Here is a 54,385-nt window from a genome sequence, read left to right as displayed (position 1 = left end):
GAGACAAAAGGGCCGCCCATAAAGCGGCCTTTTGTGTTAAATTATATCTCGCGGGGTGGAGCAGCCCGGTAGCTCGTCAGGCTCATAACCTGAAGGCCGCAGGTTCAAATCCTGCCCCCGCAACCAAATCCCACATAGACCGCCATACACACTGATACAAAAAGCCCGCCTCGTGCGGGCTTTTGGCGTTTCCAGATGGAATTAAGCCAAGGCTTCAGCACTCGCCCCAGAGCCCATGGCAGCGTGGAAACGGAAAATGTGTCGTGCCGGAACTGTCGGACCGCCTTTCCGCACCATGGCAAAAAGTCCTCAATGCAGACGCGGTCGGCGTCGTTCGCTGAGCTGCCGTCCCCGGTTCCAGCGGGCGATGGTTTCCGGCACGATGTCCGTCTTGCGGGCCGCCGGCTCGGCACATTCGCGAATGCGTTCAAGCGCCGCACTTGCCTTGGCGGCATAATCCAGTGCGGCCGGATCGTCCGAATGCACTCCCTGGATCGCAGCGAAGACGGCTTCTGCTTCAGCCAGCCGTCTGCTGGCAGTAAGGGCGATGCCACGCTTGTAATGCGCCTGGATGAGATGCGGCCCGATCTCGCCGACCTGGCGGAAAGTCTCTGCGGCCTGGTCATATTGATGCAGGGCAAGCTGCGTGTCGCCAAGCCGCATCTGGATCGGTGTCGGATCGGGCGCTCGCTCGGTGAGCGCGTTGTAGGCAGTCAGTGCCTCCGTCAGCTTGCCGCGGTCGAACAGCAGATTGGCAAGGCCGAATTCCGCGCCGGTATGGCCGGGAGCCGATTGCAGGACCTGGTTGAAGGCAATCTCCGCCTTACCGCGGGCGCCGTTGCGGTACATATCGAGCGCCTGTTCATAGACGAAGCGAATGCTGCGCGGGTTGAGCACGCCATGCAGGTTCTGGCCGTTGCGGGTGCGGAACAGGGTGCAACTGATCCGCCGTTCCTCTACCCCGAACATATATTTGTAAGGTTCGTTTCCGCGCAGGAAGTCATAGGTCTTGAAACCGTCCTCGATCGCCCGCCGGATGCAGTAGCCATGCAGGATAAGGCCGGGAGACGGCGTCTTCCAGTTCTCGTCGCGGCCGGTGATATAGAAGAGGATGGCCTTCTTCTGTCGGTCGACGATATTCGCCAGCGCGCCGAGCGGCTGGTCGCCGTACCACAAGACCGGCACGTCGAGATTGCCGCTGTTGAAGCAGTCCATCAGCATCTCGCGCGTGGTGACGATTAGCCGCTCGGTCCGCTCCGCACCCTTGCGGGCGCTCCATTTGATCCGCCAGAGATTGAAGAGGATGTTGAGGTCGCGATCGATGGTCTCGGGGGTTGCCATGGTGATCCGGTAGATATCGTCGCCTTCGACCTTGCGCAGGAACCGCCGGAGCTTCTGGCGTGTCTGGCTGCTCATGCGCTGTTCGAGATAATCGTCGAAGCTTGCCGGCAGCGGGACGATCGGGCAGATCGTGTTGTCGATGTTCTCGCTGTTCATCGGCGAGCTGTCGCGAAACATCACCTCCGGCCCTTGCAGCGCCTCGATCATCTTCTCACGCCGGCCCGCTGGGCCGCTGAAATATTCGATCTTCAGATCGGTCCAGTTCTGATGTTTGATAAACGAAGCAAAACCGGCAATGGCATGATGCTCGTAATCCGGCCTGACGATGAAGCCGGTGTAATCGGCCGCAAAATTCCCGGCCATTATGATTTCGTCGTAGAAGAGCCCGGTCTTCTCGTTCAGATGGGTGATGAGGCGCAGCGGAAAGAAGGCGACATAAGGTGCTGCGGGATCGCGCTCGCGAAGGGCAAGGATGAACCAGCGGCGCCGGCGTGAGAGATAATTCTTCAGCCAGATCCAGGAGAGGAAATGCTGCGCGTCGGGATCTTCCATGAAGACCCGATCCCAGTTGTCGCGTAGCGACTCGAACCCGGCAATAGTGTCGATAACATCTATGCGCATGTCCGCCCCCCAATACCCCATACGTCACTCGGGAGGTTTCATTCTAATGGGAAACACCGATCTTCAAATAAACCGTCCGGATGATTTGCAGGGCTTAAATATGATTAGTCCTGAGCCGGCGCTTAACCCAAAATCGAAGTCGGTTTTCAGTAAAGATCACATATCAATTCAAAGACATAGAGCGCGATGCCCCTGTCGAATGCGACGCTTCAATCTATCTCGCCCGAAAGTGTGCAACGGTTTTGGAAAGAGATACTCGTAAGAGTTACTCAGAGCTCGCCGGCGATCCTCGGGCTCGCATGGATGAAGGCCCAGAGCGTCCGGCTGATGGCGACGATTTCGGCGATCGACTTTTCCAGAAGGTCGAGCTCGCGCGCGTCCATCTGCTCGATCTTGCCATAGCGGATCTCCTTGTCGTCCTCGACCAGCCGCATCAGCTGCGTGCTGGAGATCTCTCCCTTTTCGTCGAAGGAATAGATGCAGTGATTGTATTTGTTGCGTGTCTTGGATTCCTTCTTCAGCCGCGACATGGCTGAAAGGATCGCCTTCCGGTCGGAAGCTGAGGTCGAAGCGAGCTTGGCAAGCCGTTCGATGAGATCGATCCGGGCGCGCGTCGTATTGAGCGTCAGGAACACCACGATCGCCGCATCCTTTTCGACCCGGAGAAGATGGGCGATGATGTAGATCAGCAGGCTTTCGGTATTCGTCCAGACATAGTTCAGGCGGCCGACCCGCAACAGGACATCGGACATCGCCGCCATGCTCTACCCTTTCTCCCCCTGAGGGGACGACCCATCCCCAAGGGGATGATACGTGCCGACATTATATCAGAACAATGGACGAGGCCGTCATATTGCCGGACCGCTCCCTGCCTGATTGCGAGTGATCAGCGTTCCTTGAAAGCCCGTGACATGCTGTCGGTGATTGGTTTGCTCAGATATTCGAAAAAGGTGCGTTCCGACGTCTGGATCAGCACTTCTGCTGGCATGCCGGGAACGGGATGGAAATTGTGCACCCGGGAAATCTCGGAATCGGGTATTTCGACGCGGACGATATAGACGTCCTTGACCGAGACCCCGGAACTTTCCTCGATCGAGTCGGCCGAAACGTAGAAGACCCTGCCTTGCAGCACCGGCGTCGTGCGCCGGTTGAGCGCCGTCAGGCGGATCGAGGCCGTTTCTCCCTCGTGCAGCTGATCGATGGAGGTACGCAGCACCTGCGCCTCCAGGATCAGCGGCACATGCGCCGGCAGGATTTCCATGATCGGCTTGCCGGTCGTGATGACGCCGCCGGCGGTATGAAAATAGGAGCGCACCACTGTGCCCGTCACCGGTGAGCGGATGGTGGTGCGTTCGAGCACGCCGGCAGCCTCGCGCATCTGTTCGCGCACGCTGTCCAGATCGGATTCGGCGGTTTCGAGCGCATCGAGTGCCGCCTGTTTGTTGGAGTTGACGGCGATGATGGCTTCCTGGCGGAATTTGGCGATCTCCGCCTCGCTCTCGTTGAGCTCGCCGTTCAGGCGAGAAATATCGCCCATCGCATCGGCGATCGCCCGTTCGATTGCCAGGAGATCCGTCTTGCGCATATAGCCGACCTTGACCAGTCGCGCCTTGGAATCGCGTTCCTCGGTCAGCAGCGCCAATTGTCTCTCGAAGGATTCGCGTTGGCCTTTATAGCCGCCGAACCGGTATTCCAGCGACTTGATGTTTTTCTCGATCAGATTGAGCTGCTCTTCGAGCTTGATCTGCTTGCTGTGGAAGACGACGTTCTGGCTCTGGATGATCGCGTTGATGTCTGGATCGCTTGCTTCCTTCATGACGATATCGGGAACCTGGAATTCCCGCAGGCCCTGCGCTTCGGCACGGAGCCTTGCGACGACGGCTTCCAGGCGCAGGCGCCGAAGCTGCAGCATCCGTTCGTTCGAGCGGGATGCTGTCGGGTCGAGGGTCAGCAGGACGTCGCCTTCCTTCACCGTGTCGCCCTCGCTGACGCGCATCTCCTTGATAATGCCGCCTTCCAGATGCTGGACGATCTTGTTGTTGCCGGTCGCAACGAAGCTCGCCTGGGCAATGACGGCCGAGGCAAGCGGTGCCGTCGCAGCCCAGAAGCCGAACCCGCCGAACGAGGTGAAGAGAACCGTCAGGCCGACGATGCAGTGCACGCGGATCGAGCGCGGCACGTCGCTATACCATTCGAGTTGCGCCGGGCCTGATGTCTCCCGATTTTTGCGTCCCATGTCGTTCACCCTTCGATACGCGGTGCTTGTTGACCGTTATTGCCGTTGTTCTTGGAAAGCGCCTGCAGCACCTCGATCCTTTCCCCGAACATGGCGACAGTGCCCTCCTTGAGCACGAGGATCTTGTCGACGCATTGGAGAAGGGCGGGGCGCTGGGTGATGGTGACCGTGGTGATGCCCTGCTTCTTGGCGTGGATCAGCGCCTTGGCAAGCGCTGCCTCGCCCTGGGTATCGAGGTTCGAATTCGGCTCGTCGAGAACGACGAATTTGGGATTGCCGAAGAAGGCGCGGGCAAGCGCGATGCGCTGCTTCTGGCCGCCCGAAAGCGGAGCGCCGTCTGCCGCCACGATGGTTTCATAGCCCTGCGGGAAGCTTGCGATGAGCTCGTGCACGTCGGCGAGCACTGCTGCCTCGTAGATCTGATGATCGTCGACGTCGTCGCGCATGCGGCAGATATTGGCTTTGATCGTACCGGGAAAGAGCTGCACGTCCTGCGGCAGGTAGCCGATGCTTTCGCCGAACTGACGCTGATCCCAGTTGCGCAGATCCATCAGATCGAGGCGCACATTTCCCGATGTCGGAACGATCGAGCCGACGAGCATCTTGCCGAGCGTCGTCTTGCCCGATCCGGAATTGCCGATGATCGCAAGCGATTCCCCCTTCCTGAGCGAGAAGGAGATGCCGTTGAGAATGACCTTCTTCTGTGGCGGCGGCACGAAGAGAATGCGCTCGACATCGAGCCGGCCTTCCGGATTGGGAAGGCGCAGGCGCGGGAAGTTCAAGGGAGAGTTCAACAGCAGTCCCTTGATCCTGCCATAGGCGGCTGCCGACCGGTTGAACTGGTGCCAGCCTTCGATGGCGCCTTCGATCGGCGCCAGCGCGCGTCCCGAAATGATCGAGGCCGCAATCACCATGCCGCCCGTCAATTCTCCGGCGAGCGACAGATGCGCGCCCCAGCCGAGCAGGGTAACCTGGGTAATCATGCGGCAGGCCTTCGATATGCCCGAGAAGATAATGTTGCGGTCCTGAGCCTCGACTTGCGATTTCAGCGAGCCCGCCGTTTCCCGGCCCCACATCTTCACCGCCTCGGGGATCATCGCCATGGCGTTGATGATTTGCGAATTGCGCGACATGGAATCGAGATGGAAATTCGCCCGGCTGAGATAGCCGTTGGATTCGGCGAATTGCCGGGCGGTGAATTTCTGATTGAGATAGGCGATGAAAAAAAGCACCGCACAGCAGACCATGATGATGATGCCGAGATGCGGATGCACGAAATAGACGACGACCACGAAGAACGGCATCAGCGGCGCATCGAGAAATGCGATCAGCGTGCCTGACGTCACGAAGCCGCGCAGCAGCTGCAGGTCCTGCAGCGTCTGATAATCCTTGCCGCTGCCATGCAGCGACGCCCTCGCCGCAGCGCTGAGGATCGGCGCGCCGAGCTGTACTTCGAGCTCCACCGCGGTGCGCATCAGGATGAAGCGCCGCACCGAATCCATGAAGGCCTGCAGCAGCACGGCGCCGAGCACGGCGATCGAAAGCATGACGAGCGTGTCGATGGAGCGGCTGGTCAGCACCCGGTCGGATATCTGGAAGAGATAGAGCGGGATCGCCAACAGAAGCACGTTGATGGCGATCGTGAACATCATGACCACAGCCATGTTGCGTCGGACCGCCGCCATGCCGCGCGAGAGGCTGGCGGCGAAATTCACAGGCTCACTGCGCTTGTGAAAACCGCCGCCACTTCCCCCGCCCCCGCCCGCGCCGCCACCGGGATCGGAATCCTTGCCGGTTCCGCCGCCGCCGGTGCGCAGCCGTCTGTCATTCTCGCTGATCGGACCGCCCTCGCCTTCGATCGTCTTGCCGAAGGGCATCGTCGGGTTCGATTTGAGCTCGGTCGTCTCTTTCGGCAGTTCAGGCGCCGCCCGCGCTTCGATCTGCGGTTGGGCGGGCGCTTCCGCCGGTTTTGCTGTGGCCGGGGCCCGCACCACCCCGGCGAAAGGCGCCGTTTCCGCGGCCGAAGGTTTCGGCGAGGCTTCCGGCATCACCACCTTTTGCGCAGGGGGTGGCGGCGCTGTGTCTTCGCGCGCCATAGCGGCAGCCTCGCGTACTGCAACTTCGGCCGTCTTCTTGCCGCCTTCGGTCGATGAAGCAGCGGCGCCGCTGAGCCTGCGAAGGTTCTCGACCGCCTCGTCGATCGCAGAGATGCACAGATTGGCCGGCGCCGTTTCCGAAGGGGCAGCGGAGGGAATATTGCCCGACCTCAGATCGAGAGCGCTGCCTGCTGCAAAAACTTGTTTCGAAATCTGGTTCATCGTGGTTCCCTTGCAATACTTAAGGTCACGCGACCATGGCTTGCATTACGTCGGCGGGGTGCGCCGACGACCATGAAAGATCATGCCCGGCATTGATGACGCCATCGGCGGAACAGCCGCCCGTGGGATCGTCGTCATCGAGAAAGGCGATGACTTCGTTGGCGAGCCTGTCGTCGGCTGACTGCGGCTGCGTCGCATCATGCTCCACCAGCCCGCCTTGAATGAGGATGGCGTCTGAATAGAGCTGGCCTGCCAGATAGGTGGTCTGGCCGAAACTGTCGTAGTCGACGATCTCGGCGATGTTGATGACCGCATTGCTGCCAGTGTCGATCGTCACCGTCGCATCGGGATTGTTGCCGAGGAGCGTCGCCGCCGCCTGGGTCACATCGTCGGAATCGCCGAGGATGCTCACCTGCTTTATGATCGTCATGTCGTAGAGATTGCCGGTGATGTAGAGCACGTTGAGGCCGGCATATCCCTGAAAATTCACATCGAACGACAGCCCCTCCGGCATATTGGGATCGCGATCTTCGATCGCCTTCTGCGCTTCGATCATATAGTCCGGCATGGCCTCGAACGGGGTGCCCGTCCCGACATTGTGGATCGAGGCGAAATTCCAGATCAGGTTGTTGCCGGTCTGGATGTCGGCGCCCGGATCGACGCCGTCTTCCGCCCGCACCCAGTCATTGTCGTAGAGCAGCGAGATCTGCGTGATGCTGTTGATGTCGAGCACATTGCCGCCGATGATCACCAGGTCATACTGCATGCCCATCCCGAAAAAGGAGGATAAGTTGATGGAGGTATTGCCACCCGTCAGAACCGTGGCTTCGGATCCCGAGGTGGTGACCGTCATCGTGTCGTTGTCGCTGATGAAGTGATACTGCTCGATCCACTGTACGAAGGAGACGTCGCCGTCGATGACGTTGACGCGCCAGCTGTTCGGGAATGTCGGGTCGGCAGCATCGGTGTCGGCGTGGCTCGATGCTGCGAAAGTGCTGTTTTCGAAGACGGCGATATTCTTGGCGATCGTTCCCGCCTCCTCGGCCGAATGGCCGGATGAGCGCAGCGTCGAGGCGATCTCGTCATTATCGCTGTAGACGAAGGCCTGGGAGACCGCGTCGATCTGGTGGTAATTGCCCATGACAGCGGTGACCGAGGTGATGACGCCGGTATTGATCACCGAGGCGATGTTGACCACGAAATTTGCGCCGGCGGTCACATCAAGGCTGTTGCCGCTGGGATCTGTCTGCTCGACGGATGAATTGCTGTCGTCAGCTTCTTCCTGGAGCTTGGCGAGACCGCGGTCGGGCAGGAAGTCGTCGAGGACGGGGATGTCGGCTTGACGTTCGCCATTGACATAGATGATGGGGTCGTCGCCCACCAGATCGGTGGTGACGAAATGATGCGTCGGGTCGGTGCTGAGCGAGGTTGTTCCGCTGTCCTCGGTATTCTGGGCATTCTGGATATAGGTTTCGATATCCTCGGCAATCTTCAGCGCGCCATCATAGGTATCAATCCGGTGCAGGCTCGAAAAAGGCGTGAAGATCTCGGCCTTGGCGCTGAAATCCGCGAGCCGTTCGATGACGAAACTCGTGTCGCGAGGCGCATGGATGCCATTCGTCATGTCGAGATAGTCGTCGTCGTAGAGAACGTTGACCTGAAGGACATGGCTGATAGCCGAGCCAGGCCCGGCAAAGACGGTCAGTTCCGGCTCATCCGACAGCACGATATCCGTAGGATCGCCGAAATGCGGTAGCGGGATGTCCTTTGCGGCGATCGCCGCCAGCTTCTCAAGGCTTTCTTCGAGGACGCGGCCCACATGTCGCGTCGGACCATATTCGATCTCGTAACTGCCGCTTTGGTAAATGACGCCCGGATCGTAGTCCTTGAGCTGGAAATCGGAAGAAAAGGCGGCGGTAAAGGCATCCTGATCCGGCAGAGCCGGTCCATCCGCGCCGGGTCCTGCCCCTTCGGCATAATTGGTGCGCAACCTCATCTCGTCGATCGTCATCTCGAAGACACCGATGAAATGCGCAATGATTTCCGAAATCTTCTCGATATGCATGGTTCGGCCCTCCCATTCGAAATGACGATCGGCCTTATCAGGCGCCCCTCGTTGGGAGCCGTGGTGTGGTCGTCAAACCGTTTTCAAGCAGTCAAACTGCACCGGCCGGAGCCGGTGCAGTTCGTCTTGGTCGTTGGAGGTCAGTGTCAGGTGCCGGTATCCTCGCCGACGTCGGAGACATGAGAATTGCCGCCGATGACGCTGGAGTCGACTGTATTGCTGAGCAGGTTCGCACCCTGAACGAGCTCGAGGTGGAAGCCGGAATTGGCAAGGACTGCCGAAGCATCGGCCGTGCTCGAGCCGCTGGCATCGTCGCCCGCCTTGAGGTCCCAGCCCTTGCCGTCCATCTCAATGCCTTCGGCACTGTCGGCGTGACCGGCGTCCGCCTTCAGGTGGTTGTCGGCGCCGCCATTGTCCATCTTGATGTTCCAGGCCTGGTCCTGGTCGGCCAGATGGTTTGCCTGGACGGCACTGAAGCCGCTGTCATTGCCCTCGCCGGACAGCGAATTGTTCAGGATGCTGTCGACGTCGAGCGTGAAGGAGAAGTCGTCGCCGAGATTGAAGGTGAGGTCGTGGCCGGCAACGCCGAGGTTGTCGAAGTCCTTGACGTCCTCGATCACGGCGAAGTCGGTGTCCGTCTTGTTGAAGCTGTCGGAGGTGTTGTTGCTGTCGGAGACCGTCTTGGTATCCGTATCCGTGATGGTCTTGATATCGGTGTCGGTCACGGTTTTCGTGTCGGTATCCGTGATCGTCTTGGTGTCGGTGTCGTTGTCGCTGTACGACTTGCTGTCATAGCTCCAGTCGTAATCGGTTTTGGTGTCGGTGTCGGTGATCGTCGTGGTCTTGACGCTCGTATCGTCGTCGGACTTGTAGCTCCAGTCATAGTCGTTGTCGCGGTTGTCGCCATTGCTGGCGGAGATTTCGGCCTTAACGTCGACGCTGTTGTCCGTATTGTCGCGATTGTCGCCATTGGCGACGCCGACATAACCGGTCGAGCCGTCGTCGACTTCAGTTGAATTGACAGCACTGTTTGCAAAGCCGTCGGCCAGAGCCCCGACCTTCGTGATTTCGGTTTCGTCGCCCGAAGATTTCGGGGGCTTATAGTCGTCAGACATTGCAGTTACTCCAGAAAAAAACCGGAGCAGCTTTTCGAAATCCCTCTCATCTCAAATGGGATTTTGCTCGCGCTCGCTCCGATGCGGTGAACATCGGCAGATGTATTCGATACTAGTCATCTGCGGGTTTGTCGCGACTTGTTGATCAAATCGATAGTATTGGGAACGCACGTACTCAGTACAATGCCGCACATATCCGACTCCATATCCTGAAGAGGATAAGGAGTATTCAGGTTTTCTTTTAGTTGAGTTGCCATAAATGGAAGTCATGCATCAAAAAGGCATGCAGATACATAGCTCTTCCATGTCACCACTTGGACGACGACCACAGATTGGTGGAAAAAATGCGGATCCGATAGATATCAATTCGGGCTAAGGCGGATCTGCCACGTCCGGATAACCCCGTCGCGGGAGCATTAAGACCTTGTCGGAATCGATGTTGCTGAGCAGCTGGAATGCGGGACGCCCGGCATTCGCGGCTGGGTTGAGAGCCGACTTTCGACACGTCTCTGCCTCATCCCGGTGCATCCCCGCATGACGAAAATATGACAATTTGTACTGAAATATTACATTCAGTCGATCATCTATAGTCACGACAAATATAACCTTGAAGTATCTATCGCAGTGAAAATACAACCAAAGCATTGTAACGTATCGTTTTTCGTCCGCGAAAACTAATCACTTTGGGCCATTTCCTTCCTTCTCAATCCGTATTAACATAATTAAGAAATGTCTAAAAAATAAAGCGGTGACATCAGGGGCCGGCATTTCATACTATTTAATACCCGCCATCGCTCCACGTTTGAGTAAAGTGTAACGCTAGGGGAGGCGTATATGTTCATGACAGGCTCAGGAATGGAGAATGCGGACCAGGGAAGGAAGTTGGGTTCGTCCGGAAATACTATACTAGTGGTGGCCAGGGCGGATCTGTTTTCAGAGTGCATGGTAGAGGCACTCGCAAAAAAATTTCCGAACTGTGAAGTGACAAGTATAGCGAGTACAAATCCGATGCTGGAAAAAGACACCAGCGATATAAAGCTCGTTTTATTTTACCATATACCCGCCCCGGAGCTTCATGAAGCGCTGCAGGCTGCCCGCGAAAACCACCCCGAAACCTCAATCGGGCTCGTCGTTGAAGCGATCGACATGCTCGAACCCTATGTCAGCCGACTGGTCGAGGCGCGGATCATCGATGGTGTCCTGCCGCTCAATCTCCGGCTCGATGTCTTCATGGCCGCGGTGGATCTGCTGATGAAGGGCGGCGAACATTTTCCGTCAGCGCTTCTCAATCGTCTGACCAACAAGAATGCCCAGCTGGAACCTTCGCTCTATCAGACAAAATCGGTCGATGTGGCGCGCAGCAATGCGCTCAAGCTGAGACGCGACAGCATCTCCGCTTTGACAACCCGGGAGGTTCAGATCCTGGACCTCATTTGCAAGGGGACGCAGAACAAGATCATCGCCGACAAGCTGCATCTTTCCGAAAACACCGTGAAGGTTCACGTCCGCAACATCTACAAGAAGATGAACGTCCGAAACCGCACCGAAGCGGCATCGCGCTTCTTCAATGAGCATCCCGTCGGCGAAGACGACATGTCCGGCCGGTGGCGCAATTGATCTAATGGTTTTATTTCAGATCGAAGGACGCGCAAAGCAGCGCGACTTCTGTCCGAAGCCGCTCGGAGAGCAGATATAAGGCGCTGAGCCGTGATAGGCGACGGTGCGAACCGTTGCCGCAGCCCGGCGCTCGGTCCGGCTTGCCGGATAAGCATAGGCCTTCGAGACACGCGGTGCCTCGACCACGACGACATTCTTTTTCGCGACGACGGCGATATCGTCATCGACGGCCGTACAGGCCGTCGGCCCGGTCGCTAGAAGCGCCATTCCCCAGACAAACATTGTCGAGCGAAGACGCCAGCCTTTCAGCTGCGCTACATCTTGCTTTTTCAACATGGCCAAAACCCCTCGCATATCGCGCTCCCCGATGCAAGACCGGCCGTGCGGTCAAGCGCGGCCAAGCTGCACGCCGTCCGTTCTATATTAGTTTCATTGCGTGAAGCTTAAGCAATGGATGATGGGCGTTGCGGCGGAAAAGTGTCCGGAGTGATTAATCAATTGTTACTTTGAAGAATATTTGCGTAATTATTTTGGATATCTAGGATTTTTAAAGTTGACCTTGTCGGCAATAGACTTATCATTGAAATACTAATTCAGTTATCCGAAGAATAACTCAGAAAGTTATTCAAATTTGATAGTCATAATAATGAATATCAAGGCGGATAAGGGAGATATGAAGGGCATACCCAAATCAAAAGACTAAAAACATGGGAAGGAGTTTGTAATGCGTAGTTTCGTTCCCAACGACGGCTATTCTCAAGTGTCAGGCATGCCGGTGCCCCAAGGCGCGCGCACCGTCCTTGTGAATGGTGGGGCCGGCTTCCTCGGCTCTCATCTCTGCGAAAGGCTTCTGCAGCGCGGCCACAAGGTCATATGCCTTGATAATTTTTCGACCGGCCGCCGTGTGAATGTCGATCACCTTCTATCGAATAGCCGCTTCCACATCGTCGAGCACGATGTTCGCCAGCCCTTCGATATCGACGCGTCACTCATCTTCAATTTCGCCTCTCCCGCCTCTCCGCCGGATTATCAGCGGGATCCTGTGGGAACGCTGCTCACCAACGTGCTCGGTGCGGTCAACACCCTGGACTGTGCGCGAAAGACCGGTGCGATCGTCGTTCAGTCGTCGACGTCGGAGGTCTATGGCGACCCGACCCACAGCCCGCAGCACGAATCCTATTGCGGCAACGTCAACCCGATCGGGCCGCGCGGCTGCTACGACGAAGGCAAGCGCAGTGCCGAAACCCTGTTCTTCGACTATCACAGGACTTACGGCGTCGACATCAAGGTTGGCCGCATCTTCAACACCTACGGACCACGCATGCGCCTGGACGACGGGCGGGTTGTTTCCAATTTCATCGTGCAGGCCCTGCGCAATGCCGACCTGACGATCTATGGCGATGGCGAGCAGACCCGTTCTTTCTGCTATGTCGATGATCTTATCGAGGGTTTCCTGCGTTTTTCGGCTGCCGGCAGCGCCTGCAACGGTCCGATCAACCTCGGCAACCCGACCGAAATCACCGTTCGCCGCCTGGCGGAAATCATTCGGGACCTGACGAATTCCCGTTCGCGGATCGTCCACCTGCCTGCGGTCGCCGACGACCCTCGTCAGCGGCGGCCGGATATTTCCCGGGCCATGGCAGAGCTGGACTGGCAGCCCCGCATCGGGCTCGAAACCGGTCTGGCTCGCAGCGTCGACTATTTCGACGGACTGCTGGCGGGCACAGAGAAGGCGGAGATCGTATGAGATGCCCCGCTACATTCTGGTTACCGGCGGCGCCGGTTTCATAGGCAGTCATATCTGCAAAGCGCTGTCGCGCGCCGGCATGACGCCGGTTACCTACGACAATCTCTCTACGGGACATGCCGACAGTGTCCGCTGGGGGCCCCTCATTCGGGGCGAGCTTGCCGACGCCGCCATGCTGCGCCGGACTCTCGCAGAGTTTTCGCCCGATTGCGTTATCCATTGCGGCGCCAATGCCTATGTCGGCGAATCCGTCGACATGCCGAGGAAATATTACCGCAACAACGTCGTCGGCAGTCTGACGCTGCTCGAGGCCTGCCTCGACCAGGATATCGACCGGATCGTCTTTTCGAGCAGCTGCGCCACCTATGGCGTTCCCGACTCCTTGCCGATACGAGAGGAAAGCCCGCGGTTGCCGGTCAATCCCTATGGGCGCACCAAGCTGATATTCGAGATGGCCCTTGAGGATTTTGCCGCTGCCTATGGCATCCGCTTTGCCGCGCTGCGCTATTTCAATGCGGCCGGAGCCGATCCGGACGGTGAGCTTGCCGAGCGCCACGACCCCGAAACCCATCTCATTCCTCGCGCCCTTCTCGCCGCCGCCGGCAGGCTGGAGCGGCTCGATATTTTCGGCACCGATTATGCGACCGAGGACGGAACCTGTGTTCGCGACTATATTCATGTCAGCGATCTGGCGCAGGCGCATCTCGCCGCCGTCAACCACCTGATGGCGGATGGCGGCTCGCTCAGCGTCAATCTCGGCTCCGGCCGGGGCACCTCGGTGCGCGAGATTCTCGAAGCGATCCATCGCGCGAGCGGCCGCGAAGTTCCGGTCCGTTATCGCTCCCGCCGCGTCGGCGATCCGCCGATCCTCTTTGCCAACACGGCAAGGGCAAAGGCGGAACTCGGCTTCGTGCCGGTTTTCTCGGATATCGATACGATCATCCGCACCGCCGGTCCCACCTTCGGACTGGAGATGACCGCATGAGCGACGCTTCGCAAGTTGGCCACGGCGTCGGCATGGCGAAAGCCGCCACCGCGGCCGATGCATTCGATCCTGTTTTCACCGGCTGGAACCGCGTCGCCTATGGCTTCGGCATCCTCTGCTGGCTGGCGTCGCTCGGCTATTTCTGGATCTGGTGGTGCCAGTCCGCCCATATTATTTCCTGGGCGGCTTTCGTGCTCATCACCCTCGTGCTTGCCTGGATTACGCTGGTGCCGGCCTATTTCATCCTGATCTTCCTCGATGCGAGGACGATCAGCCCACGCGCACGGCTGCCGGAAGGGCGGGTGGCAATGGTCGTCACCAAGGCGCCGTCCGAGCCCTTTGCCGTCGTCCGCGCCACGCTGCAGGCGATGCTCGACCAGGTTGGCGTCGATTTCGATGTCTGGCTGGCCGACGAGGACCCTTCGGAGGAAACCAGGCGCTGGTGTGCGGCGCACGGCGTGCTGATCTCCACCCGAAAGGGCGTGGCGGAGTATCATCGCACCATCTGGCCGCGTCGCACACGTTGCAAGGAAGGCAACCTTGCCTATTTCTACGACCACTTCGGCTATGCGCGCTACGATTTCGTCGCCCAGTTCGATGCCGACCATGTACCGACGCCGACCTATCTCCGTGAAATCCTGCGCCCCTTCACCGATCCTGAGGTCGGTTATGTCTCGGCTCCCAGCATCTGCGATGCCAACGCCGGGGCAAGCTGGGCGGCGCGCGGCAGGCTCTATGCGGAGGCAAGCCTGCATGGTTCGCTGCAGACCGGTTACAACAATGGCTGGGCGCCTCTTTGCATCGGCTCCCACTATGCGGTTCGCACATCAGCCCTTCGTCAGATCGGCGGCCTCGGTCCCGAACTTGCCGAAGACCATTCGACGACGCTGATGATGAATGCCGGCGGTTGGCGCGGCGTGCATGCCGTCGATGCGATCGCCCATGGCGACGGCCCGGCAAACTTCGCCGATCTCGTCGTCCAGGAATTCCAGTGGTCGCGCAGCCTCGTCACCATTCTGCTGCAACATTCCCGCCACCATGTCATGCACCTGCCCTGGCGGCTGCGGTTCCAGTTCGTGTTCTCGCAGCTGTGGTATCCGCTCTTTTCCGCCTTCATGGCCGTAATGTTCCTGCTGCCGGTTTCAGCGCTTCTGACGGGCCATGTCTTCGTCAATGTGACCTATCCGGAATTCCTGCTGCATTTCGTGCCGATCTCGATCGTGCTGACGCTGTTTGCCTTCTTCTGGCGGGCCACGGCGACCTTCCGGCCCTACGATGCGAAACTGTTCGGCTGGGAAGGGCTTGCCTTCATATTCCTGCGCTGGCCATGGTCGCTGGCCGGCAGCCTGGCGGCCGTTCGCGATCATATCTGCGGCTCCTTCGTCGATTTTCGCATCACGCCGAAGGGAAGGCAGCAGCAGCAGTCGCTGCCGCTGCGCGTCATCGCACCCTATATCGCGTTCGCCGGGATGTGCGCTGTCGCGATGGTGCTCGCCAGTGAGGCCGCTGCCGCTCAGGGCTTCTATATTTTCGCGGCGATGAATCTTTCGATCTATCTGTCACTGACGGCGCTGATCGTCGTTCGCCACGCAATCGAGAACGGTCTGCCATTACGGCCGCAATCACGCCGGCTGTGGCTTGCGACGGCCATGGGGTTTGCGATCTGCATCACCGGCGGCATGCAAGCGGGTACCCATGGTCTGCACAGCCTCGAGGCCCTTTCCCACGGCCAGACGCTCGTCAGTTTTACCCAATCGCAATTTGCCGTGGCCGGGGCCGGCCTCGGCGGCGGCAAGACCAGGATAGTGAAATTCCACTTGAGATGGAATGGTTTCGGCAGAACCGACCGAGACGAACGTGGTGTGTAAGCCGGCGGAACCGGCAAGTGTCGAGTATGGAGGATGTAATGAGTATCGGATCGAGACTATGGGGAGCAGCGCTTGCTCTCAGCCTGTGTCTGCCGGTGGCGGCGCACGGCGCCGAGATCGCCAAAACGAAGGCGCCGACGCCGCTGAGCGCCTATGAGCTCTATCGGATCTACGGCGACAAGACCTGGACCTGGAATACCGGAGGCGGCCGTTTCTTCGACGATGGTCGGCGGTTCGTCGCCTGGAGCAACGACAAGGGGAAACCGTCTTTCGCCGAAGGCAAATGGGTGGTCGACGATCTCGGCCAGCTCTGCATGCGCGCTACCTGGACGAATGCCGAGGGCGCGGCCCGCGCCAGCACCTGTTTCGGGCATCGCAAGGTCGGCAACACGATCTATCAGCGGCGCCAGCCGAGCGGTGAGTGGTACGTCTTCCGCCATGCATCGGTGCGCCAGGACGATGAGTTCGGGAAGCTTGTTGCCGCCGATACCGTAAGCGCGAAGGCAAGCGAACTGAAGCAGATCCTGCTGAGCCAGGAAGTAGCCCGAAAAGGAGGGTGAGCCATGAAGAAGCTAATGAAAAACCACCTCTCGACCGCCGCGATGGCGCTGCTGTTATTGTGTGTCGCGGATCTGCCGAGCCGAAGCGAGGTGCAATATGCCGGCATTGTCCCGAACCCGGCGGCGGCCGTGCGGACGATCATCGACAAACGCCCCGTCCTTCATGCCGACGGCATCAAGTTCGGGGCCTATGATCCGCACGGCGATTTCGGCGCGCAGGCGAATGTCGCGACCGAAGCCTTGTTCCTGCCCTGGGAGGACGTCGACCTCGAAACCTTGCGCGTCGCCGACGCCTATGCGCTGGCCAGAGGCCGCAACCTGCTGATAACAGTGGAGCCCTGGTCCTGGGACGTCGATTGGCGGCTGACCTCCGCTCAGCTTCGCGCAAAGGTTTTGCGCGGCGACTACGATGTCAACATGCGTGCGATCACGCAGATGATATCCCAGCTGAAAAGCCCGGTGATTGTCCGCTGGGGGCAGGAGATGGAAGACACGTCGGGGCGGTTCTCATGGTCCGGCTGGAGCCCGCAGGACTATATCACGGCCTACAAGCGGATGATGGATATCGTCCGCGAGGAGGCGCCCGGCACACAGATCATGTGGTCGCCGAAGGGACTGCCCGGCCTCGAGGCCTATTATCCCGGCGACGATTATGTCGACCTCGTCGGACTGTCGGTCTTCGGCCTGCAGCGCTATGACGAGCTTGCCCACAATGAGCACCGCACGTTCTCGGAAGCGTTGAAGCAGGGCTATGATCTCGTCGCCGGCTACGGCAAGCCCATCTGGGTGGCGGAACTCGGTTATCAAGGTGGCGACGCCTATATGAAGCCGTGGATCGAAACTGCCACGTTGAAGCAGAGCGCCTTCCCGAATCTGCAGGAGGTGGTCTATTTCAACGATCGGGATGTGCACGCCTGGCCCTTCGATCTCGGCCGGCCGGATTGGCGCGTGGTTGAAAGCCTGGGCAACTGACACCACGCAATTCCAGCAAAAGTGTGTAGCGGTTTTGCGTCCGGAATTGCGTGAAAAAAACTATAGCATTTCTGTGAAAACGGAAATTCTCTAGCATAAAACAGAAAGGCCCGCCGGGGTTTTGCGGGCCTCTCCTCTCATATCCGGCAACAGATCAGCCTTTGATCGTTGCCTTACCCTCTTCGATGAGCCGGGTTGCCGCGTCGGCGGGCGAGACCCGTTCGAAGGCGAGTTCGTCACAGATGGGGCGAAGCACCCGCTGGTCGAATTGGGTTGCGCCCATCGGCACCGGCGGCGGATATTCGCCAACCTGATCCTTGAGCAGGTTTACGTACTTGACCGTTTCCTGCTCCGTCGGGTTGAGTTGCGGCAGGATGGCTTCGCGCACTGTCGTTGACATGGGCACACCGCGTTCCACACCGAGAATCTTGCCGGCTTCGGGATCGTTGACGAAGAAGCTGATGAACTTCGCGGCGGCTTCGCCCTGTTTGCTCGTCGCGCCCACACTCCAGATCAGTGCCGGACGGTAATAATGGCCGGATGGACCGCCCTTCTTTTCGCGCGGCAGCATGGTGATGCCGAGCTTGTTCTTGATGATCAACTGATAGCCGATCATCTGGTTGGAATAGGCCATGCCGATCACCGATTTGCCGAGACCGAGGCAATTGGTATCGATGGTATTCTGATCGAGCGTCTGCACGTCGGCAGCAACGGTGCCGCCCGCCTTGCGCAGCTTCTCCCAGTAGTCGAACCATTCCCTGGCATCGTCGGCCGTGAAGCCGAGCCCAGCGCTTTCCCTGGCAAAGAGGCTTTTGCCGCGCTGGCGCAGCCAGGCGTCGAATACATAGGCGTAGCGCGCCGCATAGGGGCCGCCGCCCTTGCCCGAGGACTTGGCGAGTTCTACGGCGAGCTTGGCATACTCATCCCAGGTGAGGTCGGCCGTCGGCAGCGGGATGCCTGCCTTCTCGAATTCGACCGTGTCGAAGAACATCGAGAAGGAGTTGAGACCGAGGCCGACACCATAGAGCTTGCCGTCGATGGTGGTCAATTTCAGCATGTCGGCGCCGAAGCTGTCGACCTTCAGCGTCGAGGGGACGAATTCATCGAGCGGCAGGCAGGCGCCGCGCTTAGAATAGTCGGAAATCGTTCCCGGCTCGAGCTGAAAAATGTCGGCGATCGAGCGGCCGGCCATCTGCGTTGCGAGCTTCGTCCAGTAACCGTCGCCCGAAAGCGATTCACCAACAATGGTGACGCCGGGCGTCTTGGATTGATAGAGCTTGGCGACATCGAGCGTGCGCTTGGCACGGTCGTTGGAACCCCACCACATAGCCCTGAGCTGCGCATCTTCGGCAAAGGCCGGAATGGCGCTTCCGGCGCCGAAGGCGAGGCCGGCGGCCGCACCGGCTGAACCCATCAGGAATGAACGGCGATTGACCTGCATGATATCCTCCTTGTCCCAATATGCCCCGCTGCCATCCTCCAATGGCCTGTCGGGGCATTTCGGCAAACAGGGTACGCAAAAAAATATTTATTGCAAGAAGTAATCATTTTCTTGCAAATTTGCATAACTTGCATAATGTTTGCCTATGAACGACCAAAAGATCAGACGGCCGCGTCAGGCCGATATAGCCACATTGGCCGGCGTCTCCGTCTCCACGGTGTCGCGCGTGCTTGCCAACGAACCTGGTATCAGCGAAACCGTTCGCCGCCAGATCCTGAAGGTGGCGGCCGAGCACGGCTACCCGGTCAAGCCGGCTTCCGAAGCCGTTGCCGGGGGGCTGGCGCTGATTGCCAGCGACGGCGTCACGGGCGGTCTCAGCGTTTTCTATGAAGCGATCGTCGACGGCTTGCGTGCCGGAGCCGTCGACGCAGGCATGCCGTTCGAGGTCCGGCTGGTCCGGGAGGATCGCACCACGCCGGATGCCGTGCGCGACCATATGCAGGCGGCAGGCGCCGAAGGTCTCTTCCTCGTCGGCATCGATCCGAACGAGATGTTGCGCGGCTGGCTGCAAGCCGGCATGACGCCGACCGTTCTTGTCAACGGCACCGATCCCAGGATGCAGTTCGATGGCGTTTCGCCGGCTAATTTCTTTGGAGCCTATGAGGCGACCAGCCGGTTGACCAAGGCCGGCCATCGCCGCATCCTGCATCTGAGCGGCTCCCACCGCCATACGATCCGGGAGCGCGTGCGCGGTTTCGAGGCGGCGATCGCCGCCGTCCCCGGTGCCGAGGGCCGTTTTGTGTCCATGACGCTGCAGGGCAGCGCCAGCCGCGAGGCCCATGAACACACGGCTGCGATCCTTGCCGAAAATGCCGGTTTCACCGCCGCCTTCTGCATGAATGATTTCATCGCCGTCGGCGTGCTCGAGGCGGTCACCGAAGCCGGTCTGCGTGTGCCGGAAGATTTCGCGATCGTCGGCTTCGATGATCTGCCCTGCGCGCTGATGACCAATCCGCAGCTTTCCACCATGCGCGTCGACCGCGCCGCTCTCGGGCGCGAGGCCGTTTCGCTGATGCTGTCCCGTTTCCGCGACAGGACGGCACCGGCGCGCCACATCTGCCAGGCAGTCGTTCCCGTTCCGGGAGGGACCGTTGTGAACGTCGAACCCCGTGAGTGACGCCGATGACCTATGATCCCGCCAGCGCCAACCCGCTCGCAGGCAATCCGCTCGAAACCCGTGCCGATATGAGCCGCGCCCTCCTTGATCTGTTCGATCCGCTGCTTCCCTGCTTTTCGAAGGACAATGCCCGCGTCAGGTTGAGCGGCACCGCCGCCCATTTCGACCGGGCGGCGGCCGACCTCGAAGGCTTCGCCCGGCCGCTCTGGGGATTGGCGCCGCTTGGTGCCGGCAACGGCGACTTTGCCCATTGGCATCGTTTCGCCGAAGGCCTCGCAAACGGCACCGATCCCGCCCATCCCGAATATTGGGGAACGGTCAATGGCCGCGATCAGCGGATGGTCGAGCTTGCCGCTCTCGGTTTTGCCCTGGCGCTGGTGCCGGAAAAGATCTGGGAACCGCTCGATGCGCGTGCCCGCGGCAATGTGATCGCCTATCTCAAGCATGTCAGGCAGTTCGACTATGCCGACAACAACTGGAAATTCTTCCGGATTTTCGTCGACATCGCGCTCGATCGTCTCGGCGCCGATTTCGACCGCAGCCTGACGCGGCAATATCTGCAGGAACTCGAAGGCTTCTATATCGGCGACGGCTGGTATCGCGACGGCAACGTGCGCCGCATCGACCATTACATTCCCTTTGCCATGCATTTCTATGGCCTGATCTATTCGAAGCTCGTCGACGACGATTATGCAAAGCGCTATCGCGACCGCGCGATCCTTTTTGCCCGGGATTTCCGGCATTGGTTTGCCGCGGACGGGGCGACGATCCCCTTCGGCCGCAGTCTGACCTATCGCTTCGCCTGCGCCGGCTTCTGGTCGGCGCTTGCCTTTGCCGATGTTGAAGCTCTGCCCTGGGGTGAGGTCAAGCATCTCTGCCTGCAGCATCTGCGCTGGTGGAAGGACAAGCCGATTGCCGATCGCGACGGCGTGCTGTCGATCGGTTTCGGCTATCCAAACCTGCTGATGTCCGAAAGCTACAATTCCACCGGTTCGCCCTATTGGGCCTTCAAGGCCTTCCTGCCGCTGGCGATCGCGGAGGATCATCCATTCTGGACCGCGACGGAAAAAGCGCCGGAGCAGGCGCCTGAGGTCGTTCCCCAGCACCATCCCGGCATGGTGATCATGCGGGCGGGCGGCGATGTCGTGGCGCTATCCTCCGGCCAGGAAAATCTGCAGATGCGGTTCGGCACGGAAAAATACGCCAAGTTCGCCTATTCCGCCCGCTACGGCTTCAGCGTCGAGGCCGATGAGCGCGCCTTTGCGCTCGCCGCCTTTGATTCGATGCTGGCCTTCAGCGATGACGGCCTGCACTACCGGGTGCGCGAAACGAACGAGGAGGCCAGGCTCGCAGGCGACGTGCTTTTTGCGAAATGGTCGCCTTTCCCGGATGTCGGCGTCGAAACCTGGCTCGTGCCCGCAGTACCTTGGCATATCCGCCTCCACCGGGTGAGGACAAGCCGGCCGCTGCGGATTGCCGAAGGCGGATTTGCCATCGGTCGCCGGGATTTCGAGCTGGATAGGCTGTCCGCCTCGAATGGGGTTGCCTATGCAATCGGCGAGGCCGATTTCACCGGCATTCTCGATCTCGGCTCTTCGGTGAAACGGTCCGGGCTCGTCCAGAAGGCAATGCCCAACACCAATGTGATCGTTGCGAAAACCCTCGTGCCGCAGCTGCGCGGCCAGATTCCGGCCGGCGAAACCATCCTGGTGACGGCGGTGCTGGGGCTTGACAATCCCGCTGCCGTTTCGTCTGCCTGGACAAGACCGCCGAAAGCGCCTGACATTACGGCGCTGGAGGCCGTGGTGAGGGAAAGGGGCGTGACGGTGAGCGCCATCGAAGCGCCGGGGCAGATGCCATGAGCCATCCGGCGATTGTCCTTGCCATGCAGCCGTCGCGCACCGAGCATGTCTTGCCGGATGAGGTTCTGCGCCGGCTGGACGGCATCGGCCGCCTGCTGGACGCTAAACCGCTGCAGCGTTTCGACGACGAGCGTGCGAGGCGTCTGCTGGCCCAGGCCGAAATCCTGATCACCGGCTGGGGCGGACCCTATGCCGGGACCGAAATGCTTACCGCGGCGCCGCACCTCAAGCTCATCGTTCATGCTGCGGGCACGGTCAAGGGCGTCATCGACGACGCCATCTTCGCGGCCGGTATCCCGGTCAGCCATGCGGCCGAGGCCAACGCCGTGCCGGTTGCCGAATTCACGCTTGCCGCGATCATCTTCGCCGGCAAGCGGGTCTTCCGTTTCCGCGATCTCTATGTCGCCGATCGCAACCGCGACCGGACCCATTCGATGCAGCGTCAGGCGATCGGAAATTACCGCCGCACCGTCGGCATCGTCGGCGCTTCGCGCATCGGTCGGCGCGTCATCGAGCTGTTGAAACCCTTCGACTACAGGCTGCTGCTCTCCGATCCGACGCTAGATGCCGTCGAGGCGGCCGGCCTCGGAGCGGTAAAGGTCGAGCTCGACGAATTGATGCGACAAGCCGATATCGTTTCCCTGCATGCGCCGTCGCTGCCCTCGACGCAGCATATGATCGATGCGCGAAGGCTGTCGCTGATGAAGGACGGGGCAACACTCATCAACACGGCGCGCGGCATTCTTATCGATGAGGCCGCACTGCTCTCAGTGCTGAAGAGCGGCCGCATCGACGCGGTCATCGACGTCACCGATCCGGAGATCCCTGAGCCCGATTCTGCTTTCTACGATCTGCCGAATGTCTTTCTGACGCCGCATATTGCCGGCGCCGTCGGCCTGGAACGGGCGCGCCTCGGCGAGATGGCGGCTGACGAGGTCGAGCGCTTCGCGGCCGGTCGGCCGCTGCTCTACCAAATCCGCCGGGAGAATCTCGAAAACATCGCCTGACGCGCGCCTCGCCGAGCGAGCTTACACAGCAGGCGTCAGCGTGACGACCTCAGCGAATTCGGCGAACCGTCATTGGCAAGCTCAGGCATCAGCTCGGCAATATCGACCACCTTGCCGGTGCGCGAGCTCGTCAGCGCGGCGATACCGCAAAGCACGGACATGGCGCCCGCCCGCGTGCCGGCGCGCTGCGCGAGCCTGTCTTCCATATCGGGCTTGAAGATCATATTGCGCATCCGGTCGTCGCCGCCGTAATGGCCGCCGGTGAAATGCGGAACGACAATGCGCTCCACCGCCTCCTTGCCGTTCGAGAAATTGCGGATGAGCAGGATCGTGTCCTGCTTCGGCTCTTCCCAGGGCTGAGCCTCGTATTGGCGAAGCTCGATCCGCCCCTTGGTGCCGTTGAAGGCGAGGTGATGGCCTTCGATCGGCTGGAAGGTGTTCAGCGAATAGGAGACATGGACGTTGTTGCGGTAGCGGAGGGACACCACCATCGTATCGGGAATGTCGATATCCTCGCGGAAGACGCAGCCGTCGCGGAAGTAGCCGTCGATCTTCGAGGGCTCCTCGTAGAGCTGGTCGAGGAAAGGATCGGCCTCGAGATCGAGATAGTAGTCGCATTCCTGCGTGTGCGGACAGAGCTTGCAGCGGGGCCCGCGGAACGAGCCCTTGCGGCCGTAGTTCTGCAGGTCGGCAAACGAGGTGACGGACTCGGGATCGCTGTCGAGATACCAATTCAGCAGATCGAAATGATGCGTTGCCTTGTGGACGAACAGGCTGCCGGAATTTTCCGTATAGGCATGCCAGCGACGGAAATAGTCGGCGCCGTGCTTGGTGTTGAGATACCAGTGGAAGTCGACGGAGGTTACCCGGCCGATCTCGCCGGCATTCAGCAGTTCCTTGATCCTGGCGGCGGTCGGCGCATAGCGATAATTGAAGGAGACGTCGACCCGGCGGCCGGTGCGCTTTTCTGCGTCGAGAATCCGGCGAATTTTCTCGACCGAGGTGGTCATCGGCTTTTCGGTGATGACGTCGATGCCGGACTCCAGCGCCCGCACGATGATATCGTCATGCGTATGGTCGGGCGTGCAGACAATGACCAGATCCGGCTTCTGCTCGACGAGCATGGAATCGATATTGTCGTAGAGCGGCGCGTTGCTGCCGATCATGTTGCGGGCGCGCTCGCCGCGAAGCGAATTCTTCTCGACGATGGCTGTGAGGTCGACATGCTCGCGCCAGCCGGCCAGCAGATCCTTGCCCCACATGGTGGTGCCGCGGTTCCCGGTGCCGATCAGGGCAAAACGGCGTTTCTCCATCGAATGATCCTCCTGCATGCGTGATGAAACAAATATTGAAAATCAGATCTCGCAGCAGCTCCGGAAGCGTTCGACGCAGGTGGCGATCACCTCGTCGGCCGGGCGTTTCCACCATGTCTCTGCCGAAAAGATCTCCACCTCCTGCGCACCGAAGAAGCCGGCGGCCTCGATCATTCGTCTTATGCCTTTGAGGTCGATCACGCCATCGCCCATCATGCCGCGGTCGAGCAGCATATCCCGGGTCGGCACCAGCCAGTCGCAGATGTGATGGGCAAAGATGCGTTTCATACGGCCCGCTCGGGCGATCTGGTGGGCAAGGTCGGGGTCCCACCAGACATGGTAGACATCGATCGCCACGCCGACATCCTCGCCAAGCGGCTCGCACATGTCGAGCGCCTGGCCGAGCGTGTTCACGCAGGCACGGTCGGCGGCATACATCGGATGCAGCGGTTCGATCGCAAGCTTGACGCCGGCCGCCTGTGCATGCGGCAGCACGGCAGCAATGCCGTCGAACACCATCTGGCGAGCCGCGACAATATCCTTCGAACTGCCCGGCAGGCCGCCGACGACGAGCACGAGGCAGTCGGCTGAAAATGCGGCCGCCTCGTCGATGGCGCGCCTGTTGTCGTCGAGGTTTTTCTGCCAGTCGGCGTCGTTTGCTGCCGGGAAGAAACCGCCGCGGCAAAGCCCGGTCAGCTTGATGCCGTTCGATTTGACGATCCGCACCGCTTCGTCGAGGCCGGCCTTGGCGACCTGATCGCGCCAGGGCGCAATCGAGGTGATGCCGTGTTTCAGGCAGATGTCGACGGCTTCGGCAAAGCCGCATTGCTCACGGATCGTCGCCAGATTGATCGAAAGTCCTTCGACCTGCATGTCATTCTCCTCCCACCCGGTGTCCTGCTTCAGTTGACGCCGTGGACGGCGAGCACCTGACGCATGCGGCTTGCGGCGAGTTCGGGGTCGGCCAGAACCCGCGCCTTGTCGGCCAGACGGAAAAGCTCCGCCAGATGCGCCAGCGAGCGCGTGCTCTGCTGTCCGCCGACCATGACGAAATGATCCTGCAGACCGTTGAGATAGGCGAGGAAGACGACGCCGGTCTTGTAGAAGCGCGTCGGCGCCTTGAAGATGTGGCGCGACAGCGGTACGGTCGGCTCCAGCAGATCGAAGAATTCATGGTTGCTCTTGCGACCGAGCGCTTCGAGGGCCGCCGAAGCTGCCGGCGCGATCGCATCGAAAATACCGAGCAGCGCGTCGGAATGACCCGCTTCGTCGCCGGCGATCAGTTCGGCATAGTTGAAATCGTCGCCGGTATACATGCGCACGCCCTTCGGCAGTTGGCGGCGCATCGCCACTTCCTTCTCCTTGGAGAGCAGCGAGATCTTGATGCCGTCGACCTTGTCGGCATGGGCCCTAATCACCTCGAGGCAGGTCTCCATGGCTTTCAGATGGTCGCCATTGCCCCAATACCCCTCGAGCGCCGGATCGAACATTTCGCCGAGCCAATGGATGATGACAGGGTCTTTCACCTGGCGGAGGATGCGGTCGTAGACGCTGACATAGTCGTCCGGCCCCTTGGCGGCGGCGGCAAGTGCCCGGCTCGCCATCAGGATGATGCGGCCGCCGGCCGCCTCCACCGTTTCGATCTGCTCCTCATAGGCCCTGAGAATAGTGTCGACGGTGACGTCGGGGCCAGGCGTCAGATGATCGGTGCCGGCCCCGCAGGCAATCATCGCGTCCTTGCGCCCGGCCGCTTCATCAAGCGCCCGGCGGATCAGCTCGCGCGCTTCCGGCCAGCCGAGGCCCATGCCGCGCTGCGCCGTATCCATCGCCTCGGCAACGCCGAGGCCGAGATCCCAGAGCCGGTGGCGGAAGGCAAGCGTCCGCTCCCAGTCGATCGCCGGCGTCAGCCACGGATCGTTGTCGGCAAGCGGATCGGCAACGACATGAGCGGCGGCAAAGGCGATGCGTGGAAAGGACTTGGCGTCGCGCTTGGCGACCGCGATCGGCGTGCCGGTCAGCGTATAGGGGACGATCTTGCCGTCGAGGGGGAGATTGATCGTCGTCACGGTTCAGAGCTCCAGTGCGGGAACGTCGAGCCAGCGGCGTTCGGCCCAGGATTTCAGGCCGAGCTCGGCGAGCTGCACGCCCTTGGCGCCGGCTTCCAGGCCATAGGGCCACGGCGCATCTTCGACGACATGGCGGATGAACATTTCCCACTGCGCCTTGAAGCCGTTGTCGAAGGCCTGGGTGTCCGGAACCTCGTCCCAGGTCTTGTAGAAGTCGATCGTCTGCGGTTGATCCGGGTTCCAGACCGGCTTCGGCGTGTTGACGCGGTGTTGGCTCCAGCATTTCGTCAGGCCGGCGACGGCCGAACCATGGGTGCCGTCGACCTGGAAGGTGACGAGATCGTCACGACGGACGCGCACCGCCCAGGAGGAATTGATCTGCGCGATCGCGCCGCCCTCGAGCTCGAAGGTCGCATAGGCCGCATCATCCGTATCGCAATCATAGGGCTTGCCCTGTTCGTCGATGCGGCGCGGAATATGCGTCGCGCCAAGACAGGAGACGGCCTTCACTTCGCCGAACAGATTGTCGAGCACGTAACGCCAGTGGCAGAGCATGTCGAGAATGATGCCGCCGCCGTCGCCCTTGCGGTAGTTCCAGGACGGACGCTGGGCGGGCACGCCCCAATCGCCTTCGAAGACCCAGTAGCCGAATTCGCCGCGCACCGAGAGGATCTTGCCGAAGAAGCCGGAATCCCTGAGCAGCGCCAGCTTGCGCAGGCCGGGCAGGAAAAGCTTGTCCTGCACGACGCCGTGCTTGAGGCCCGAGCGGCGCGCCTTGCGGGCAAGGTCGACCGCCACTTGCAGGTCGTCGGAGATCGGCTTTTCGCAATACACGTGCTTGCCGGCATCGAGCGCCTTGGACAGCAGCTCGGCGCGCATCAACGTCGTGCCGGCGTCGAAGAAGATCGTGTCGTCGGGATTGGCGAGCGCGGCGTCGAGATCGGTCGACCAGCGCTTGATGCCGTGCTTCTTCGCCAGCTCTTCCATCTTGGCGCCGTTGCGGCCGACGATGATCGGGTCGATCTCGAGTTTCTCGCCCGATTTCAATGTGATGCCGCCCTGGTCGCGGAAGGCGAGAATCGAGCGCACCAGGTGCTGATTGTAACCCATGCGGCCGGTGACGCCGTGCAAGATGATCCCCAAGCGTGCCATTTTATCCTCCCAGCAATCTTTTGCGGCGGGAGCGGGCATCGTCGCCCGGCCCTCCCGAGCCGGTAACTAAACAGTTACTTGATGGCAGAAGAGCGACGCGGCTGTCAAGCGTCAAATCCGATTTTTGAAATTCAGCGCTTGATCGAGGCGAGCGTGACGTGGACGATATGCCTTTCCCAGGCATTGAGATGAGTCGGCTCGATCAGGTCGCGGCCGAAGATCGTCGAAAGCGTGTACTGGTTCGACAGGTAGAAATAACCGAGTGAGGCGATTGTCAGGTAGACATGCAGGGGATCGGCGGTTTCGATGAAGACACCCTGTTTCTTTCCCTGCTCGAGCACTTGAGAAAGCTCGCCGATCAGATGCGAATGCAGTTCCTTGAGCCGGACGGACTGGCGCAGCCAGCGGGCGCGATGCAGATTTTCTGTGCCGAGCAGGCTGAGGAATTCCGGGTGCTGGAGAAAATAACGCCAGGTGAACAACGCCAGTTCGCCGATGCCCTCCTCCGGGCTGCGGTCGCCGATATGAAGCGCGCGCTCGGCGGTACGGATGCCGACATAAGCTTCTTCGAGCACGCGGAGATAGAGCTGCTCCTTGTCGCCGAAATAATGATAGAGCATGCGCTTGTTGGTGCCGGCGCGTTCGGCGATTGCGTCGACGCGGGCCCCGCCCATGCCGTTTTCGGCGAATTCCCGGGTTGCCGCCTCAAGGATCGCGGCGCGCGTCCGCTCCGGATCGCGCTGCGTCGTCCGTTCCTGAGGTGGGCGTCGAGACCTTTTCTTCTCCCCATTCTCCCCGCTGTCGTTCATCGCTCCACCTCCGTCTCGCATGTTGCGCTCATAAGCCTTCGGTGCGAAATTGTAAAAACCGAATTTGCAGGGCTCAAACAGCCGGAGCACGATGTCGCCCGAAACCGCTCACACTTTTCGGCACCACGCTCTGGCCGACACCGCTTGACACACTTGCCGCTTTGCTCGTAGCTTGTAACCAATTAGTTATTTATGCAAGGGTAACTAGTTTCGGAAGCGTGTGGAGGCGCTTCCCTTTGGAGGAGGAAAAAATGACCCTACGTGTAAGCAGACGTAATTTCGTTGCGGGAGGGGCCACGCTCCTTTCGCTCTCGGCGCTTGGAACCAGCGCTTTGGCACAGGAAAAGCGCTTGCGTCTCCTGTGGTGGGGCTCGCAGCCGCGCGCAGATCGTACCAACAAGGTATCGCAGCTCTATCAGTCTAAGAATTCGGGCACGTCGATCACCGGCGAATTCCTCGGCTGGGGCGATTACTGGCCGCGCCTTGCGACCCAGGTCGCCGGTCGCAACGCGCCCGACGTGATCCAGATGGATTACCGCTATATCGTTCAGTATGCCCGGCGCGGCGCGCTTGCCCCGCTCGAATCCTATATGCCGGCCAAGCTCAACCTCGACGATTTCGACAAGGCGCAGATCGAAGGCGGCAGCGTCGACGGCCATCTCTATGGCGTCAGCCTCGGCGCGAATTCGGCCGCCACGGTCCTGAACACCACCGCCTTCAAGGAAGCCGGCGTCGATCTGCCGACGCAGGCGACCACTTGGGAAGAGTTCGCCCGCATGGGTGCGGAGATCACCAAGGCCGGTAAACGCAAGGGCATGTTTGGCATGGCCGACGGCAGCGGCGGTGAACCGCTGTTCGAAAACTGGCTGCGCCAGCGCGGCAAGGCGCTTTATACCGCCGACGGCAAGATCGCCTTCGGCGTGGACGACGCCTCGGAATGGTACGACATGTGGGCCAAGTTCCGTGAGGCCGGCGCCTGCGTTCCCGCCGATGTCCAGGCTCTCGACAAGAACGATATCGACACCAACACGGTCTCGCTCGGCAAGTCGGCTGCCGGTTTTGCCCATTCCAACCAGTTCGTCGCCTATCAGGCAATGAACAAGGACAAGCTGGCGCTGACCAACTATATGCGGATCAAGGCGGATTCGAAGGGTGGCCATTATCGCAAGCCTTCGATGTTCTTCTCGGTCTCGGCCCAGTCGCAAGCGGTCGACCTGGCCGTGGACTACGTCAATTTCTTCGTCAAGAACCCCGAGGCAGCGGTCCTCCTGGATGTCGAACGCGGCATTCCGGAATCGAGCGCCATGCGCGAGGTCGTCGCGGCGAAGCTCGATGAGAACGGCAAGGTTCCGCTGGAATATGTCAGCGGCCTTGGCGATCTCGCCGGCAAATTGCCGCCGCCGCCGCCCGCCGGCGCCGGTGAAGGCGAACTGATGCTGCGTAACATCGCCGAGCAGGTGGCCTTCGGACAGCTATCTCCTGCCGATGGCGGCAAACAGCTTGTCACCGAAATCACGCAGATTCTCGCACGAGGCTGATCCCGTATGAGCAATGCGATGCGCACGCCCGCAGGGGCCATAAATGTGGAAAGATATCAGGGGGCCGTGGCCGAAGGACGTTTCAGGCGTCTCTGGAACGCCAATGCTCCCGGCTATCTCTTCCTTCTTCCATGGCTCATCGGCTTTTTCGGGCTGACGCTCGGGCCGGCCCTGATTTCGCTCTACCTCTCCTTCACCGACTTCGACATGCTGCAGTCGCCGAGGTGGGTGGGAATAGCGAATTACGTGCGCATCGCCACGGCGGATCCGAAATTTTCGGCCGCCATGCACGTCACCTTGACCTATGTCGTCTTCTCCGTCCCGTTCAAACTGACCTTCGCCTTGCTGGTCGCCATGGCGCTGAACCGCGGCCTGCGCGGGTTGCCGATCTATCGCGCCATCTTCTATCTCCCCTCGTTGCTGGGCGGCAGCGTGGCGATCGCCGTGCTCTGGCGTCAGCTTTTCGCCAGCGATGGCCTCGTCAATGCCGCGCTCTCGCATTTCGGCATCGAAGGTCCGAGCTGGATCTCGCATCCGAACTATTCGATCTACACGCTGGTGGCACTGTCGGTCTGGCAGTTCGGCTCGCCGATGATTATTTTCCTGGCTGGCCTGCGCCAGATCCCGCAGGACATGTATGAGGCGGCCAGCCTCGACGGCGCCTCGAAATTCCGGCAATTCTACAAGATCACCCTGCCGCTTCTGACGCCGGTGATCTTCTTCAATGCCGTCGTCCAGACGATCGAAGCCTTCAAGGCCTTCACGCCGGCCTTCATCATATCAGGCGGCACGGGCGGCCCGATCAACTCGACGCTGTTCTACACGCTCTACCTCTATCAGGAAGCCTTCGGCAATTTCCGCATGGGCTATGCCTCGGCGCTTGCCTGGATCCTGGTGGTGATCATCGCGATCTTCACCGCTTTCTCCTTCCTGACCTCGCGTTATTGGGTGCACTACGATGACTGAGATGACCGCTTCCGTCACTGCGGCCAGGCCGCCATCGGATATCAACAAACGCAGCCTGCCGGGGTCGCTCATCATCCACGCCCTGCTGATCGCCGCGTCACTTCTCATGCTCTATCCGCTGTTGTGGATGGTTTCGGCATCGGTCAGACCGGAAAACGAGATCTTCTCCTCGACCTCGCTTATCCCGTCGTCGATCGATCTCTCCTCCTATGCGCGCGGCTGGGTCGGCCTCGATGTCAGCTTTGGCCGGTTCTTCTGGAATTCGCTCGTCATCTCGCTGCTGGTGGTGACCGGCAATGTTATCGCCTGTTCGCTGACGGCCTTCGCCTTTGCGCGGCTGCGTTTTGCCGGCCGGAACTTCTGGTTCGCGATCATGCTCGGCACGCTGATGATCCCCTATCACGTGACGCTGATCCCGCAATATGTGCTCTTCCTCAACCTCGGCTGGGTGAACACCATCCTGCCGCTCGTCGTGCCGAAGTTCCTGGCAAGCGATGCCTTCTTCATCTTCCTGATGGTGCAGTTCTTCCGCGGCATCCCGCGCGAACTCGATGAGGCGGCGATGATGGATGGCTGCAGCGCCTGGCGCATCTACTGGAAGATCATGCTGCCGCTGTCGCTGCCGGTGCTGGCGACGGCCGCCATCTTCTCCTTCATCTGGACCTGGGACGATTTCTTCGGTCCGCTGATCTACCTGAACGACATGAACACCTATACGATCCAGCTCGGCCTGCGCACCTTCGTGGATTCCACCAGCGCATCGGATTGGGGTGGCCTGTTCGCCATGTCGACTCTGACGCTGGTGCCGGTCTTCTTCTTCTTCCTGTTCTTCCAGCGCCTTCTGATCGAGGGCATCGCCACGACGGGCATGAAGCGCTGATGGCGGCAACGGGAAAGAACGAGATGAGCATCAGGACGGTCGCGATTGTCGGCTGCGGTATCGGCCGCTCCCATATCGTCGAGGGTTATCTGCCGCATGCAGACAAGTTCAAGGTCGCGGCAATCTGCGACCTGAATGAACAGCGTCTGGCGGCCGTCGGCGACGAGTTCGGCATCGAACGGCGTACCACCTCCTTCGCCGAGCTGCTCGCCGACGACACGATCGACATCATCGATATCTGCACCCCGCCGGGCATCCATCTGGAGCAGGTGGTCGCCGCGCTCGCCGCCGGTAAACATGTCGTTTGCGAAAAGCCGTTGACCGGTTCGCTTGCCGGCGTCGATACCATCATGGAAGCGGAAAGGAACGCCAAAGGCGTGCTGATGCCGATCTTCCAATACCGCTATGGCGACGGTATCCAGAAGGCCAAGCGGATCATCGACGCCGGTATTGCCGGCAAAGCCTATACGGCCTCGGTCGAAACCTTCTGGCTGCGCAAGCCGGAATATTACGCCGTGCCCTGGCGCGGCAAATGGGCGACGGAACTCGGCGGTGTGCTCGTCACCCATGCCCTGCATCTGCACGACATGCTGATGCATCTCATGGGTCCGGCGGCAAGGGTCTTCGGCCGCGTCGCCACCCGCGTCAACGATATCGAGGTCGAGGATTGCGCCTCCGCCAGCCTGCTGATGGAAAACGGTGCCTTCGTCTCGCTGTCCTGCACGCTGGGTTCACAGGAACAGATGAGCCGGCTGAGGCTGCATTTCGAGAATGTCACTTTCGAAAGCACCCACGAGCCCTACACACCAGGCAAGGATCCATGGAAGATCATCGCCGCGAATGATGACGTGCAGGAAAAGATCGACCGGGTGGTCGGCGACTGGCAGCCGGTCGCGCCGCGCTTCACCACCCAGATGGGCCAGTTCCATGCCTTCCTCAGCGGTCAAGGACCGCTGCCGGTGACAACGACGGACGCGCGCCGCGCGCTGGAACTCGTCACCGCCATCTACCAGTCTTCCGACAGCGGCGCTGAAGTGCCGCTGCCGGTCGGTCCCGACAGTCCGAAATACGCCGATTGGCGCGCAAGAACGAAGTAACCGGCAAAAGAGAGGTTTTGAGAAGATGGCAACCAGTGTCGTTCTTCAGAAGGTCGAGAAGCGCTATGGCTCGCTGGACGTGATCCATGGCATCGACCTGACGATCGATCCCGGCGAATTCGTCGTTTTTGTCGGCCCCTCGGGCTGCGGAAAATCGACCCTTCTGCGCATGATCGCCGGTCTCGAGGAGATCTCGGGCGGCGCGTTGCTGCTCGACAGCGAGCGCATGAACGAAGTGGCGCCGGCCAAGCGCGGCATCGCCATGGTCTTCCAGTCCTACGCGCTCTATCCTCATATGTCGGTCTATAAGAACCTCGCCTTCGGCCTGGAGACGGCGGGTTACAAGAAGGCCGATATTCAGCCGAAAGTGAAGCGGGCCGCCGAGATCCTGCAGATCGAGAAGCTCCTGGAGCGCAAGCCGAAGGCGCTCTCCGGCGGCCAGCGTCAGCGTGTCGCGATCGGCCGCGCCATCGTGCGCGAGCCGCGTATTTTCCTGTTCGACGAGCCGTTGTCGAACCTCGATGCCGAACTGCGCGTGCAGATGCGCGTCGAAATCTCCCGCCTGCACCGCAGCCTCGGCAACACGATGATCTATGTCACCCATGACCAGGTCGAAGCCATGACGATGGCGGACAAGATCGTGGTGTTGAATTCCGGCCGCATCGAGCAGGTCGGCGCGCCGCTCGATCTTTACAACAACCCGGCCAACCGCTTCGTCGCCGGTTTCATCGGCAGCCCGAAGATGAATTTCCTGAAGGCCCGCATCGAGCAGGTCGGTGAGACCGAAACCAGCATCCATGTCTGCGGCAATTCCGTCCATCTGCCGCGCCGGTTGAAAGGCGCGGTCGGACAGGATGTCACCTTCGGCATCCGCCCCGAGCATCTTTCGCTGACCGAAGGCGCTATCACGCTCTCGACCGTCAATGTCGATCTCGTCGAAAACCTGGGCGGCGCCACCATGCTCTACACCACGACGCCGGACAGCCAGCTTCTGACTGTCGCGCTTGACGGCCAGCAGAAGGTGGAACGTGGCACCAATGTGAAGACCTTCTTCGATCCGGCCCGCTGCCACGTCTTCGATGCCGCCGGCAAGACGATCTAAGCGCTGCTTGACATAGGATCCTCCTCTGCCCATCATTTCGGAAGGGGCTGTAGGGGAATAAGCATGACGCCTGAAGATAGGATTCATGCGCTTGGCATCTGGCAGGGCCCGATCGATATTTCGCCGATAGCAGGCGGCATCACCAACAGGAACTACCTGGTCAGCGATGCCGTCGCGCGTTGCGTCGTCAGGCTCGGCACCGATATCCCGATCCATCACATCAGCCGGCAGAACGAGCTTGCCGCAAGCCGTGCGGCGCATGCCGCCGGCATATCGCCTGCCGTCATCCATCATTCGCCGGGCGTTCTGGTGCTCGAATATATCGAGGCGAGAGCGCTTTCGCCTGATGATATCAGGAGGCCGGAAACGCTCGCCCGGGTCGTGCCGCTGGTGCGCGCCTGCCACCGCGACATCGCCCGGCATTTCCGCGGCCAGGCGATGATCTTCTGGGTCTTTCACGTCATCCGCGATTACGCCGCCAATCTGAAGGCCGCAGGCAGTGCCTATCTGCCTCTGCTGCCGGCGCTGGTCGGCCGGGCCGAGGCGCTGGAAGAAGCGGCAGGGCCTTTCGAAATCGCCTTCGGCCACAACGACCTGCTGGCCGCCAATTTTCTCGACGACGGCAAGCGGCTCTGGTTGATCGACTGGGATTATGCCGGCTTCAACACGCCGCTTTTCGATCTCGGCGGATTGGCCTCCAACAATGAGCTCCCGCAAACGGCAGAACACACGATGCTGGAGACCTATTTCGACCGGCCGCTGACCGATGATCTCATCAGGCGCTATGGCGCGATGAAATGCGCTTCGCTGCTGCGCGAGACGCTCTGGAGCATGATTTCGGAAATCCATTCCAGCATCGATTTCGACTATGCCGCCTATACGGCCGAAAATCTCGCGCGTTTCGAACGCGCCTATCAAGCCTTTGAACAGGATCAATAAATGACAAGGGAATTACCGAAGACGGCGAAAGCCGTGGTCATCGGCGGCGGCATCATCGGCTGTTCGACAGCCTATCATCTCGGCAAGCTCGGCTGGACCGATACCGTCCTGCTGGAGCGAAAGAAGCTCACCTCGGGCACCACCTTCCATGCCGCCGGCCTCGTCGGCCAGCTGCGCACCAGCGCCAACATCACCCAGCTTCTCGGTTATTCCGTCGATCTCTACAAGCGGCTGGAGGAGGAGACCGGCCTCGGCACCGGCTGGAAGATGAATGGCGGCCTGCGCCTTGCCTGCAACGAGGAGCGCTGGACCGAGGTCCGGCGCCAGGCGACCACCGCCCAGTCCTTCGGCCTCGAAATGCAATTGCTGACGCCGCAGGAAGCATTCGATCTCTGGCCGCTGATGACAACGGACGATCTCGTCGGCGCCGCCTTCCTTCCCACGGACGGCCAGGCCAATCCCTCCGACATCACCCAGGCGCTGGCGAAAGGCGCCCGCATGTCAGGCGTTTCGATCTTCGAGGACACCGAAGTCATCGACCTGGAAATCGACAAGGGAAGGATCCGCGCCGTCGTCACCGCTGAGGGCCGCATCGAATGCGAGCGCGTCGTCGTCTGCGCCGGTCAGTGGACGCGCGCCTTTGCCGCCCGCTTCGGCGTCAACGTGCCGCTGGTCTCCGTCGAGCATCAATACATCATCACCGAATCCTTCGGCGTGCCCTCCAACCTGCCGACCCTGCGCGATCCCGATCGCCTGACCTACTACAAGGAAGAAGTCGGCGGCATCGTCATGGGCGGCTATGAGCCGAATCCCATTCCCTGGGCGCAAAACGGCATCCCCGACGGCTTCCACTACACGCTGCTGGACAGCAATTTCGATCATTTCGAGCAAATCATGGAACAGGCGCTCGGCCGCGTTCCGGCACTGGAAAATGTCGGCGTCAAGCAGCTGCTGAACGGCCCGGAAAGCTTCACGCCGGATGGCAACTTCATTCTCGGCGAGGCGCCGGAGCTGAAGAATTTCTTCGTCGGCGCCGGCTTCAACGCCTTCGGCATCGCCTCGGCCGGCGGCGCCGGCATGGCGCTTGCCGAATGGGTGACGAAGGGCGAACCGCCCTATGATTTGTGGCCGGTCGATATCCGCCGCTTCGGCCGTCCGCATTTCGATACCGACTGGGTGCGCACCCGCACGCTCGAAGCCTATGGCAAACATTACACCATGGCCTGGCCGTTCGAGGAGCATTCGAGCGGCCGCCCCTGCCGCAAATCGCCGCTTTACGACCGGCTGAAGGCGCAGGGCGCCTGTTTCGGCGAAAAGCTCGGCTGGGAGCGGCCGAACTGGTTTGCCGATCTCTTCGCCAACGAGGAGCCGAAGGATGTCTACAGTTATGCCAGACAGAACTGGTTCGACGCCGTCGGCCGCGAGCACAAGGCGGTGCGTGAAGCGGCCGTCATCTTCGACCAGACCTCCTTTGCCAAATTCGTGCTGAAGGGCAGGGATGCCGAGGCAGCGCTCTCCTGGATCGCTTCCAACGATGTCGCAAGGCCTGTGGGATCGCTCATCTACACGCAGATGCTCAACGACAAGGGCGGCATTGAATGCGACGTGACGGTCGCCCGCATCGCCGAGAACGAATATTACATCGTCACCGGCACCGGTTTTGCTACCCATGATTTCGACTGGATCGCCCGCAATATACCGGCAAAGATGCATGCCGAGCTGGTCGACGTCACGTCAGCCTATTCGGTGCTGTCGCTGATGGGACCGAATTCGCGCGCCGTGCTGGAAAAGGTGACGGGCAGCGACGTCTCGAATGCGGCCTTCCCCTTCGGCCGGGTCAGGACCATCGGCATATCAGGCTGCCCGGTGCGGGCGCTGCGCATCACCTATGTCGGCGAGCTTGGTTACGAGCTGCATATTCCCGTTGAATATGCGACGACGGTCTATGACGTGCTGATGGCATCAGGTGGCGAATTCGGCCTGGTCAATGCCGGCTACCGCGCCATCGAGAGCTGCCGCCTGGAAAAGGGCTATCGCGCCTGGGGATCGGATATCGGTCCCGACCATACGCCTGTTGAAGCCGGTCTCGGTTGGGCGGTGAAGATGCGCAAGGCCATTCCCTTCCGCGGCCGCGAAGCGATCGAACGGCAGCTTGCAGGCGGGGTGAACAAGCGCCTTGCCTGCTTTGTTCCCGAAAATGCCGATACCGTGTTGCTCGGCCGTGAAACGATATATCGCGACGGCAAGCGCGTCGGCTGGCTTTCGAGCGGCGGCTTCGGCTACACGCTGGGCAAGCCGATCGGCTATGGCTATGTCCGCAGCCCCGAGGGGGTGACCGAGGATTTCGTCCTCTCCGGCACCTATGAGCTCGATGTCGCGCGGGAGCGTATCCCCTGCAAGGTGTCACTGTCGCCGCTCTACGATCCCGATATGGCGCGTATCAAGGCGTAGCGGGGGAGTCTAGAACAGCGGCAACCTATCGTCCTGGATCAGAATCTCCAGCTTGTCGGAGACATCCTGCGTCCACGCCCGGTGTCCTGTCAAAGCCGCCGGGAAAAGTCCAGGAAGGGTGAAGAGTGCCGCCGAAATCGCCAGGCCGGTGCGCGGGACATTGGCGATGAGGGCGGCGATCTCAGCCGCACGGGGATCGCGCAACTCATAGCGCTCGCCGTTGCCGTGCTGGCCGATCGCATAGCGCATCCACGCCGCAACGGCGATCGCATAGGTCTCCGCCCGGTCGCCATGCGAAAGCGCCTCGCATGCCGGTTCCAGCAGCCGCTGCGGCAGTTTCTGGGTGCCGTCCATGGCGATCTGATAGGTGCGATGGGCGATCGCCTTGTTTGCAAAGCGTGCTATCAATTCATTGGCGTAGGCATCGAGATCGATGCCGGGAACCGCATCGAGCGTTCTCGCGGCCGCATGCATGTGGCGGTAGGCGAGAGCCGCCAGGCCGGTATCGTCCATCACGTCGCGGATGAATTCATAGCCGCCGATATAACCGAGATAGGCAAGCAACGAATGCGCGCCGTTCAGCATCCTGAGCTTCATCTTCTCGTAGGCCGAGACCTCCTCGACCATCAGCGCGCCGCGCACCTTTTCCCAGGCCGGCCGGCCATTGGCGAAATGATCTTCGATGACCCATTGCGTGAAGGGTTCGGTCTCGATCGCCGCCATATCCGTGCGGCCCGTCAGCCGCTCGGCATCGGCATAGGTCGCCTCGGTGCTGGCCGGCGTGATGCGGTCGACCATCGTGGAGGGGAAGGGCACATTCGCTTCGATCCAGCGATGCAGGTCGGGATCGAGGCGGGAGGTGAATTCCAGCACCAGGCGCTTCAGCACGGCGCCGTTGCTCGGCAGATTGTCGCAGCTGAGCGGCGTGAAGGGCGCGATGCCCTTCTGCCGGCGGCGGGCAAGGCCTTCGACGAGATAGCCGATGACGCCGCGCGGCGCATGCCGGTTGGCAAGATCGGCGACGATATCGGGATGTTTGAGGTCGAGACCGCCGGTTGCGGGATCGAAACCATAGGCCTTTTCCGTTACCGTCATGCTGACGATGCGGATATCGGGGTCTTCGAGCCGCGCCAGCAGGCCGGCCGGATCGCGCGGCGCCACATGCGCCTTCAGGATCGAGCCGACCACCTCAGCCGTCGTGCCTGAGGTATCGCGGATCAGCACCGTATAGAGCCCGTTCTGGGCGCTCAGATTATCCGCGACATCGGGCGTGCGCAGACTTGCCACCTCGATGCCCCAATCGCCGCCGGCGGCGGAGAGCGCATCATCCGTGAAGGGTGCAAAATGGGCGCGGAAGAAAGCGCCCGGCCCGAGATGCAGGATGCCGCTTTTCAGCCGGCTGCGGTCATAGGCGGGAAGCTTCGCCGTCGGGGCGAGGCCGGAAAGGGTCTGCAGTCGTTCGCTCACAGTTTGTAGGCCTTCTTCGCATTGCCATAGGAGAGTTCGCCTGCGACGATCTCGGCTTCCCTCTTGGAAATCCGGTGCTCGGCGGCGAGCTGGGCCAGAAAGCGGCAGACTTCGCGGCGCCAGACGTCATGCCGCGCCGGGATCGAAAGCAGCGCGCGCGTATCGTCGTTGAAACCCGCCATATTGGCAAAGCCCGCCGTCTCCACCACCTGGTCGAGGTAACGCCGGATGCCGTTCGGGCTATCGTGGAACCACCAGGGCGGGCCGATCATCAGGCAGGGCCAATGGCCGACCATCGGCGCCATCTCGCGCGCATATGTCGTCTCGTCGAGCGTGAACAGCAGCACCCTGAGCCCGGGCGCATGGCCGTATTTGGAAAGCAGCGCATTCAGGCCGCCGACCCAGTCCGTGCGTGTCGGGATATCGGCGCCCATATTGGGGCCGCGCGTCGCAAAGAGCCCGCTGTCGGTATTGCGTCGTGAACCGGCGTGGATCTGCATCACCATGCCGTCTTCGGCCGAAAGCCCGGCCATCTCCGTCATCATCTGGCCGCGGAAAAGCTCGGCGTCGGCAGCCGAAAGCGGACCCTTCAGGGCCTTGTCGAGCAGCGCCTGTTTTTCCACAAGCGGCAGATCCGATGTAAAGGCTGTGGGCACGCCGTGATCGGTCGCGGTGGCGCCGAACTGGCGGAAATAGGCGCGTCGGCGCCGATGCGCCTCGATCAGGCCGTCCCAGCGCGTCACCTCAGTGCCGGTGATCTCCCCGAACTTGACGAGATTGTCGCGAAAGCCGAAGGCGTCGGGATCGGTGACGCTATCCGGCCTGTAGGTGGTGCGCACCTTGCCGATCCAGCCGTCCGCTGCCATCTTCTGGTGATGCGCCAGCGGGTCGAGCGCGCCTTCGGTCGTCGCGATCGTTTCGATACCGAATCGCTGATGCAGCGCCCGCGGGCGGAATTCGGGAAGGGCAAGCTGAGCATTGATGTGGTCGTAGAGCGCATCGGCATTGTCCGATGTCAGCGGCTCGGTGCAGCCGAGCACCGCCGACATCGCGTGGTCGACCCAGATGCTCGAAGGTGTCCCGCGGAAGAGATGGTAATGCGCGGCAAAGCTCCGCCAGATCGCCCGCCCCTGCGCCACCGGCTTGCCGTCGAGCCGCGGCACGCCGAGTTCGTCCAATGTGACACCGACGCTGTGCAGCATTCGGAAGAGATAGTGATCGGGAATGACCAGCAGCGAGGCTGCGTCTTCGAAGGGCTTGTCGTCGGCGAACCAGGAGGGTTCGGTGTGCCCGTGCGGGCTGACGATCGGAAGATTGCGCACCGTCTCGTAGAGGTCTCGCGCGATGGTCCGTGTTGCCGGATCGGCCGGAAAAAGCCGGTCCGGATGAAGAAAGCCGTTTCCTGCATCCATCAGTATTCCTCCCTGGTGGATAAGGGCCTACCCCACAACATCAGGCACGGCAAGGTCTTTTAGTAACCAAACGGTTCAGTTTTGCGCATGGCTGCATTGGGCATGGAAAGCATTGACGAGGTGGCCTATTTCCGCTTTGGGAGGGTCATCTGTTCTGCCGGTTTCGGCAAAGGAGGATCGATGTCCGACGAGACGAACCGCATCACCCGGCTGGAAGAAATGCTGGCTTACCAGGCAAAGACGATCGAAGAGCTTTCCGATCAGCTTGCCGAGCAATGGAAGACGGTGGAGCAGATGCGCACCAAGCTAGACCGGCTGGCCGAACGTTTCCTGTCGCTGGAGGAGCAGTCGCTGGAAGCGCCTGGGATTACCCGTCCGCCGCATTATTGACGACACGCGGCTACTGCATAATTCCTTAAATCGGCATCGATTTAAGGATAAAATTATGCAGCAATTCAAAGTGTTACAGCGTCCTTTGCGCGTCTGAAAAGACGCGCGGCGCTGTAATGCCGCGTGTCCCGGTGCTTTCTGTATCGTGGCTGACGGATCAGACGCCGCCGATGCAGAGATATTTCATTTCCAGATAGTCGTCGGCGCCGTGGCGCGAGCCTTCGCGGCCGAGGCCGGATTGCTTGATGCCGCCGAAAGGCGCCGTCTCGGACGACATCAGGCCGGTATTGATGCCGATCATGCCGTACTCAAGTGCTTCCGCCACCCGCCAGACCTTCTTCAGGTCGCCGGCATAGAAATAGGCGGCAAGGCCGAATTCCGTATCATTGGCCTCAGCGATGACGTCCTCGACCGTCTCGAAGCGGAAGAGCGGCGCCACCGGTCCGAAGGTTTCCTCGCGCGCCACCTTCATGCCGCGCGCAACGCCGGTCAGCACCGTCGGCGCAAAGAAGGTGCCGGCGCCCTCGATACGCTTGCCGCCGATCAGCACTTTGGCGCCCTTGGCAAGCGCGTCGCTGACATGGTCTTCCACCTTGGCAAGGCCCTGTTCATCGATCAGCGGCCCGATCGCGACACCCGGCTCGAAGCCGTCGCCGACCGGCATTTCGGCGACCTTGGCGGCCAGCTTGGCGGCGAAGGCATCATAGACGTTCGACTGGACGTAGAGGCGGTTGGCGCAGACACAGGTCTGGCCGGCATTGCGGTATTTGGAGGCGATCGCACCCTCGACGGCGGCGTCGAGATCGGCATCGTCGAAGACGATGAACGGCGCGTTGCCGCCGAGCTCCAGGCTGACCTTCTTGATCTGGTCGGCGCATTGCCGCATCAGGATGCGGCCGACCTCCGTCGAGCCGGTGAAGCTGATCTTGCGCACCTTTTCGTTGCCGCAGAGCTCGCGGCCGATCGCCGGGCCGTCGACGCCGACGATAACGTTGAAGACGCCTGGGGGAATGCCGGCCTGCTCGGCGAGCACGGCAAGGGCGATCGCCGTCAGCGGCGTCTGCTCGGCCGGCTTCGACACTGCGGTGCAGCCGACGGCAAGTGCCGGCGCGATCTTGCGGGCAATCATCGCCGCCGGGAAATTCCACGGCGTGATCGTGCCGACGACGCCGACCGGCTGCCGGATGACGATCATGCGCTTGTCTTGGGAAGGTGCGGGAATCGTCTCGCCGTAGATGCGCTTGGCCTCTTCCGCATACCATTCAATATAGGCCGCCGCATAAAGGATCTCGCCGCGCGCTTCCGGGAACGGCTTGCCCATTTCTGCGGTGAGGATCGCCGCGAGCTCGTCGGCATTGGCGACCATCAGGTCGAACCATTTGCGCAAGAGCGTGCTGCGCTCCTTGGCCGGACGGGCAGCCCAGGCCGGCTGGGCGGCATGCGCCGCATCGATCGCCGTCCGCGTCTCGCTCGCACCCATGTCGGGCAGCGAAGCGAGCAACTCGCCGGTCGCCGGGTTGAGCACGTCGAAAGTCTTCGTGGCATCGCCTGAGGTCCAGACGCCGTTGATATAGCCGGCATCGCGCAGCAAGGGCGAGGAGAAGGGAACGTGCCTGGTCAGTGCGGTGGTGAAAGTCATGTCATATCCTCCTGGGGAGTGCGGCTGCCGGTGGCCGGCAGCCATTGAAATCCGGTTCCGATAGGCTTAGCCGACCGCGCTCGCTTCCAGCATCGAAGCCTCGAGAATGTCGAGCGCCTCGCCGAGGATTTCGTCCTGGATGGTGATCGGCGCCAGGAAGCGGATGACGTTTCCGTGGGTGCCGCAGGTGAGCAGGATCAGGCCCTTGTCGAGGGCGATCAGCCGCACCCGGTTGGCGAAATCCGCGCTCGGCAATCCGGTCGTCCGGTCGTTGAATTCGACGGCATTCATGAAGCCCGGTCCGCGAATATCGACGATTTCGGGCACCGTCTCGCGCAGCGATTCCAGTCGCTGCTTCAGCCGCCCGCCGAGCTGGTTGGCGCGGTTGCAGAGATCCTCGTCCTTGATGACGTCGAGCACGGCATGGGCGGCTGCGATCCCCAGCGGATTGCCGCCATAGGTACCGCCGAGCCCGCCCGGTCCCGGCGCATCCATGATGGCGGCGCGGCCGGTGACGGCGGCAAGCGGAAAGCCGCCGGCGAGACTCTTTGCCATCGTCGTCAGGTCGGGCGCCACCTCGTGATGATCCATGGCGAACATCCTGCCGGTGCGGGCAAAACCGGTCTGCACCTCATCGGCGATCAGCAGGATGCCGTGCTGGTCGCAGAGTTCGCGCAGCGCCTTCATGAAGGCGGCGGGCGCCGGGTAGAAGCCGCCTTCGCCCTGGACCGGCTCGATGATGATGGCCGCGACGCGCTGCGGATCGACATCGGCGGCGAAGAGCTTCTTCAGCGCCGCCAGCGACTGGTCTGTAGTGACGCCGTGCAGCTCGACGGGGAAGGGAATGTGGAAGACATCGCCCGGCATCGCGCCGAAGCCGACCTTGTAAGGCACGACCTTGCCGGTCAGAGCCATGCCCATGAAGGTGCGGCCGTGGAAGCCGCCGCCGAAGGCGATGACGGCAGAGCGGCCGGTTGCGGCCCGCGCGATCTTGACGGCATTCTCGACCGCTTCGGCGCCTGTCGTGACGAAGATCGTCTTCTTCTCGAAGTTGCCCGGCACCAGTGTGTTCAGCCGTTCGGCGAGATGCACGTAGCTTTCGTAGGGCACCACCTGATGGCAGGTATGGGTGAAGCGGTCGAGCTGCTCCTTGACTGCCGCGATCACCCGGGGATGGCGGTGGCCGGTGTTGAGGACGGCGATGCCGGCGGCGAAATCGATGTAGCGGCGGCCTTCCTTATCCCAGATCTCGGCGTTCTCTGCACGATCGGCATAGATCTGGGTCGTCATGCCGACGCCGCGTGAAATGGCTGCGTTCTTCCGGTCCGTAAGGCTTGTCGCGGTCATCGATGCGCTCCTGCGCTGAAAAGGGGCTTGAGAACTATCTTGCATAAATTCTGCAAGACATGTAGAAAACTCCTACATTTTTCCTGCAAGAAAACAAGTGGGATTTTTTGCTTCAAACATCACGCCTTTTAATGAATGCTCGCGGGCGATTGGAATCAGGGATATTTCGGATGGGTGACAACGGACCTGTGCGCTACAAGGTGGCGGAGGCCGCGCGGCTGGCGGGCGTTTCGGCCTCGACCTTGCGCCTCTGGGAAAGCCAGGGTCTGCTGGTTCCCGGCCGTTCGCAAACCGGCCATCGGCAATACAGCGCCGACGATGTGGCGCGGCTGAAGCGCATCTCCTGGTATCGTGTCGAACGTGGCCTCAATCCCGCGGCAATCCGGGAGGCGCTGGAGAGCGAGGAACCTTCCGCCGATGGCGCCGAGGCGAGCCAGGATTCCGGCATCGGCCGCAAGCTGCGCAGCCTGCGCCATGCGAGCGGCAAGACTCTCGATCAGGTCGCCGGCGACATCGGCGTCACCGCATCGACGCTCTCGACGCTGGAGCGCACCTCGCAGGGCGTCAGCTTCAAGACGCTGCACGATCTCGCCGAATATTACGGCACCACCGTCTCGCGCCTCTCGGGCGAGGAGCGCGCGGACGTGCCGACGCTGGTGCGCGCCGGCGAATGGCGGACATGGCCGGAAACGACGCCCGGCGTCACGGTGCAGCTCCTCGCCGAAGGCCGCAGGATGATGGACTGCCATCGTTTCGTGCTGGCGCCCGGTGCCGCCAGCGAAGGCGCCTATCGCCACGAGGGCGAAGAATTCATGCATGTCCTGTCCGGCCGGCTCGAACTGGTGCTCGACAGCGATCAGTTCTTCGATCTTGGCCAGGGCGATTCACTTTATTTCGAAAGCCGACGTTACCATTCTTGGCGTAATCGCCATGATGGTGAAACCGTGATTCTCTGGATCAACACGCCGCCGACATTCTGACCGCTGCACGAAGCGGAGATTGAAGATCAAAAGAGTAGAGCGTCGTTTGTGCGTCCGAGAGGACGGGACGGCTCTGCGGCAGGAAAGCGGTTTCGCATTCTGCACCTTTGCGCTATAGCGCTGCTGCATAATTGCTTAAATCGGCATCGATTTAAGGATAAATTATACAGCCATTCAAAGCGCTACAGCGTCCTTTGCGCGTCTGAAAAGACGCATCGCGCTGTAGAGGATGCATTCGAACGAAAGATTGTCTCATGGCGGCCACCATACGTTATCACGAAGGCGATATTTCCGTGGCCGATGCCGCCCGCTACACTGGCGCGGTCGCGATCGACACCGAAACGCTCGGCCTGGTGCCGCGCCGCGATCGGCTCTGCGTCGTCCAGCTTTCGCCGGGTGACGGCACTGCCGACGTTATCCGTATTGCTGCCGGCCAGAAGCAGGCTCCCAATCTCGTCGCTCTGCTCGAAGACCCCACCCATCAGAAGATCTTTCATTACGGCCGTTTCGATATTGCCGTGCTATTCCATACTTTCGGCGTCACGACGAACCCGGTTTTCTGCACCAAGATCGCCTCGCGCCTGAGCCGGACCTATACGGATCGCCACGGCCTCAAGGACAATCTCAAGGAGATGCTCGACGTCGATATCTCCAAGACGCAGCAATCTTCCGATTGGGCGGCCGCGACGCTGTCCCCGGCCCAGCTCGAATATGCCGCTTCCGATGTGCTTTATCTGCACGCGTTGCGCGACAAGCTGACGGAACGCCTGATCCGCGACGGCCGCTTCGACCATGCGACGGCCTGCTTCGCATTCCTGCCGACCCGCGCCAAGCTCGACCTGCTCGGCTGGGAAGAGGCCGATATCTTCGCTCATAGCTGAGCGATTCATTCTTCGACAGGTGACCAAGGACCGTGGGCATGTTTGCCTGCGGCCGTTATCGATTCGTTAACGCCTCTTTCCTAAAATTCCAGTTAATATTTATGCATTCGATGACGCGAGAATGCGTCATGCGGACAGGAGGATCTGCTGGGATGCAAGGGGACCGGATGAGCGCGGTCCTTTTATAGAGCCTGCTTTCATCGTCACTTTGCGAAAGGAGCATGCCATGTTGACTCCCGTTCGTGCAGCGTCCAATGCAAGCTTTTCGTCCCAAGGCCAGACTGCGGCGATCGTCGCCGGTGGTCTCGGTCGTTCAGTGATTGCCCCCGCGCCTGTCAACGCCGTCGAAGCGGCTGATCTCAATTCCGCCATTGCCGGCAAGCTCAATATTCTGCTTCTGGCCGCGCGCGAGCGTATGGTCGAAGCGCTTTTCGATGTCATCGATGCGGCAGGCCGCTCGATCTCGCTGGATCGGGGCGAGGACGAGACCAATCTTGCCTTTGCCTCCCGGCTTGCCGATGCCATCCGGCGGCTGCCGGCTGTCAGGATCGACGAGGTCGAGCGCCAGCTGACCGATGAGGGCCATAGCCTGCCGTTGCGGATGATCGCCGAAGCCCTGAAGAACCCGGCAGGCCCGGAAGCAGCCCGCATCGTCGCCTATCTGGAAATCATCCGCTACAAGGATCGCGACCTCGCCGCCCGCGCCGTCGTCCGCTCTTATGGCCAGAACGACGCTTCGCCGATGCGCGCCGAAACCCGTCCCGAGATCCAGCTGCATGAGGACAGCCTGCCTGCCGCCATGCGCCAGCCTGCGGAAAAGGCGCCTGTGCAAGCCGATCCGCTGATCGAGGCCGCAACTTCGGCGACTGCCGAGGAAGCGGTCATCGCCGAAGCCGTGGAAGCTGCCGATCCGGAAACGCCGCAGGCTGCAAACCGGGCTCAGTCCGCCCCGGCGACGACAAGCGAGGTAGCACCGAAAAAATCGGCGCCGCAGGAGATCGAAGACCGGCAACCGCTGTCGACGAATGCCGCAGCGGCCGACGACGCGCAGGAAACGCCGGCGCCGCCTGCCATCCAACCCCACGCGACATCGGAAAAAGTCGATCCTGTCATTCCGAAGAACTGGACAGGCATTGTCGCCTCCATGACCGGAGAAGCCTCCGAGATGATCGCCACCATCATCCGCGAGCAGGACGTCGAAGCCCTGCTGGAGGATGTCCCCGTCGAGGCGGCGGTGGAGATCGATACGATCCTCGATGACGCCGTGATCAGCGATGCGACCGAGACCTTGACCCGGCAGCCGGCCGAATTCGTCGCTCCCGATGCTCGCCAATCCGCAGCGCTCCACCCCTCGCAGATGGATATCGAGAGCGCGGTCGCGGTCGCCCGTCAGCCGAAAGAAATCGCCGCGCAACCACAAATCATCCCGATGTCCGAGACCGTCGAGGCTTCCTATATGCCGCTGGCGGCAAAGATGCCGGAGGGGTTTGCCTATGCCCAGCTGCCTTACCAGTTCGCCAAGGATACGCCACCGAACGAGACGGCAGGCGAAACGCATCACCAGCATCAGCACCATCGCGACGACGCGTCCGAGGATCAGCAGCAGGCGCAGTCCGGTGGCGAGGATGCCGAGCCTGATGCCGAAGAAACCGAGGCAGCGCCCGGGCGAAGAACGCCAAGGATGATCGATGCCGAGCCGTCCGTTTATCAGGCAGGCACGGCTGCCGACCCGGTCTATGCGCTCTATCAGCGCATGGTCGGCTGGGAATAAGATTTCTATCGCCTGAAAATGAAGAACCCGCCGGATCGCTCCGGCGGGTTCTTCAATTCAGAGGCGGATGCGAGGCTTATTCGCCGCCGCGGTTCTTCAGGGCTGCGCCCAGGATGTCGCCGAGCGAAGCGCCGCTGTCGGACGAACCGAACTGGGCGACGGCTTCCTTCTCTTCCGCAATCTCCAGAGCCTTGATGGACAGCATGATCTTGCGGTCCTTCTTGGAGAAGTTGGTGACGCGGGCATCGAAGACCTGGCCGACCGAGAAGCGCTCGGGGCGCTGCTCGTCGCGGTCGCGAGCGAGGTCGGCGCGGCGGATGAAGGAAGTGATGTCCTCGTGGTTGACGAGCTTCACTTCGACGCCGCCGTCGTTGACTGCGATGACTTCGCAGGAAACGACTGCATTCTTGCGCAGGTCGCCCGATGCAGCGGCTTCGCCGACCGCATCCTTGCCGAGCTGCTTGATGCCGAGCGAGATGCGTTCCTTCTCGACATCGACGTCGAGAACGACGGCCTTGACGACGTCACCCTTGTTGAACTCCTCGATGACCTGTTCGCCCGGACGGTTCCAGTCGAGGTCGGAGAGGTGCACCATGCCGTCGACATCGCCGTCGAGGCCGATGAACAGGCCGAATTCGGTCTTGTTCTTGACTTCGCCTTCGACTTCAGTGCCGGCCGGATGGCTGCGGGCGAATGCTGCCCACGGATTTTCCAGCGTCTGCTTGAGGCCGAGCGAGATACGGCGCTTGGACGGATCGACTTCGAGAACGACGACTTCGACTTCCTGGCTGGTGGACAGGATCTTGCCGGGGTGAACGTTCTTCTTGGTCCAGGACATTTCCGAGATATGGATCAGGCCTTCGATGCCCGGCTCCAGCTCGACGAATGCACCGTAGTCGGTGATGTTCGTGACGGTACCGGAAATCTTCTTGCCTTCCGGATACTTGGCCTGGATGCCATCCCACGGATCGCTCTCGAGCTGCTTCATGCCGAGCGAGATACGGTGGGTTTCCTGGTTGATGCGGATGATCTGAACCTTGACCTGCTGGCCGATGTTCAGGATTTCCGACGGATGGTTCACACGGCGCCATGCCATGTCGGTGACGTGCAGCAGGCCGTCGATGCCGCCGAGGTCGACGAACGCACCGTAATCGGTGATGTTCTTGACGACGCCGTCGACAACCTGGCCTTCTTCGAGGTTCTGAACGATTTCAGAACGCTGTTCGGCACGGGATTCTTCCAGAACCGTACGGCGCGAAACCACGATGTTGCCGCGGCGCTTGTCCATCTTGAGGATTTCGAAGGGCTGCGGGTTGTGCATCAGCGGAGTGACGTCGCGGATCGGGCGGATATCGACCTGCGAACGCGGCAGGAAGGCGATCGCACCGTCGAGGTCGACCGTGAAGCCGCCCTTGACCTGGTTGAAGATCACGCCTTCGACGCGCTCGCCGGCTTCGAACTTGGCTTCGAGCTTGATCCAGCTTTCTTCGCGGCGAGCCTTCTCGCGCGATAGAACGGCTTCGCCAAGCGCGTTTTCGATGCGCTCGACATAAACTTCGACTTCGTCGCCGACCTTCAGCGAACCGTCCTTGGCGCGTGCGCCGAATTCCTTGAGCGCGATGCGGCCTTCAACCTTGAGGCCGACGTCGACAACGGCGACGTCCTTCTCGATGCCCGTGACGATGCCCTTGGTGACATAGCCTTCGGCCAGGTCGTTCTTGGCAAAGGACTCTTCGAGAAGAGCCGCGAAATCCTCGCGGGAGGGGGTAGCTACTGACATAAAATCTCCTGCGTGCCCTAAACGGAAGCGGACACGTATGCGCCGGTTGGTTTGCGTTGAACGGGCCTGAACCCAGTCCGCCCTCTCTCGAAGGCAATCCGGCGCTTGGACGGAATTTCAGGCTGCTGCATTAGAAGCGATCCGTGCTCAGAGCACGCAAAATCGCTTGAATTTAGGCATTTCGGCTCAAGACCGCATCGATGATCGATTGAGCGGCATGAAACGCGGCCTCTATACTCATTTCCGACGTATCAAGCAAGTGCGCATCGACCGCTGGTTTCAAAGGGCTGTCGGCCCGTCCCATGTCGCGTTCGTCGCGCCGCTTGACGTCCTCGAAAATCGCATCGAAATCCGCCGTCGCCCCCTTGCCGAGGATCTCGTCGTAGCGGCGTCTCGCGCGAACCTCGGGCGACGCCGTCACATAGAGCTTCACTGGCGCATTGGGGCAGACGACCGTGCCGATATCGCGCCCGTCGAGCACCGTCCCCGGCGCTTTCGCCGAAAACCGCCGCTGCGCCTCGACCAGCGCCCGGCGCACCGCCGGCATGACGGCAATCTTCGAGGCGGCTTCGCCGATCTCATGTTTGGAAAGTATATCGCGATCCAGTCCGGCGAGTTCAACCTCGCGCGCGATCTTTTCCGCCACCGCCTCGTCGTCGAGCGGCAGGCCGGCATCGAGCAGCGCCTTGGCCGTGGCGCGATAGGTGAGCCCGGTATCCAGATGATGGAAGCCGTATTGCTCGGCGATGCAGCGTGAAAGCGTGCCCTTGCCGGCAGCCGCCGGGCCATCGATGGCGATGATGAAAGTCTTGGTTGTCATGCGATCAATCCTGCGGCAGCGCATGGGAACGGCAAATGAGATCGTCTTTGCGGAAATGCGGGGCGTTGGTCCATCACTGCGGCACCTCCTCGATCTTTGCTCCAAGGCCGGCCATCAGCTGCATGAATTCCGGAAAGCTGGTCGCGATCATCGCCGCGTCGTCGATCGTCACAGCATGCTCCGATGCAAGCCCCAGAACAAGGAAGCTCATGGCGATGCGATGGTCGAGATGCGTGCTGACCCTGCTACCTCCAGCGCTGCCGAGGCCCTTGCCGTCCGGCCGGCCGCGGACGATCAGAAAATCCTTGCCTTCGTCGCAGTCGACGCCATTCAGCTTCAGGCCGTCGGCGACGGCGGAAAGGCGATCGGATTCCTTGACGCGCAGTTCCTCCAGCCCCTTCATCACGGTCGTGCCCTCGGCGAAACAGGCAGCAACCGCGAGGATGGGATATTCGTCGATCATCGACGGCGCCCGTTCTTCGGGAACGGCCACACCCTTCAACTCGGAATGGCGCACGCGCAAATCCGCCACGTCCTCGCCGCCGGCAAGACGCGCATTCAGCACCTCGATGTCGGCCCCCATCTCCTGCAGCGTCAGGATCAGCCCCGTGCGGGTCGGGTTCATCAGCACGTTGACGATGGTGATATCGGAGCCGGGCACGATCAGCGCCGCAACCAGTGGGAAGGCGGTGGAAGACGGATCGCCGGGAACGTCGATCACCTGGCCCGTCAGCCGGCCGCGGCCTTCGAGCCGGATCGTGCGGATGCCGTCCGCGTCGGTCTCGACGGCAAGGGCGGCGCCAAAGCCCTGCAGCATCTTTTCGGTATGGTCGCGCGTCATCACTGGCTCGATGACCGTGGTGGTGCCCGGCGTATTGAGACCGGCAAGCAGGACGGCCGATTTCACCTGGGCGGAGGCCATCGGCACGCGATAGCGGATCGGGCTTGGGCTTCCCGGGCCTCGCAGCGTCACCGGCAGCCTGTCGCCCGCCGATGCGCTGACCTGCACGCCCATGTCGCGCAGCGGATTGAGCACCCGGCCCATCGGCCGTTTCGAAAGTGAGGCGTCGCCGATGAAGGTGGAGTGAAAGTCGTAAGTGCCGACGAGGCCCATGGTCAGCCGCACCCCGGTGCCGGCATTGCCGAAATCGAGCGGCGCGTCAGGCGCAAGCAGCGCACCATTGCCGGTGCCCTCGATCACCCACTCTTCGCCTTGCTTGCGAATCCTGGCGCCCATCGCCTGCATCGCCCGGCCGGTATTGATCACATCCTCGCCTTCGAGCAGGCCGGTGATCCGCGTTTGCCCGGAAGCAAGCCCGCCGAACATGAAGGAACGATGCGAGATCGATTTATCGCCCGGAATGCGGACGCGGCCCGTAAGGCCGGCGGATTTGCGGGCGGTGGCGGGCCTGGGCGCAGAGCCGTGAAGCATGGCGCAATCCTTTGCAAACGCAGTCTATTTTTACAGCAGGACACGCTTGGCCGGTCGCAATCCTCGCCCGGTTCTGTGGCTGCCGCGGCTCGTTAACATAAACGCGCCGGGCGGTCATCCGTCGGCGCGGGGAAAACCCCGCAGGGCGTTCATAAAGTTTGGCTTTGACATGGGAAGCCACAGCGATTAAGGGGACCGGCTTATAAATTCCGATGGAACGCCGGCTTGATCGGCATTTGCCGAATCTCGAATTCGGTCATTCTCACGAGGCTTATAGTGGCGAAAGCGGAACTTGGAACCAAGCGTACCGATCCGGAAACCGGCAAGAAGTTTTATGATCTGAACCGGGATCCGATCGTCTCTCCTTATACCGGCAAGTCCTACCCTCTGTCCTTCTTCGAGGAAACCTCGGCGATCGCCGAAGTTGCCGAGGAAGACGAGGTGGCGGAAGTCGATACTGAAAACACCGAAGTCGAACTGGTTTCGCTTGAGGATGCCGATGACGCCGCCGGCGGCGACGACATCCCGGATATCGGCGATGACGATGTTGAAATCGAAGGCGACGACGACGACGATACCTTCCTGACGCCTGACGAAGACGATGATGATGATGACATGAGCGACATCATCGGCGTGACCGGCGACGACGACGAAGTTTGACGATTGCATTTCGGCCCGGCGAGGAAAAAATTCTCCGGGCCGGATTTTTTAGGCTTGCTATCTCCGGAAACCGGAAGTAATAAGCCGCCACTCCGCAGGGCACGCCCTGAGGAGCATCCCAGGACCGGCCCTGCGCCGGACCACCTTGATGGGGCTATAGCTCAGCTGGGAGAGCGCTTGCATGGCATGCAAGAGGTCAGCGGTTCGATCCCGCTTAGCTCCACCAAACTCGTTAGCCAATCGATCTTCAATGTAAAGCTGTGGCCCGTAGGGCTTTGTTCCATTCAACCGAATGAAACGGACCATCGAACCCTGGATCTAACAGCCAGGCTGCGGCTGACTCCCCTGGCAGGATCGAGGCTCCGGCCGATCGCCGATCTTCACGCGGCCTCTGGGCAGAAGTCCGAGAAGCCGAACATCGACGTCTGCAGTCCGTCGGGAAACAATATGCCGTTGAGGAGAGAGACGGCTTTCTCGCTTCGATGGCTGGCGAGCGAATAATAGATCGTTTGCGATTCGCGGCGCGCCTTGACGACCTGCTGACGTTTCAGCACGTTCAGATGGTGCGATAACGCCGACTGGCTGAGCCCGACACTTGTGGCGAGCTCCGTGGCTGAGATCTCACCCTTGGCCAGCCTCCGCAGCACCGATAAACGGCTGGCATTGGCGAGCGCGGAAAAATAGTCCGCCAGTTCACGGTCATTGACGATCATCGCCTGCCTCCTCTGGACACGAATGTACATTAGCGGCGCGCAAGACAGGCTCATTGACCTAACGCAAATCTCATAGCGAGAAGGCCGCGCTTGGCATGATGTATTCGCGGTATCCTTGGTGCCGTCAAAATGCACTGAGGGTCAGCGCGGCCGAGAACACCAGCAGGGTTGCGGATCCGCATCGCCGGGCCAGCAACGGCATTTCCTTTTCGCTTCCAAGAACAATTCTGCCTGTCGACAGCCAGATCAAGGATGCGAAAAGGACGACGAAGGCGAGCGCCGCGGTGGCGTCTATCCCAGACACCTCCTGCGCGGAGGGCATCATCGTAAGCCCGATGATAAGCGCCTTGGGATTCAACAGCGTCGTGATCGCCAACTGCCGTACTGTCACAACCTCGGTGGGACTGGATCCGGAGCCCCAGAGCCGTAGCGCGAGGTAGAATACCCAGGTTGCTGAGGCAAGCTTGACACCTTGCGCGACCAGAGGGTGCTGGTGGAGAAAAGGACCGGCCAGGCCGGACGCCGGAACGACAATGGCAAGATAGGCGGCGACCACCGTACCAAGCAGCATGATCGCGCGCCCGGCGGTCAGACCCTGAGAGGCCATCGCCAATATCGCGTTGGTCGGCCCAGGCAAAATGAGAAGCGCAAAAACGCCGGCTGCGAAAGGGAAGAGATGCACTGCTTTGGTCCCTCGGTTCCGTCCGCTTTTTGCACGGTCAGCCACGTCAGTCGTTGACAAAGATCACTCCGCGGCCGGAACATTCTCGTGGCCTGGCCGTTGGCATGAGCTAACTCTGAGGTGCCGCCATGCCTCGCATGATCAGCTTCATGCTCACTCGATTGGCCACGGGCTTTGCAATTGGATGCGCCACAGGATTCCTGGTCTGGCAGAACGGTTTTTTGTCTTCCAGCGCCGCGGCAGGCACTCTTGAGAATTACCTTGCCCAAGGGCTGTTCATGTATCTCTTCGCGAGCACAATAAGCATGGGCTACCTGGCCACAGCTCTTCTGCTGGAAGAGGAATAGCCGCTTGATCCCCATCAAAAGACCCCCGGCTTTTGTCGCGGTGTCCGATAGTTGCTGAGGATAGGTCCCCGCTCAGGCAACCATCCGCGCCAATGCACAGCGCGACCAGAGCGAATGCAGCGCCTCGACCAGATGGGCGATATCGGCATCGGAATGCAGCGGGGTCGGCGTGATGCGCAGCCGCTCGGTCTTCTTCGGCACCGTGGGGTAGTTGATCGGCTGGACATAGACGCCGCAATTGTCGAGCAGCAGATCGGAGATCCACTTGCACTTGGCCGCATCGCCGACCAGCACCGGCACGATATGGCTCGGATTGGGCATATGCGGAATGCCGCGCTGGTCGAGCAGCGCTCTCAGCTTGCGGACCCGGTCCTGATGGCGGGCGCGCTCGAACTGGCTGACCTTCAGATGCTGGATCGAGGCGACGGCGCCGGCGGCGAGCGCCGGCGGCAGCGCCGTGGTGAAGATGAAGCCGGAGGCGAACGAGCGGATGAAATCGCAAAGGGCCGTCGACGCGGCGATATAGCCGCCCATCACCCCGAAAGCCTTGCCGAGTGTGCCTTCGATGATCGTCAGCCGGTCCATCAGCCCTTCGCGCTCGGCAATGCCGCCGCCGCGCGGGCCGTACATGCCGACGCCATGCACTTCGTCGAGATAGGTCATCGCCCCGTATTTGTCGGCGAGGTCGCAGATCTCCCTGATCGGGGCGATGTCGCCGTCCATCGAATAGACGCTCTCGAAGGCGATCAGCTTCGGCGCCTTCGGATCGGCGGTCGCAAGCTTGGCTTCGAGATCGGCCACGTCATTGTGCTTCCAGAT

The 54,385-nt window shown here is 61.0% G+C and carries 45 protein-coding genes and 2 tRNA genes; 24 read left to right on the top strand and 23 right to left on the bottom strand.

What is annotated here, in order from left to right; all coding sequences use genetic code 11:
- Positions 1 to 49: 49 nt before the first annotated feature.
- Positions 50 to 126 (top strand) — tRNA-Met (locus EEQ99_RS33485).
- A gap of 183 nt (positions 127 to 309) precedes the next feature.
- Here EEQ99_RS33485 and EEQ99_RS33480 read toward each other — a convergent pair.
- From EEQ99_RS33480 to EEQ99_RS33455, 6 genes are all read right to left on the bottom strand, one after another.
- A complete protein-coding gene (locus tag EEQ99_RS33480) occupies positions 310 to 1,962 on the bottom strand; it encodes a GNAT family N-acetyltransferase (protein ID WP_127431882.1) in 1,653 nt (550 codons plus the stop codon).
- A gap of 269 nt (positions 1,963 to 2,231) precedes the next feature.
- Positions 2,232 to 2,723, bottom strand: coding sequence for a hypothetical protein (locus tag EEQ99_RS33475; protein ID WP_028756241.1), 492 nt, complete (start codon positions 2,721 to 2,723; stop codon positions 2,232 to 2,234).
- Positions 2,724 to 2,848: 125 nt separating this feature from the next.
- Entirely contained in the window at positions 2,849 to 4,198 is a 1,350-nt protein-coding gene (locus EEQ99_RS33470; protein ID WP_127431881.1) for an HlyD family type I secretion periplasmic adaptor subunit, read from the bottom strand.
- Positions 4,199 to 4,203: 5 nt separating this feature from the next.
- Positions 4,204 to 6,516: a type I secretion system permease/ATPase gene (locus tag EEQ99_RS33465; RefSeq protein WP_127431880.1), complete on the bottom strand. Its 2,313-nt coding sequence runs from the start codon at positions 6,514 to 6,516 to the stop codon at positions 4,204 to 4,206.
- Between the two features lie 25 nt (positions 6,517 to 6,541).
- Positions 6,542 to 8,581: a hypothetical protein gene (locus EEQ99_RS33460; protein WP_127431879.1), complete on the bottom strand. Its 2,040-nt coding sequence runs from the start codon at positions 8,579 to 8,581 to the stop codon at positions 6,542 to 6,544.
- A gap of 146 nt (positions 8,582 to 8,727) precedes the next feature.
- Positions 8,728 to 9,696, bottom strand: a complete 969-nt coding sequence (locus EEQ99_RS33455) for a fibrinogen-binding protein (RefSeq protein ID WP_127431878.1) — start codon at positions 9,694 to 9,696, stop codon at positions 8,728 to 8,730.
- Positions 9,697 to 10,530: 834 nt separating this feature from the next.
- Here EEQ99_RS33455 and EEQ99_RS33450 point away from each other — a divergent pair.
- Positions 10,531 to 11,313 carry a helix-turn-helix transcriptional regulator gene (locus EEQ99_RS33450; protein WP_127431877.1) on the top strand — a complete coding sequence of 261 codons (783 nt, stop codon included), beginning with the start codon at positions 10,531 to 10,533 and terminating at the stop codon, positions 11,311 to 11,313.
- A gap of 15 nt (positions 11,314 to 11,328) precedes the next feature.
- On the opposite strand, the gene EEQ99_RS33445 is transcribed toward EEQ99_RS33450, so the two are convergent.
- Positions 11,329 to 11,649 (bottom strand): hypothetical protein, encoded by a 321-nt coding sequence (locus EEQ99_RS33445; RefSeq protein WP_028756234.1) that lies wholly within the window; start codon positions 11,647 to 11,649, stop codon positions 11,329 to 11,331.
- A gap of 388 nt (positions 11,650 to 12,037) precedes the next feature.
- On the opposite strand from EEQ99_RS33445, the gene EEQ99_RS33440 reads away from it, so the two are divergent.
- The 5 genes from EEQ99_RS33440 to EEQ99_RS33420 are packed head-to-tail and all read left to right on the top strand — an operon-like array spanning position 12,038 to position 17,445.
- Complete coding sequence (locus EEQ99_RS33440) at positions 12,038 to 13,060, top strand: UDP-glucuronic acid decarboxylase family protein (RefSeq protein ID WP_028756233.1); 1,023 nt, start codon at positions 12,038 to 12,040, stop codon at positions 13,058 to 13,060.
- Position 13,061: 1 nt separating this feature from the next.
- A complete protein-coding gene (gene galE / locus EEQ99_RS33435) occupies positions 13,062 to 14,045 on the top strand; it encodes a UDP-glucose 4-epimerase GalE (RefSeq protein WP_028756232.1) in 984 nt (327 codons plus the stop codon).
- Complete coding sequence (locus tag EEQ99_RS33430; protein ID WP_127431876.1) at positions 14,042 to 15,913, top strand: glycosyltransferase family 2 protein; 1,872 nt, start codon at positions 14,042 to 14,044, stop codon at positions 15,911 to 15,913. Before galE ends, EEQ99_RS33430 begins: the two co-directional genes overlap by 4 nt.
- Before the next feature lie 38 nt (positions 15,914 to 15,951).
- Positions 15,952 to 16,473 (top strand): DUF995 domain-containing protein, encoded by a 522-nt coding sequence (locus tag EEQ99_RS33425; RefSeq protein ID WP_028756230.1) that lies wholly within the window; start codon positions 15,952 to 15,954, stop codon positions 16,471 to 16,473.
- Between the two features lie 3 nt (positions 16,474 to 16,476).
- Complete coding sequence (locus EEQ99_RS33420) at positions 16,477 to 17,445, top strand: glycoside hydrolase family 26 protein (protein ID WP_028756229.1); 969 nt, start codon at positions 16,477 to 16,479, stop codon at positions 17,443 to 17,445.
- A 154-nt stretch (positions 17,446 to 17,599) separates the two neighbouring features.
- On the opposite strand, the gene EEQ99_RS33415 is transcribed toward EEQ99_RS33420, so the two are convergent.
- The gene (locus EEQ99_RS33415; protein WP_127431875.1) at positions 17,600 to 18,886 is read right to left on the bottom strand and encodes an ABC transporter substrate-binding protein; all 1,287 of its coding nucleotides are present in this window, start codon (positions 18,884 to 18,886) and stop codon (positions 17,600 to 17,602) included.
- Between the two features lie 145 nt (positions 18,887 to 19,031).
- On the opposite strand from EEQ99_RS33415, the gene EEQ99_RS33410 reads away from it, so the two are divergent.
- From EEQ99_RS33410 to EEQ99_RS33400, 3 genes are read left to right on the top strand one after another with little or no spacing between them, the layout of a single operon-like run.
- Positions 19,032 to 20,063 carry a LacI family DNA-binding transcriptional regulator gene (locus tag EEQ99_RS33410; RefSeq protein ID WP_029868038.1) on the top strand — a complete coding sequence of 344 codons (1,032 nt, stop codon included), beginning with the start codon at positions 19,032 to 19,034 and terminating at the stop codon, positions 20,061 to 20,063.
- A gap of 5 nt (positions 20,064 to 20,068) precedes the next feature.
- Entirely contained in the window at positions 20,069 to 21,925 is a 1,857-nt protein-coding gene (locus tag EEQ99_RS33405; protein WP_127431874.1) for a DUF2264 domain-containing protein, read from the top strand.
- Complete coding sequence (locus tag EEQ99_RS33400) at positions 21,922 to 22,932, top strand: hydroxyacid dehydrogenase (RefSeq protein WP_127431873.1); 1,011 nt, start codon at positions 21,922 to 21,924, stop codon at positions 22,930 to 22,932. The genes EEQ99_RS33405 and EEQ99_RS33400 overlap by 4 nt, the downstream gene beginning before the upstream one ends.
- Positions 22,933 to 22,967: 35 nt before the next feature.
- On the opposite strand, the gene EEQ99_RS33395 is transcribed toward EEQ99_RS33400, so the two are convergent.
- The 5 genes from EEQ99_RS33395 to EEQ99_RS33375 form a co-directional block, all read right to left on the bottom strand.
- Positions 22,968 to 24,245 carry a Gfo/Idh/MocA family protein gene (locus EEQ99_RS33395; protein ID WP_127431872.1) on the bottom strand — a complete coding sequence of 426 codons (1,278 nt, stop codon included), beginning with the start codon at positions 24,243 to 24,245 and terminating at the stop codon, positions 22,968 to 22,970.
- 42 nt (positions 24,246 to 24,287) lie between these two features.
- Complete coding sequence (locus EEQ99_RS33390) at positions 24,288 to 25,118, bottom strand: sugar phosphate isomerase/epimerase family protein (protein ID WP_127431871.1); 831 nt, start codon at positions 25,116 to 25,118, stop codon at positions 24,288 to 24,290.
- Positions 25,119 to 25,147: 29 nt separating this feature from the next.
- Positions 25,148 to 26,311 (bottom strand): dihydrodipicolinate synthase family protein, encoded by a 1,164-nt coding sequence (locus tag EEQ99_RS33385; protein ID WP_028758433.1) that lies wholly within the window; start codon positions 26,309 to 26,311, stop codon positions 25,148 to 25,150.
- 3 nt (positions 26,312 to 26,314) lie between these two features.
- Complete coding sequence (locus tag EEQ99_RS33380) at positions 26,315 to 27,463, bottom strand: Gfo/Idh/MocA family protein (protein ID WP_029733084.1); 1,149 nt, start codon at positions 27,461 to 27,463, stop codon at positions 26,315 to 26,317.
- Positions 27,464 to 27,594: 131 nt separating this feature from the next.
- Positions 27,595 to 28,272 carry a TetR/AcrR family transcriptional regulator gene (locus tag EEQ99_RS33375; RefSeq protein WP_127431870.1) on the bottom strand — a complete coding sequence of 226 codons (678 nt, stop codon included), beginning with the start codon at positions 28,270 to 28,272 and terminating at the stop codon, positions 27,595 to 27,597.
- Positions 28,273 to 28,523: 251 nt separating this feature from the next.
- On the opposite strand from EEQ99_RS33375, the gene EEQ99_RS33370 reads away from it, so the two are divergent.
- From EEQ99_RS33370 to EEQ99_RS33340, 7 genes are all read left to right on the top strand, one after another.
- Positions 28,524 to 29,810, top strand: coding sequence for an ABC transporter substrate-binding protein (locus tag EEQ99_RS33370; protein WP_029733086.1), 1,287 nt, complete (start codon positions 28,524 to 28,526; stop codon positions 29,808 to 29,810).
- A gap of 6 nt (positions 29,811 to 29,816) precedes the next feature.
- The gene (locus EEQ99_RS33365) at positions 29,817 to 30,776 is read left to right on the top strand and encodes a carbohydrate ABC transporter permease (protein WP_028758429.1); all 960 of its coding nucleotides are present in this window, start codon (positions 29,817 to 29,819) and stop codon (positions 30,774 to 30,776) included.
- Positions 30,769 to 31,656 (top strand): carbohydrate ABC transporter permease, encoded by an 888-nt coding sequence (locus tag EEQ99_RS33360; protein WP_028757923.1) that lies wholly within the window; start codon positions 30,769 to 30,771, stop codon positions 31,654 to 31,656. Before EEQ99_RS33365 ends, EEQ99_RS33360 begins: the two co-directional genes overlap by 8 nt.
- Positions 31,656 to 32,753, top strand: coding sequence for a Gfo/Idh/MocA family protein (locus tag EEQ99_RS33355; protein WP_028757924.1), 1,098 nt, complete (start codon positions 31,656 to 31,658; stop codon positions 32,751 to 32,753). The genes EEQ99_RS33360 and EEQ99_RS33355 overlap by 1 nt, the downstream gene beginning before the upstream one ends.
- A gap of 25 nt (positions 32,754 to 32,778) precedes the next feature.
- Complete coding sequence (locus tag EEQ99_RS33350; RefSeq protein WP_029868036.1) at positions 32,779 to 33,855, top strand: ABC transporter ATP-binding protein; 1,077 nt, start codon at positions 32,779 to 32,781, stop codon at positions 33,853 to 33,855.
- 63 nt (positions 33,856 to 33,918) lie between these two features.
- Entirely contained in the window at positions 33,919 to 34,794 is an 876-nt protein-coding gene (locus EEQ99_RS33345) for a phosphotransferase (protein ID WP_029868035.1), read from the top strand.
- On the top strand, positions 34,795 to 37,245 hold the full coding sequence (locus EEQ99_RS33340; protein ID WP_029868034.1) for a GcvT family protein: 2,451 nt from the start codon (positions 34,795 to 34,797) through the stop codon (positions 37,243 to 37,245).
- 9 nt (positions 37,246 to 37,254) lie between these two features.
- Here the strand turns inward: EEQ99_RS33340 and EEQ99_RS33335 are convergent, their stop codons facing one another.
- Both EEQ99_RS33335 and uxaC read right to left on the bottom strand, forming a co-directional pair.
- The gene (locus EEQ99_RS33335; protein ID WP_127431869.1) at positions 37,255 to 38,712 is read right to left on the bottom strand and encodes a mannitol dehydrogenase family protein; all 1,458 of its coding nucleotides are present in this window, start codon (positions 38,710 to 38,712) and stop codon (positions 37,255 to 37,257) included.
- On the bottom strand, positions 38,709 to 40,124 hold the full coding sequence (gene uxaC, locus EEQ99_RS33330) for a glucuronate isomerase (protein WP_127431868.1): 1,416 nt from the start codon (positions 40,122 to 40,124) through the stop codon (positions 38,709 to 38,711). The genes EEQ99_RS33335 and uxaC overlap by 4 nt, the downstream gene beginning before the upstream one ends.
- 180 nt (positions 40,125 to 40,304) lie before the next feature.
- Between uxaC and EEQ99_RS33325 the strand changes: the two genes are divergently transcribed.
- Positions 40,305 to 40,514 (top strand): SlyX family protein, encoded by a 210-nt coding sequence (locus tag EEQ99_RS33325; RefSeq protein ID WP_127431867.1) that lies wholly within the window; start codon positions 40,305 to 40,307, stop codon positions 40,512 to 40,514.
- 157 nt (positions 40,515 to 40,671) lie between these two features.
- On the opposite strand, the gene EEQ99_RS33320 is transcribed toward EEQ99_RS33325, so the two are convergent.
- Together EEQ99_RS33320 and EEQ99_RS33315 are read right to left on the bottom strand one after the other, a co-directional pair.
- Positions 40,672 to 42,153: an NAD-dependent succinate-semialdehyde dehydrogenase gene (locus EEQ99_RS33320; protein ID WP_127431866.1), complete on the bottom strand. Its 1,482-nt coding sequence runs from the start codon at positions 42,151 to 42,153 to the stop codon at positions 40,672 to 40,674.
- Between the two features lie 66 nt (positions 42,154 to 42,219).
- Entirely contained in the window at positions 42,220 to 43,500 is a 1,281-nt protein-coding gene (locus EEQ99_RS33315) for a 4-aminobutyrate--2-oxoglutarate transaminase (RefSeq protein WP_127431865.1), read from the bottom strand.
- A gap of 170 nt (positions 43,501 to 43,670) precedes the next feature.
- Between EEQ99_RS33315 and EEQ99_RS33310 the strand changes: the two genes are divergently transcribed.
- From EEQ99_RS33310 to EEQ99_RS33300, 3 genes are all read left to right on the top strand, one after another.
- Positions 43,671 to 44,480, top strand: a complete 810-nt coding sequence (locus EEQ99_RS33310; protein WP_028757151.1) for a MerR family transcriptional regulator — start codon at positions 43,671 to 43,673, stop codon at positions 44,478 to 44,480.
- A 254-nt stretch (positions 44,481 to 44,734) separates the two neighbouring features.
- The gene (locus EEQ99_RS33305; RefSeq protein WP_127431864.1) at positions 44,735 to 45,361 is read left to right on the top strand and encodes a ribonuclease D; all 627 of its coding nucleotides are present in this window, start codon (positions 44,735 to 44,737) and stop codon (positions 45,359 to 45,361) included.
- Positions 45,362 to 45,587: 226 nt separating this feature from the next.
- On the top strand, positions 45,588 to 47,132 hold the full coding sequence (locus EEQ99_RS33300; protein WP_028757149.1) for a hypothetical protein: 1,545 nt from the start codon (positions 45,588 to 45,590) through the stop codon (positions 47,130 to 47,132).
- Positions 47,133 to 47,208: 76 nt separating this feature from the next.
- Here EEQ99_RS33300 and rpsA read toward each other — a convergent pair whose 3' ends face one another.
- From rpsA to aroA, 3 genes are all read right to left on the bottom strand, one after another.
- On the bottom strand, positions 47,209 to 48,912 hold the full coding sequence (gene rpsA / locus EEQ99_RS33295; RefSeq protein WP_028757934.1) for a 30S ribosomal protein S1: 1,704 nt from the start codon (positions 48,910 to 48,912) through the stop codon (positions 47,209 to 47,211).
- Between the two features lie 172 nt (positions 48,913 to 49,084).
- Positions 49,085 to 49,732, bottom strand: a complete 648-nt coding sequence (gene cmk / locus EEQ99_RS33290) for a (d)CMP kinase (protein ID WP_047619846.1) — start codon at positions 49,730 to 49,732, stop codon at positions 49,085 to 49,087.
- Positions 49,733 to 49,805: 73 nt separating this feature from the next.
- A complete protein-coding gene (aroA, locus tag EEQ99_RS33285; RefSeq protein WP_127431863.1) occupies positions 49,806 to 51,164 on the bottom strand; it encodes a 3-phosphoshikimate 1-carboxyvinyltransferase in 1,359 nt (452 codons plus the stop codon).
- Positions 51,165 to 51,440: 276 nt separating this feature from the next.
- Between aroA and EEQ99_RS33275 the strand changes: the two genes are divergently transcribed.
- Positions 51,441 to 51,824 (top strand): TIGR02300 family protein, encoded by a 384-nt coding sequence (locus EEQ99_RS33275; RefSeq protein ID WP_028757937.1) that lies wholly within the window; start codon positions 51,441 to 51,443, stop codon positions 51,822 to 51,824.
- Between the two features lie 150 nt (positions 51,825 to 51,974).
- Positions 51,975 to 52,050: transfer RNA gene (locus tag EEQ99_RS33270), tRNA-Ala, on the top strand.
- 154 nt (positions 52,051 to 52,204) lie between these two features.
- Here EEQ99_RS33270 and EEQ99_RS33265 read toward each other — a convergent pair.
- Positions 52,205 to 52,537: an ArsR/SmtB family transcription factor gene (locus EEQ99_RS33265; protein WP_028757144.1), complete on the bottom strand. Its 333-nt coding sequence runs from the start codon at positions 52,535 to 52,537 to the stop codon at positions 52,205 to 52,207.
- A gap of 124 nt (positions 52,538 to 52,661) precedes the next feature.
- On the bottom strand, positions 52,662 to 53,219 hold the full coding sequence (locus EEQ99_RS33260) for a threonine transporter RhtB (protein ID WP_028757145.1): 558 nt from the start codon (positions 53,217 to 53,219) through the stop codon (positions 52,662 to 52,664).
- A 128-nt stretch (positions 53,220 to 53,347) separates the two neighbouring features.
- Here EEQ99_RS33260 and EEQ99_RS33255 point away from each other — a divergent pair, with 128 nt between their 5' ends.
- Positions 53,348 to 53,566 carry a hypothetical protein gene (locus EEQ99_RS33255; protein ID WP_028757940.1) on the top strand — a complete coding sequence of 73 codons (219 nt, stop codon included), beginning with the start codon at positions 53,348 to 53,350 and terminating at the stop codon, positions 53,564 to 53,566.
- A gap of 72 nt (positions 53,567 to 53,638) precedes the next feature.
- Here EEQ99_RS33255 and hemA read toward each other — a convergent pair.
- Positions 53,639 to 54,385: 5-aminolevulinate synthase (hemA, locus tag EEQ99_RS33250; protein WP_127431862.1), on the bottom strand; the 747-nt coding region annotated here is incomplete at its 5' end.

The organism is Rhizobium anhuiense, assembly GCF_003985145.1.
Taxonomy (GTDB): domain Bacteria; phylum Pseudomonadota; class Alphaproteobacteria; order Rhizobiales; family Rhizobiaceae; genus Rhizobium; species Rhizobium anhuiense.
Note: the sequence above shows the minus strand (reverse complement) of the source record. Positions and strands in the feature narration are given on the sequence as shown.

Excerpts from the sequence above, each read along its gene's own strand:
- EEQ99_RS33430 (WP_127431876.1), top strand. The coding sequence starts at position 14,042 with ATGAGCGACGCTTCGCAAGTTGGCCACGGCGTCGGCATGGCGAAAGCC.
- uxaC (WP_127431868.1), bottom strand. The coding sequence starts at position 40,124 with ATGGATGCAGGAAACGGCTTTCTTCATCCGGACCGGCTTTTTCCGGCC.
- EEQ99_RS33460 (WP_127431879.1), bottom strand. The coding sequence starts at position 8,581 with ATGCATATCGAGAAGATTTCGGAAATCATTGCGCATTTCATCGGTGTC.
- EEQ99_RS33465 (WP_127431880.1), bottom strand. The coding sequence starts at position 6,516 with ATGAACCAGATTTCGAAACAAGTTTTTGCAGCAGGCAGCGCTCTCGAT.
- EEQ99_RS33445 (WP_028756234.1), bottom strand. The coding sequence starts at position 11,649 with ATGTTGAAAAAGCAAGATGTAGCGCAGCTGAAAGGCTGGCGTCTTCGC.
- EEQ99_RS33345 (WP_029868035.1), top strand. The coding sequence starts at position 33,919 with ATGACGCCTGAAGATAGGATTCATGCGCTTGGCATCTGGCAGGGCCCG.
- EEQ99_RS33395 (WP_127431872.1), bottom strand. The coding sequence starts at position 24,245 with ATGGAGAAACGCCGTTTTGCCCTGATCGGCACCGGGAACCGCGGCACC.
- EEQ99_RS33350 (WP_029868036.1), top strand. The coding sequence starts at position 32,779 with ATGGCAACCAGTGTCGTTCTTCAGAAGGTCGAGAAGCGCTATGGCTCG.
- EEQ99_RS33380 (WP_029733084.1), bottom strand. The coding sequence starts at position 27,463 with ATGGCACGCTTGGGGATCATCTTGCACGGCGTCACCGGCCGCATGGGT.
- galE (WP_028756232.1), top strand. The coding sequence starts at position 13,062 with ATGCCCCGCTACATTCTGGTTACCGGCGGCGCCGGTTTCATAGGCAGT.
- EEQ99_RS33355 (WP_028757924.1), top strand. The coding sequence starts at position 31,656 with ATGGCGGCAACGGGAAAGAACGAGATGAGCATCAGGACGGTCGCGATT.
- EEQ99_RS33325 (WP_127431867.1), top strand. The coding sequence starts at position 40,305 with ATGTCCGACGAGACGAACCGCATCACCCGGCTGGAAGAAATGCTGGCT.
- EEQ99_RS33480 (WP_127431882.1), bottom strand. The coding sequence starts at position 1,962 with ATGCGCATAGATGTTATCGACACTATTGCCGGGTTCGAGTCGCTACGC.
- EEQ99_RS33265 (WP_028757144.1), bottom strand. The coding sequence starts at position 52,537 with ATGATCGTCAATGACCGTGAACTGGCGGACTATTTTTCCGCGCTCGCC.
- EEQ99_RS33470 (WP_127431881.1), bottom strand. The coding sequence starts at position 4,198 with ATGGGACGCAAAAATCGGGAGACATCAGGCCCGGCGCAACTCGAATGG.
- EEQ99_RS33320 (WP_127431866.1), bottom strand. The coding sequence starts at position 42,153 with ATGACTTTCACCACCGCACTGACCAGGCACGTTCCCTTCTCCTCGCCC.
- EEQ99_RS33400 (WP_127431873.1), top strand. The coding sequence starts at position 21,922 with ATGAGCCATCCGGCGATTGTCCTTGCCATGCAGCCGTCGCGCACCGAG.
- EEQ99_RS33370 (WP_029733086.1), top strand. The coding sequence starts at position 28,524 with ATGACCCTACGTGTAAGCAGACGTAATTTCGTTGCGGGAGGGGCCACG.
- aroA (WP_127431863.1), bottom strand. The coding sequence starts at position 51,164 with ATGCTTCACGGCTCTGCGCCCAGGCCCGCCACCGCCCGCAAATCCGCC.
- cmk (WP_047619846.1), bottom strand. The coding sequence starts at position 49,732 with ATGACAACCAAGACTTTCATCATCGCCATCGATGGCCCGGCGGCTGCC.
- EEQ99_RS33375 (WP_127431870.1), bottom strand. The coding sequence starts at position 28,272 with ATGAACGACAGCGGGGAGAATGGGGAGAAGAAAAGGTCTCGACGCCCA.
- rpsA (WP_028757934.1), bottom strand. The coding sequence starts at position 48,912 with ATGTCAGTAGCTACCCCCTCCCGCGAGGATTTCGCGGCTCTTCTCGAA.
- EEQ99_RS33450 (WP_127431877.1), top strand. The coding sequence starts at position 10,531 with ATGTTCATGACAGGCTCAGGAATGGAGAATGCGGACCAGGGAAGGAAG.
- EEQ99_RS33360 (WP_028757923.1), top strand. The coding sequence starts at position 30,769 with ATGACTGAGATGACCGCTTCCGTCACTGCGGCCAGGCCGCCATCGGAT.
- EEQ99_RS33305 (WP_127431864.1), top strand. The coding sequence starts at position 44,735 with ATGGCGGCCACCATACGTTATCACGAAGGCGATATTTCCGTGGCCGAT.
- EEQ99_RS33415 (WP_127431875.1), bottom strand. The coding sequence starts at position 18,886 with ATGCAGGTCAATCGCCGTTCATTCCTGATGGGTTCAGCCGGTGCGGCC.
- EEQ99_RS33405 (WP_127431874.1), top strand. The coding sequence starts at position 20,069 with ATGACCTATGATCCCGCCAGCGCCAACCCGCTCGCAGGCAATCCGCTC.
- EEQ99_RS33255 (WP_028757940.1), top strand. The coding sequence starts at position 53,348 with ATGCCTCGCATGATCAGCTTCATGCTCACTCGATTGGCCACGGGCTTT.
- EEQ99_RS33365 (WP_028758429.1), top strand. The coding sequence starts at position 29,817 with ATGAGCAATGCGATGCGCACGCCCGCAGGGGCCATAAATGTGGAAAGA.
- EEQ99_RS33440 (WP_028756233.1), top strand. The coding sequence starts at position 12,038 with ATGCGTAGTTTCGTTCCCAACGACGGCTATTCTCAAGTGTCAGGCATG.
- EEQ99_RS33410 (WP_029868038.1), top strand. The coding sequence starts at position 19,032 with ATGAACGACCAAAAGATCAGACGGCCGCGTCAGGCCGATATAGCCACA.
- EEQ99_RS33340 (WP_029868034.1), top strand. The coding sequence starts at position 34,795 with ATGACAAGGGAATTACCGAAGACGGCGAAAGCCGTGGTCATCGGCGGC.
- EEQ99_RS33390 (WP_127431871.1), bottom strand. The coding sequence starts at position 25,118 with ATGCAGGTCGAAGGACTTTCGATCAATCTGGCGACGATCCGTGAGCAA.
- EEQ99_RS33315 (WP_127431865.1), bottom strand. The coding sequence starts at position 43,500 with ATGACCGCGACAAGCCTTACGGACCGGAAGAACGCAGCCATTTCACGC.
- EEQ99_RS33475 (WP_028756241.1), bottom strand. The coding sequence starts at position 2,723 with ATGGCGGCGATGTCCGATGTCCTGTTGCGGGTCGGCCGCCTGAACTAT.
- EEQ99_RS33455 (WP_127431878.1), bottom strand. The coding sequence starts at position 9,696 with ATGTCTGACGACTATAAGCCCCCGAAATCTTCGGGCGACGAAACCGAA.
- EEQ99_RS33425 (WP_028756230.1), top strand. The coding sequence starts at position 15,952 with ATGAGTATCGGATCGAGACTATGGGGAGCAGCGCTTGCTCTCAGCCTG.
- EEQ99_RS33310 (WP_028757151.1), top strand. The coding sequence starts at position 43,671 with ATGGGTGACAACGGACCTGTGCGCTACAAGGTGGCGGAGGCCGCGCGG.
- EEQ99_RS33300 (WP_028757149.1), top strand. The coding sequence starts at position 45,588 with ATGTTGACTCCCGTTCGTGCAGCGTCCAATGCAAGCTTTTCGTCCCAA.
- EEQ99_RS33420 (WP_028756229.1), top strand. The coding sequence starts at position 16,477 with ATGAAGAAGCTAATGAAAAACCACCTCTCGACCGCCGCGATGGCGCTG.